General features: G+C 68.1%; 50 protein-coding genes, 2 tRNA genes and 1 pseudogene (1 of these 53 cut by a window edge). 35 read left to right on the top strand and 18 right to left on the bottom strand.

Annotated features, from left to right (window positions below):
- Window positions 1-221: 221 nt before the first annotated feature.
- The 3 genes from ITJ49_RS07270 to ITJ49_RS07260 all read right to left on the bottom strand — a co-directional run bounded on the left by ITJ49_RS07270 (window position 222) and on the right by ITJ49_RS07260 (window position 3,877).
- Window positions 222-295, bottom strand: a tRNA-Pro gene (locus tag ITJ49_RS07270).
- Between the two features lie 52 nt (window positions 296-347).
- Window positions 348-1,307, bottom strand: coding sequence for a metallophosphoesterase (locus ITJ49_RS07265; RefSeq protein ID WP_370544406.1), 960 nt, complete (start codon window positions 1,305-1,307; stop codon window positions 348-350).
- Window positions 1,304-3,877 (bottom strand): transglycosylase domain-containing protein, encoded by a 2,574-nt coding sequence (locus ITJ49_RS07260; RefSeq protein WP_194603378.1) that lies wholly within the window; start codon window positions 3,875-3,877, stop codon window positions 1,304-1,306. The genes ITJ49_RS07265 and ITJ49_RS07260 overlap by 4 nt, the downstream gene beginning before the upstream one ends.
- Window positions 3,878-3,928: 51 nt before the next feature.
- Here ITJ49_RS07260 and ITJ49_RS07255 point away from each other — a divergent pair, with 51 nt between their 5' ends.
- Complete coding sequence (locus ITJ49_RS07255; RefSeq protein ID WP_194603375.1) at window positions 3,929-4,087, top strand: hypothetical protein; 159 nt, start codon at window positions 3,929-3,931, stop codon at window positions 4,085-4,087.
- On the top strand, window positions 4,084-4,554 hold the full coding sequence (locus ITJ49_RS07250) for a RidA family protein (protein ID WP_194603373.1): 471 nt from the start codon (window positions 4,084-4,086) through the stop codon (window positions 4,552-4,554). The genes ITJ49_RS07255 and ITJ49_RS07250 overlap by 4 nt, the downstream gene beginning before the upstream one ends.
- 153 nt (window positions 4,555-4,707) lie before the next feature.
- Here ITJ49_RS07250 and acs read toward each other — a convergent pair whose 3' ends face one another.
- Window positions 4,708-6,660 carry an acetate--CoA ligase gene (gene acs, locus ITJ49_RS07245; protein WP_194603997.1) on the bottom strand — a complete coding sequence of 651 codons (1,953 nt, stop codon included), beginning with the start codon at window positions 6,658-6,660 and terminating at the stop codon, window positions 4,708-4,710.
- Between the two features lie 429 nt (window positions 6,661-7,089).
- Between acs and ITJ49_RS07240 the strand changes: the two genes are divergently transcribed.
- The 17 genes from ITJ49_RS07240 (at window position 7,090) to ITJ49_RS07160 (ending at window position 23,011) form a co-directional block, all read left to right on the top strand.
- Window positions 7,090-8,190 carry a TadA family conjugal transfer-associated ATPase gene (locus tag ITJ49_RS07240; RefSeq protein WP_194603370.1) on the top strand — a complete coding sequence of 367 codons (1,101 nt, stop codon included), beginning with the start codon at window positions 7,090-7,092 and terminating at the stop codon, window positions 8,188-8,190.
- On the top strand, window positions 8,187-9,149 hold the full coding sequence (locus ITJ49_RS18185; protein WP_194603367.1) for a type II secretion system F family protein: 963 nt from the start codon (window positions 8,187-8,189) through the stop codon (window positions 9,147-9,149). The genes ITJ49_RS07240 and ITJ49_RS18185 overlap by 4 nt, the downstream gene beginning before the upstream one ends.
- 81 nt (window positions 9,150-9,230) lie before the next feature.
- Window positions 9,231-9,458 carry a DUF4244 domain-containing protein gene (locus tag ITJ49_RS07230; protein ID WP_194603363.1) on the top strand — a complete coding sequence of 76 codons (228 nt, stop codon included), beginning with the start codon at window positions 9,231-9,233 and terminating at the stop codon, window positions 9,456-9,458.
- On the top strand, window positions 9,455-9,763 hold the full coding sequence (locus tag ITJ49_RS07225) for a TadE family type IV pilus minor pilin (protein WP_194603360.1): 309 nt from the start codon (window positions 9,455-9,457) through the stop codon (window positions 9,761-9,763). Before ITJ49_RS07230 ends, ITJ49_RS07225 begins: the two co-directional genes overlap by 4 nt.
- The gene (locus ITJ49_RS07220) at window positions 9,750-10,202 is read left to right on the top strand and encodes an Rv3654c family TadE-like protein (RefSeq protein ID WP_194603357.1); all 453 of its coding nucleotides are present in this window, start codon (window positions 9,750-9,752) and stop codon (window positions 10,200-10,202) included. The genes ITJ49_RS07225 and ITJ49_RS07220 overlap by 14 nt, the downstream gene beginning before the upstream one ends.
- A gap of 193 nt (window positions 10,203-10,395) precedes the next feature.
- Window positions 10,396-13,386, top strand: coding sequence for a type I DNA topoisomerase (gene topA / locus ITJ49_RS07215; protein WP_194603354.1), 2,991 nt, complete (start codon window positions 10,396-10,398; stop codon window positions 13,384-13,386).
- A complete protein-coding gene (gene tmk, locus ITJ49_RS07210) occupies window positions 13,386-14,006 on the top strand; it encodes a dTMP kinase (RefSeq protein ID WP_194603352.1) in 621 nt (206 codons plus the stop codon). The genes topA and tmk overlap by 1 nt, the downstream gene beginning before the upstream one ends.
- 1 nt (window position 14,007) lies before the next feature.
- Window positions 14,008-15,156: a DNA polymerase III subunit delta' gene (locus ITJ49_RS07205; RefSeq protein WP_055959540.1), complete on the top strand. Its 1,149-nt coding sequence runs from the start codon at window positions 14,008-14,010 to the stop codon at window positions 15,154-15,156.
- 14 nt (window positions 15,157-15,170) lie between these two features.
- Complete coding sequence (locus ITJ49_RS07200; protein ID WP_194603349.1) at window positions 15,171-15,839, top strand: TetR/AcrR family transcriptional regulator; 669 nt, start codon at window positions 15,171-15,173, stop codon at window positions 15,837-15,839.
- Between the two features lie 39 nt (window positions 15,840-15,878).
- A tRNA-Thr gene (locus ITJ49_RS07195) sits at window positions 15,879-15,951 on the top strand.
- A gap of 298 nt (window positions 15,952-16,249) precedes the next feature.
- Window positions 16,250-16,633, top strand: a complete 384-nt coding sequence (locus tag ITJ49_RS07190; protein WP_194603346.1) for an Ig-like domain repeat protein — start codon at window positions 16,250-16,252, stop codon at window positions 16,631-16,633.
- Between the two features lie 72 nt (window positions 16,634-16,705).
- Window positions 16,706-17,719 (top strand): sortase, encoded by a 1,014-nt coding sequence (locus ITJ49_RS07185; protein ID WP_194603343.1) that lies wholly within the window; start codon window positions 16,706-16,708, stop codon window positions 17,717-17,719.
- Window positions 17,720-17,732: 13 nt separating this feature from the next.
- Window positions 17,733-18,662 (top strand): phosphate ABC transporter ATP-binding protein, encoded by a 930-nt coding sequence (locus ITJ49_RS07180; RefSeq protein WP_194603340.1) that lies wholly within the window; start codon window positions 17,733-17,735, stop codon window positions 18,660-18,662.
- A gap of 178 nt (window positions 18,663-18,840) precedes the next feature.
- A complete protein-coding gene (locus ITJ49_RS07175; protein ID WP_194603337.1) occupies window positions 18,841-19,752 on the top strand; it encodes a ribokinase in 912 nt (303 codons plus the stop codon).
- Between the two features lie 12 nt (window positions 19,753-19,764).
- Entirely contained in the window at window positions 19,765-20,766 is a 1,002-nt protein-coding gene (locus tag ITJ49_RS07170) for a Gfo/Idh/MocA family protein (protein WP_194603334.1), read from the top strand.
- A 56-nt stretch (window positions 20,767-20,822) separates the two neighbouring features.
- Window positions 20,823-22,328 (top strand): D-alanyl-D-alanine carboxypeptidase/D-alanyl-D-alanine-endopeptidase, encoded by a 1,506-nt coding sequence (locus ITJ49_RS07165; protein WP_194603330.1) that lies wholly within the window; start codon window positions 20,823-20,825, stop codon window positions 22,326-22,328.
- A complete protein-coding gene (locus tag ITJ49_RS07160; protein ID WP_194603326.1) occupies window positions 22,325-23,011 on the top strand; it encodes an isochorismatase family protein in 687 nt (228 codons plus the stop codon). Before ITJ49_RS07165 ends, ITJ49_RS07160 begins: the two co-directional genes overlap by 4 nt.
- 716 nt (window positions 23,012-23,727) lie before the next feature.
- On the opposite strand, the gene ITJ49_RS07155 is transcribed toward ITJ49_RS07160, so the two are convergent.
- The 9 genes and pseudogenes from ITJ49_RS07155 to ITJ49_RS07115 all read right to left on the bottom strand — a co-directional run bounded on the left by ITJ49_RS07155 (window position 23,728) and on the right by ITJ49_RS07115 (window position 32,856).
- Window positions 23,728-25,749: an ABC transporter ATP-binding protein gene (locus ITJ49_RS07155; protein ID WP_194603323.1), complete on the bottom strand. Its 2,022-nt coding sequence runs from the start codon at window positions 25,747-25,749 to the stop codon at window positions 23,728-23,730.
- A 91-nt stretch (window positions 25,750-25,840) separates the two neighbouring features.
- Window positions 25,841-27,214 (bottom strand): MFS transporter, encoded by a 1,374-nt coding sequence (locus ITJ49_RS07150; protein WP_194603320.1) that lies wholly within the window; start codon window positions 27,212-27,214, stop codon window positions 25,841-25,843.
- Between the two features lie 212 nt (window positions 27,215-27,426).
- Window positions 27,427-28,020, bottom strand: a pseudogene (gene ribA / locus ITJ49_RS07145) (GTP cyclohydrolase II); the annotation flags it as partial.
- Between the two features lie 26 nt (window positions 28,021-28,046).
- A complete protein-coding gene (gene ribD / locus ITJ49_RS07140; RefSeq protein WP_194603994.1) occupies window positions 28,047-29,048 on the bottom strand; it encodes a bifunctional diaminohydroxyphosphoribosylaminopyrimidine deaminase/5-amino-6-(5-phosphoribosylamino)uracil reductase RibD in 1,002 nt (333 codons plus the stop codon).
- Window positions 29,049-29,208: 160 nt separating this feature from the next.
- Complete coding sequence (locus tag ITJ49_RS07135) at window positions 29,209-29,766, bottom strand: GNAT family N-acetyltransferase (RefSeq protein WP_194603314.1); 558 nt, start codon at window positions 29,764-29,766, stop codon at window positions 29,209-29,211.
- A gap of 19 nt (window positions 29,767-29,785) precedes the next feature.
- Window positions 29,786-30,811: a tryptophan--tRNA ligase gene (gene trpS / locus ITJ49_RS07130; protein WP_194603311.1), complete on the bottom strand. Its 1,026-nt coding sequence runs from the start codon at window positions 30,809-30,811 to the stop codon at window positions 29,786-29,788.
- A 45-nt stretch (window positions 30,812-30,856) separates the two neighbouring features.
- Complete coding sequence (locus ITJ49_RS07125) at window positions 30,857-31,702, bottom strand: exodeoxyribonuclease III (RefSeq protein ID WP_194603308.1); 846 nt, start codon at window positions 31,700-31,702, stop codon at window positions 30,857-30,859.
- Window positions 31,703-31,768: 66 nt separating this feature from the next.
- On the bottom strand, window positions 31,769-32,041 hold the full coding sequence (locus ITJ49_RS07120; protein WP_123942003.1) for an HPr family phosphocarrier protein: 273 nt from the start codon (window positions 32,039-32,041) through the stop codon (window positions 31,769-31,771).
- A gap of 44 nt (window positions 32,042-32,085) precedes the next feature.
- Window positions 32,086-32,856: a DeoR/GlpR family DNA-binding transcription regulator gene (locus tag ITJ49_RS07115; protein ID WP_055959507.1), complete on the bottom strand. Its 771-nt coding sequence runs from the start codon at window positions 32,854-32,856 to the stop codon at window positions 32,086-32,088.
- Between the two features lie 215 nt (window positions 32,857-33,071).
- Between ITJ49_RS07115 and ptsP the strand changes: the two genes are divergently transcribed.
- The 6 genes from ptsP (at window position 33,072) to ITJ49_RS07090 (ending at window position 39,603) form a co-directional block, all read left to right on the top strand.
- The gene (ptsP, locus tag ITJ49_RS07110) at window positions 33,072-34,730 is read left to right on the top strand and encodes a phosphoenolpyruvate--protein phosphotransferase (RefSeq protein WP_123942005.1); all 1,659 of its coding nucleotides are present in this window, start codon (window positions 33,072-33,074) and stop codon (window positions 34,728-34,730) included.
- A gap of 58 nt (window positions 34,731-34,788) precedes the next feature.
- Window positions 34,789-36,345, top strand: a complete 1,557-nt coding sequence (locus ITJ49_RS07105) for a PTS mannitol transporter subunit IICB (RefSeq protein ID WP_228514187.1) — start codon at window positions 34,789-34,791, stop codon at window positions 36,343-36,345.
- Window positions 36,346-36,453: 108 nt separating this feature from the next.
- The gene (locus ITJ49_RS17565; RefSeq protein ID WP_228514186.1) at window positions 36,454-36,891 is read left to right on the top strand and encodes a PTS sugar transporter subunit IIA; all 438 of its coding nucleotides are present in this window, start codon (window positions 36,454-36,456) and stop codon (window positions 36,889-36,891) included.
- Window positions 36,888-38,066, top strand: a complete 1,179-nt coding sequence (locus ITJ49_RS07100) for a mannitol-1-phosphate 5-dehydrogenase (RefSeq protein ID WP_194603305.1) — start codon at window positions 36,888-36,890, stop codon at window positions 38,064-38,066. The genes ITJ49_RS17565 and ITJ49_RS07100 overlap by 4 nt, the downstream gene beginning before the upstream one ends.
- A 156-nt stretch (window positions 38,067-38,222) precedes the next feature.
- Window positions 38,223-39,269, top strand: a complete 1,047-nt coding sequence (locus ITJ49_RS07095) for a DUF6177 family protein (protein WP_194603302.1) — start codon at window positions 38,223-38,225, stop codon at window positions 39,267-39,269.
- Complete coding sequence (locus ITJ49_RS07090) at window positions 39,259-39,603, top strand: hypothetical protein (protein ID WP_194603299.1); 345 nt, start codon at window positions 39,259-39,261, stop codon at window positions 39,601-39,603. Before ITJ49_RS07095 ends, ITJ49_RS07090 begins: the two co-directional genes overlap by 11 nt.
- A 161-nt stretch (window positions 39,604-39,764) precedes the next feature.
- Here ITJ49_RS07090 and ITJ49_RS07085 read toward each other — a convergent pair whose 3' ends face one another.
- The 5 genes from ITJ49_RS07085 to ITJ49_RS07065 all read right to left on the bottom strand — a co-directional run bounded on the left by ITJ49_RS07085 (window position 39,765) and on the right by ITJ49_RS07065 (window position 44,511).
- Window positions 39,765-40,517, bottom strand: a complete 753-nt coding sequence (locus tag ITJ49_RS07085; protein ID WP_055959493.1) for a succinate dehydrogenase iron-sulfur subunit — start codon at window positions 40,515-40,517, stop codon at window positions 39,765-39,767.
- 1 nt (window position 40,518) lies between these two features.
- Window positions 40,519-42,333 carry a succinate dehydrogenase flavoprotein subunit gene (gene sdhA / locus ITJ49_RS07080; RefSeq protein ID WP_233573016.1) on the bottom strand — a complete coding sequence of 605 codons (1,815 nt, stop codon included), beginning with the start codon at window positions 42,331-42,333 and terminating at the stop codon, window positions 40,519-40,521.
- Between the two features lie 21 nt (window positions 42,334-42,354).
- Entirely contained in the window at window positions 42,355-42,804 is a 450-nt protein-coding gene (locus ITJ49_RS07075; protein WP_055959491.1) for a succinate dehydrogenase hydrophobic membrane anchor subunit, read from the bottom strand.
- Window positions 42,805-42,811: 7 nt separating this feature from the next.
- Entirely contained in the window at window positions 42,812-43,246 is a 435-nt protein-coding gene (gene sdhC / locus ITJ49_RS07070; protein WP_123942015.1) for a succinate dehydrogenase, cytochrome b556 subunit, read from the bottom strand.
- Between the two features lie 92 nt (window positions 43,247-43,338).
- The gene (locus ITJ49_RS07065; protein WP_194603296.1) at window positions 43,339-44,511 is read right to left on the bottom strand and encodes a glycosyltransferase family 1 protein; all 1,173 of its coding nucleotides are present in this window, start codon (window positions 44,509-44,511) and stop codon (window positions 43,339-43,341) included.
- Between the two features lie 142 nt (window positions 44,512-44,653).
- Here ITJ49_RS07065 and ITJ49_RS07060 point away from each other — a divergent pair, with 142 nt between their 5' ends.
- The 10 genes from ITJ49_RS07060 to ITJ49_RS07015 all read left to right on the top strand — a co-directional run.
- Complete coding sequence (locus tag ITJ49_RS07060) at window positions 44,654-45,763, top strand: mannose-1-phosphate guanylyltransferase (protein WP_194603293.1); 1,110 nt, start codon at window positions 44,654-44,656, stop codon at window positions 45,761-45,763.
- Between the two features lie 207 nt (window positions 45,764-45,970).
- Entirely contained in the window at window positions 45,971-47,053 is a 1,083-nt protein-coding gene (locus ITJ49_RS07055) for a BMP family protein (protein ID WP_084816140.1), read from the top strand.
- Window positions 47,054-47,139: 86 nt separating this feature from the next.
- Window positions 47,140-48,684 (top strand): ABC transporter ATP-binding protein, encoded by a 1,545-nt coding sequence (locus tag ITJ49_RS07050; protein WP_055959483.1) that lies wholly within the window; start codon window positions 47,140-47,142, stop codon window positions 48,682-48,684.
- Entirely contained in the window at window positions 48,681-49,994 is a 1,314-nt protein-coding gene (locus ITJ49_RS07045; protein ID WP_194603290.1) for an ABC transporter permease, read from the top strand. Before ITJ49_RS07050 ends, ITJ49_RS07045 begins: the two co-directional genes overlap by 4 nt.
- Window positions 49,991-51,280: an ABC transporter permease gene (locus ITJ49_RS07040; protein ID WP_194603287.1), complete on the top strand. Its 1,290-nt coding sequence runs from the start codon at window positions 49,991-49,993 to the stop codon at window positions 51,278-51,280. Before ITJ49_RS07045 ends, ITJ49_RS07040 begins: the two co-directional genes overlap by 4 nt.
- The gene (locus ITJ49_RS07035) at window positions 51,277-51,747 is read left to right on the top strand and encodes a cytidine deaminase (protein WP_194603284.1); all 471 of its coding nucleotides are present in this window, start codon (window positions 51,277-51,279) and stop codon (window positions 51,745-51,747) included. Before ITJ49_RS07040 ends, ITJ49_RS07035 begins: the two co-directional genes overlap by 4 nt.
- A complete protein-coding gene (locus ITJ49_RS07030; RefSeq protein ID WP_194603280.1) occupies window positions 51,744-53,036 on the top strand; it encodes a thymidine phosphorylase in 1,293 nt (430 codons plus the stop codon). The genes ITJ49_RS07035 and ITJ49_RS07030 overlap by 4 nt, the downstream gene beginning before the upstream one ends.
- Before the next feature lie 66 nt (window positions 53,037-53,102).
- Entirely contained in the window at window positions 53,103-54,224 is a 1,122-nt protein-coding gene (locus tag ITJ49_RS07025; protein WP_194603277.1) for an adenosine deaminase, read from the top strand.
- Window position 54,225: 1 nt separating this feature from the next.
- On the top strand, window positions 54,226-54,765 hold the full coding sequence (locus ITJ49_RS07020; RefSeq protein WP_194603274.1) for a PTS sugar transporter subunit IIA: 540 nt from the start codon (window positions 54,226-54,228) through the stop codon (window positions 54,763-54,765).
- Window positions 54,762-54,930, top strand: partial view of a PTS sugar transporter subunit IIB gene (locus ITJ49_RS07015; protein ID WP_123942037.1) — the 5' portion only. Its footprint extends 104 nt past the window's final position; 169 of the gene's 273 nt are visible here — the first part of the coding sequence; its start codon is at window positions 54,762-54,764; its stop codon lies off the right edge, out of view. Before ITJ49_RS07020 ends, ITJ49_RS07015 begins: the two co-directional genes overlap by 4 nt.

Raw genomic sequence — 54,930 nt, 5'->3', positions numbered from 1 at the left:
AGCCATTTCGCGCCGCCCGGAGGGGCGGGCCCACAAGCACAAACAAAAGTGGCCAGCCCCGTAGGGGCTAGCCACTTCGCGCCGTCCGGAGGGCGGGCCAGAGAGCACAACGAAAAATGGCCACCCCCGAAGGGAGCAGCCATTTCGCGCCGCCCGGAGGGGCGGGCCCACAAGCACAAACAAAAGTGGCCAGCCCCGTAGGGGCTAGCCACTTTTGATCGTCGGGGTAGCGGGATTCGAACCCACGACCTCCTCGTCCCGAACGAGGCGCGCTACCAAGCTGCGCCACACCCCGAGGTGTGATGCCGCGACCAGGGGCCTAAACCCTCGATTGCGACTCCACTACATTAGCCCATGTTCGAGGCGGTCAGTGTCACGAGCACGGCCTCGGGGCGGCAGGCGAACCGGAACGGCGCGTAGATCGAAGTGCCGAGCCCGGCCGAGACTTCGAGGTGCGCGCTCTTGAAGGCGTGCGTCCACGTGCTGAGGCCGGAGACCTGCTTGCGGGGAATGTCGCAGTTGGTGACGAGGGCGCCGTAGCCGGGCACGCAGACCTGGCCCCCGTGGGTGTGTCCGCCGAAGATGAGCTGGGCGCCGTTGGTGACGAACGAGTTCAGCACCTGCTGGTAGGGGGCGTGGGTGAGCGCGATGCTGACCGATTCGGGGCCGTCTTCGTCTTGCCAGCCGACGTTCTCGCGAAGGTCGTCGAGTGCTCCGGGGACCTTGTCGAGGCGAGCCCACTGCCGGTGGGCGTCGTTGACCCCGAAAAGTTCGAGGCGGGATCCTCGGATTTCGAGCGCGCGCGCGGTGTTGTTGAGGTCGAGCCAGCCGAGCGACTCGAAGAACGACGTGAGCCGGGCGTTGTCGAGATCGTCGGGGGCGCGGTGCGCCTTGCTCGGGCCGCTGAAGTAGGTGAACGGGCTTTTGAACCGGGGCGCGACGTAGTCGTTGGAGCCGTGGACGAAGACACCCGGGATGCCGCGGAACGGCTCGAGGGTGTATTCGATGGCGTCGTACGCGTCGTCGTGCCCCAGGTTGTCTCCGGTGTTGACGACGAGGTCGGGCTCGAGCACGGCGAGAGAGCGGATCCACTCCTGTTTCGCCGTCTGCCACGGAGCCAGATGGATGTCGGAGAGGTGGAGGATCGTGAGCGGCCGGGATCCTGCGGGAAGGATCGCCAGGTGCTCGCGACGCACGGTGAAGCGGTTGCGTTCGACGAGCGCACCGTAGGCGAAGGCGCCGGCCGAGACGACCGCCGCCGCCGTCGACGCGGCCAGGGCTACGTCGGCGGCGCGGCGGGACGTCACGAGCAGTTCCCGGGGTCGCGACCGTCTTTGCCGCCGTTCACGGTCAGGGTGATGGTCGTGTCTTTGGACGCAGAGGTTCCGTCACCCGGGTCGGATGAGATGACGTCACACTTCTGGTCGTCGTCGCCCTGCGCGTACTTCACCGAGACGTTGGTGAAGCCGGCGTCTTCGAGGTCGTTCGTCGCGTCTTCGTAGCTCTTGCCCGAGACCGAGGGCACCTCGGCCGACTTCGAGCCGTCGCTGGTGTACACGGTCACCGACGAGCCATCCGGGACGAGGCTGCCAGCGGCGGGGTTGGTCGCAGACACCTGGCCGGCGGGCAGATCGGACTCTTGCGACCCGCCGTCGACATAGGTGAGGCCCACGCCGCTCAGGAGGTTCTTCGCCGAGTCGACGTCGGAGCCCGTCATAGTGGGCACGTTGACGCCGGTGCCCTGGACGAGATTGCCCGTGGGCGTCGGGAAGGCCGTGCCGGAGTAGACCGTATTGTTGACCGCCTCGATCTCGCGGAAGAGGCTGCTTCTGCTCAGAGAGTAGAGCTGGCCGGAGGGTCCGGCGTACTGCCTGAGGCTGTTGTGGTTTCCCGAAGTATCGCCCATCCAGGTCACCGTGGTGAGCGCGGTGGTCGAGCCGTTGAGCCAGATCTGGTCGGCATCGTTGGTGGTACCCGTCTTGCCGAAGGTCGGCTGGGAGTCGGGCAGGGCGCCACTCGCGGTTCCTCCGGCCTGGAAGACACCCTGGAGCGCCTGAATAGCGGTCGCGGCCACATCGGGGTCGATGGCCTGCTTGCAGCTCTTGGGCTGCCCCGCGATGGTCTTGCCGTTCGGAGCCCGCACCTTGTCGACGACGATGGACTCGCAGAAGACACCCTTGTTGGCGATTCCGGCGTAGGCCGTCGCCATGGTCAGGGGTGCGATCTCGTTCGTGCCGAGGAACGACGAGAAGTTGTCTTGCAACGGCGTCCCGTCAGCGCGGTGAACGCCGAGGCTCTGCGCCACGTTCTTGATGTCGGCGAGGTCGAGCTGCTGGGCCATGTCGGCATACGCGACGTTGACCGAGGCCGCAGTCGCCCGGGCAACCGTCATGTAGCCGGAGATGTACCCCTCGTCGTTCTTCGGCGTGTAGCCAGCGGGGGAATCGCCCGTCACCGTTGATTGCTGCGCCCCGTCGATGGTCATCGTCGGGAACGGGCGAGGGGTGGCGTTGACCAACTCGTTGAGGCCGTGCCCCTTGTCGAGCCAGTCGATGAGCGTGAACGGCTTGTAGGTCGAACCGACCTGGAACCCCTTCGATGCGCCGTATTTCTCGTCGACCGAGTAGTTGAGATAGGTGGTGGGCCCGGTCGTCGACGCCTTGTTATCGGTCGTCAGGTTTTTGTTCTGCGTCATCACGATGACGCGGCCCGTGCCCGGCTCGACCGAGTCGACCACACCGCCGAGCGGGAACCGGGTCTCGGTCGCCGGGGCGTACTGATCGATCTTGCCCTTGGCGTTCGCCGTGAGGTCGAGGTTGATGGTGGTGAACACCTTGTAGCCACCGGTCTTCCAGGCGGCTTCGCGCTTTTCTTCGGTGGAGCCGAGGAAGGCGTACGACTTGATCATGTCGGGAGAAGTCACGTAGTCGCAGAACTGCTGGGCCCCGCCGGCCGTGACAGCCGCACAGCCCTGGACGGCCGGGGTGAGGTGGACGGAGGTGCCGACCTTCTTCGCGAGGCCGGCTTTGAGCACGGCGTCAGAGATGTAGCCCTGAGCGTTCATGGCCTTCAAGATCACGTTGCGGCGAGCGACGTTGTTCTTATAGTTCTTCGGAGTCGACAGATCGCGACTCTCTGGGTACTGCACGATCGCGATGAGGCTCGCGGCCTCGGTCGGCGAGAGGTCTTTCGCGCTCTTGTCGTAGTAGTGCTGAGCCGCTGCCTGCACGCCGTAGGTGGCGTCGCCGAAGTAGGCGATGTTGAGGTAAGCCAGGAGGATCTGGTCTTTGGTGTATTTCTTCTCGAGGCCGATGGCGAACTTCATCTCTTGCAGCTTGCGCGAGACGGTCACCTCCTTGGCATCTTTGATAGCCGCGGCCTGCTTCTTCGGGTCTTTGATGTCTTGCGCCTCCGCGAGACGGATGTTGCGAACGAGCTGCATTGTCAGCGTCGAGCCACCGCCGCTGTCGCCGAGGCCCCCCGCAACCGAGCCGACGCCGGCGCGCACGATGCTGGTCAGGTCGACGCCGCCGTGCTGGTAGAAACGTCGGTCTTCACCGGCGACGACCGCGTGCTTGAGGTTGATCGAGACCTGATCCCAGGTGAGGTTGACCCGGTTCTGGGAGTAGACGGTCGCGAACGGCACCTGGTGGCCGTTCGACTTGCCGTACAGCGTGTTGCGCTGCTGGAGCTGCCCGATCGAGATGAATTCGGGGAGGCCTTCGAAGATACCGATCGACGACGATGCGGTCACACTCGAGACGGCGAGAGCCGGGGTCACACCGATCGTGACGAGGAGACCGGCGAGGGCGCTGAATCCGACGAAGCCGAACAGGGCGCCGACCACGGAGGTAGGCCTCTTTTTTTGGGCAGACATAAGATCAGGGTAAGTGATTCATAACCGCAACTGACTGAACGGACGCCCAATATGGTCCTCTGGGAGTACTTCACCGCTCCGCTGATCGTGCACAACACGACAGCCATCCTCAACAACTTCGGCTCGGAGGGCTGGGAGCTCGTCCAGGTGCTCCAGACGCCCGAGGGCGGCCTTGTCGCCTACCTCAAGCGCCCGGTGCAGCAGGCATGACGTCGATCGACGCGCGCCTCGCCGAACTCGGCATCGAGCTCCCCGAGGTAGCGACCCCGGCCGGCTCCTACGTGCCCGCCCTCCTCGTGGGTTCGATGGTCTACACGTCCGGTCAGCTGCCGTTCGTAGAGGGCGCACTGCCCGCCACCGGCAAGGTGGGAGCGGCTGAAGGCCTGGTGTCGGCGGACGACGCCTACGCCTACGCGCGACAGGCGGCACTGAATGCTCTGGCGGCAGTGAAGTCGGTGCTCGGAAACCTCGACCGAGTGAAGCGGGTGGTGAAGGTGACCGGGTTCGTCGCCTCGAATCCTTCGTTCTCGGGTCAGCCCGGCGTGATCAACGGCGCCTCGAACGTGCTCGGCGAGATCTTCGGCGAGGCGGGCGTGCACGCGCGCAGCGCCGTGGGTGTTGCGGTGTTGCCGCTCGACTCGCCCGTCGAGGTGGAGATCATCCTCGAGATTGACTAGTTCTTCTTAGCGCGCCGAAGGGATGTGCGTCAGCGGCGCCCAGCTCTAGCGAGCTCCCGCCAGGCGCGTCGCGGGTCGCAGTGCCGGACGACCGAGGCTTGTCCGAGGTCCGGCACCGCGACCCGCGGAGCACCAATCAAGCCAGAGCACCCGTCAAATACGAATCGCGTTCATCACGCTGGTGTCGGCAAGAGTCGTCGTATCGCCGATCTCGCGCCCCTCGGCCACATCGCGCAAAAGACGGCGCATAATCTTGCCGGAGCGCGTCTTCGGCAGCTCCTGCACGATCATGACCGTCTTCGGCTTCGCGATCGATCCGATCTCGTGCGCGACGTGACCCCGGAGGGCTGACGCCGCCTCTTCCGGCGACATCGAGCCCGCCTGTGAGGTGCGGAGGATCACGAATGCAACCACCGCCTGCCCGGTCGTCTCGTCGGACGCCCCCACGACAGCCGCCTCGGCCACCAGCGGGTGCGACACGAGTGCGGATTCGATCTCGGCCGTCGAGAGTCGATGGCCGGAGACGTTCATGACGTCGTCGACGCGGCCCAGCAGCCAGATGTCGCCGTCTTCATCTTTGCGCGCCCCGTCGCCGGCGAAGTAGACGGTCGGGCCGAACTTCGACCAGTAGGTCTCGACGTACCGGTCGGGGTCGCCCCAGATGCCGCGGAGCATCGACGGCCAGGGCTCGGTGATGACCAGCAGTCCGCCCTCGCCGTGGCCGACGGGCACACCGGCGTCGTCGACGACGTCGATTGCCACACCGGGGAGGGGAACCTGGGCGGCGCCCGGCTTCAGCGTCGTGAGCCCGGGCAGCGCGGAGATCATGATCGAGCCGGTCTCCGTCTGCCACCAGGTGTCGACGACGGGCGTCTTTCCGCCTCCGATCACGTCGCGGTACCAGACCCAAGCCTCCGGGTTGATCGGCTCGCCCACGCTGCCGAGCAGTCGGAGTGATGAGAGGTCACGTGTCGCGGGGATCTGCCGCCCGGCCTTCATGAAGCCGCGGATGGCCGTCGGGGCCGCGTAGAAGAGCGTGACGCCGTACTTCTCGATGATGTCCCACCAGCGCCCGGGCTCGGGGGAGTCGGGGGTGCCCTCGTAGAGCACCTGCGTCGCCCCGTTGGCGAGCGGGCCGTAGACGACGTAGGTGTGCCCCGTGATCCAGCCGACGTCGGCCGTCGACCAGTAGACGTCGGTCTCGGGGTGCAGATCGAAGACGTTCTTGTGCGAGTACGCGGCGCCGGTCAAGTAGCCGCCCGAGGTGTGGAGGATCCCCTTCGGTTTGCCGGTCGTGCCGCTTGTGTAGAGGATGAAGAGGGGATGCTCCGCCTCGAATGCCTGGGGCTCATGCTCGTCACCGGCCTCGGCCAGGAGGTCGTGCCACCACGCGTCGCGGGAGTCGTTCCAGTCGATGTCGTTGCCACCGCGCTTCACGACGACGACCTTCTCGACGCTGCTCGAGCCGTGCAGGGTCTCGTCGAGTGCCTCGTCGACCGCGGGCTTGAGGGCCGAGACGGCACCCCGACGCCATCCACCGTCGGCCGTGATGACCACCTTCGCTTGCGCGTCGTCGACACGGGCACGAATGCTCTCGGCGCTAAAACCGCCGAAGACGACGGAGTGCACGGCGCCGATCCGCGCGACGGCGAGCATCGCGATGACGGCCTCGGGAATGAGCGGCAGGTAGATGATCACGCGGTCGCCGGCCACGACGCCGAGCGCCAGCAGCATGTTGGCGGCCTTTTTCACCTCTGCGGTGAGCTCGGCATACGTCAGCGTGCGGGTGTCGCCGGGCTCACCCTCCCAGTGAATGGCGACTCGAGCGCCGTTGCCGGCCTCGACATGACGATCGAGGCAGTTGTAGGCCACGTTGAGTGTGCCGTCGTCGAACCACTTCGCAAAGGGCGGGTTGGTCCAGTCAAGGATCCTGGTGAACGGCTTCGACCACGACACCGACTCGCGAGCCTGCTCGGCCCAGAATTCGAGTCGATCCTGCTTCGCCCGGGCCACCAGGTCTTCCGTCGCGACCGCCGATCGGGCGAACTCGGCAGAGGGGGAGAACCGCCTGGTCTCGGTGAGGAGATGGTCGATGTTGTCCGGCATGGATCCTTCTTTCGCGACGGTGCGAGGTGTCGACATACGACACGTGTGGCTCCCGGGAACGATACTCCGGGTCGGGATTCGGATCGACGCGAAATCGCGGATGCCAGCCGGTTGCGCCGCGCTCGTTTTGGGGTACACTCGTTCTTGTCGGACTTGTTCCGACAGGTACCGCCCACGATTCCCCCCAATCGCGCGGTACCGTGGCGGCACCCGTTCCCCCCAACTGGTGCCGCCCCTCTCGTTTAACCCGCCGGTCGGTTTTCGCCGCCCGCGGGTGATGGTCACAGCGGTGCGTAGCGCTTCGCTCCTTACTGGACGAACCGTCAAGAAGCTCAGCTGATCCGGTCTCCACAAGCGCGCTGGCGCACGGAATTCTCCACCCCCGCGGCCGACGTGCGCTCGAGTTGCAGCGGCGATTTACCGTCGACCATGAAATCACTTCAGCACCGGTCGCCTACCGGGTCAGCAGCCGTGTCGTTCCTTCCCGAGCACGACCGACCGCCCGGTCACTCACCCGTCCGATTCGTGCCGTCACCCCTCGGCTCGTCGACCGCCGACCGGGGGACGACTGATCAGATCGGGGTACGAAACGGGGTACGCCGCACCGTACCCCGTCAGTTCGGCCCGCTCCGCTCGCTGATCGCCGATCCGAGCGTCACCGACCTCTTCGTGAACGCGACCGGCGAGGTCGTCGTCGACCGGGGCGCCGGTCATGAGCTCCTCGACGATCTCGTTCTCGGAGAACCGGCCGCCCGGGCGCTCGCGACCGCTCTCATCGGGGCGGGCGGCCGGCACGTCGACGAAGCGAACCCGTGCGCCGACGTGCGTTTGGCCGACGGGATCCGGGTGCACGCGGTGCTCCCTCCCATCTCGACCGGTGGTGCCCTGCTGTCGATACGCGTGCCCGCACTCGAGCCGCTCTCGCTGGACGACCTCGAGGCCTCCGGCGCCTTCGTGACCGTGCCCCGCGCTCTGCTCGTCGACCTCATCCATCGCCGAGTCAACCTGCTCATCACCGGTGCTGCAGGCTCGGGGAAGACGACACTCCTCTCGGCGCTCCTCGCCGAAGCCTCACCCACCGATCGCATCATCACGCTCGAAGACGTCGCCGAACTGCGGATCGATCACCCCCACGTGGTGTCGCTCGAGACTCGGCAGGCCAACCTCGAGGGCGCCGGAGAGATCGGTCTGGCCCGGCTGGTGCGCGAGGCCCTGCGGATGAACCCGGGCCGGCTGATCGTGGGGGAGTGCCGTGGGCCCGAGATCAGAGAGCTGCTGACAGCGCTCAACACGGGGCACGACGGAGGTGCCGGCACCCTGCACGCCAACGGGCTCGATGCTGTTCCGGCACGCCTTGAAGCCGTAGGTGCTCTCGCCGAGCTCTCGCCCGCGGCGGTCGCCCGCCAGGCGGTATCGGCGTTCGGCGCGGTCGTCCACCTGAGCGTCGGCCCACTCGGGCGTCGGGTCTCCGGCGTCGCGCGCCTGACCCTCGACGACGACGGACGCCTCACCACGAAGGCGTACCGGTGAGCCGTCGCGCACATGGTCCCGGTTCATCGACGTCCGGGGCGTCGGCCGCGCGGTCGCTCGAGAGGCTCGCGGTACTGCTCGAGGCGGGGATCGCACCGGCCGCTGCGTGGAGGCATCTGGCCGAGTCGACTCTCGAACCGGACGAGCGTAGGATCCTGGCGCTCACCGCCGACTCCCTCCGCCGCGGGCTCGTCGGCTCGGCGGCGATCTCCTCCGCGTGGTCCGACGCGTGCGCCCCGGTGGTCGCCCGCGCGCAGTGGCTGCAGGCCGCGGCAGCGTGGGAGGTCGCGGAAGCCTCCGGCGCCCCGCTCGCGCACTGCCTGCGGTCGAGCGCCGAGTCGGCGCGGGTGCTCGTGCAAGCCCGTCGAGACGCCCGGGTCGCTGCCAGCGGGCCGGTGGCGACGGCACGGATCGTGCTCGCTCTGCCGGCGTTTGGGATCCTCGTCGCTTTGGGGCTCGGAATCGATACCGTGCGGGTGCTCGCCCTGACGCCCATCGGTTGGGTCTGCGTCGGCATGGCCGGCGCTCTGGTGCTGGCTGCCCGGGCGTGGAACGGGCGGCTTCTCGCCGCTGCGACGCCGCCCGACGGGATTCCCGGGCTCGACCTCGAGCTCATTGCACTGGCGATGCAGGGTGGCGGCGACTGGGGAGCGGCCCGGGCCCGGGTGAGCGCGGCGCTCGAGCGGCACTGCGCGGGCCTGACGATCCCCACCGCTGCCGCCGAGATCGATGCGCTAGTCAGCCTGTCGGAGAATGCGGGGGTGCCGGCGGGAGGGCTGCTCCGGTCGGCCGCCGACGAGCTGCGGCGCGACTCTCGTGCACGGGCCGAAGAGGCCAGCGAGCGGCTGGGCGTTCGACTCATGCTGCCGCTCGGCGTGTGCATCTTGCCGGCGTTCCTCCTCATCGGGGTCGTGCCGCTGATGGTGGCGCTCCTCGCCTCCACAGGGCCGATCGGGTGACGGGTTCTCCCCTTCTCGGTCGAAGCGCTCGGAGCCTGCCGCCTTCTCGATCAGGCTGGAGTCACCGACGAAAGGACATCCGTGCTCATTCCTCCTCTTCCTTTTTCTCTTGCCCTCCGCTTCTCGCGTGGTCGAGCTGCTCTGCGGCGGATCGACCTCGCCGACGACACGGGTGCCGCGACCGCCGAGTACGCGGTCGTGATCATGGCCGGCGTCGCATTCGCGGGCGTGCTCGTGTCGATCGTGCGCTCGGGCCAGGTGCAGGCCATGCTGACCGACCTCGTGCAGAAAGCGCTGACGGTCGCGTGAGTGCGACGATCGAATTCGCGCTCGTGGCTCCAGCGGTCGCCGTCATGATCGGCGTCGCCCTGGCGGCGGTCGGCACGGCGGGGGAGTCGATGAGGCTCGCCGATGCGGCAGGGGCCGCGGCGCGTGCGGCCGGTCGTGGTGACGACCCGGGTGCTCTCGCCCAACGGCTCGTGCCCGGCTCGAGGGTCGAGGTCTCGGGCGACGATCCCGTCTGCGTTCGGCTGGGCCGCACCGTGGCCCTCGGCTGGTTGAGGAGTGGCCTCGACCTCTCGGCGCGAAGCTGTGCTCCCGGTGGCGGGCTCTAGCGCCGTGCCGCTCGCGAAGGTCGCGGCGCGCCCGGGTCGCTCCGCTTATATGCAGTGCTCGCTCTCGGGGTGGGCCGACGCGCGCGGCAGCGTCTCGGTCGTACTCGCGGGGGCGATCGCCGCGGCGACCCTCCTCGTGCAGGCGGTGGTCGCCTCGGGGTCTCTGCTCGTGGCGCGACACGCCCTGGCGGCGACCGCCGACTCGGCCTCCCTCGCTGCCGCCGACGCCGCCGTGGGCCTTCGGCCGGGGTCGCCGTGCGAGGCCGCAGCGGCGCTCGCCGAGGCTCAGTCGGCCGGGCTCGATGCCTGTCAGGTGGAGGGCGACACGGTCACCGTCCGCGTTTCGCGCGGGGTGGGGCTGGTGCCTCTCGCCGCGGTCGCGACGGCCGGTCAGCCGCCCGGTTCTCTCGGCGCGCCCACGGTCGGCTCCAAGGAATGAGGAGCGAGACCCCGGCAGTAGGTGTGTATGGTGTGGCTGTCGGATGCGGCGACTCGCTCGATCTCTCGGATCGGCAGGCGACGAGGCCGTCGCGCATCGCGAACGACGTGGGCCCAACCAGGCCGACACCGCGTCTCCAAGCCGTCTGCACCGTTTGCAGGCAGTCCTTCTGTTCCACCATTCAAGGAGTCCCGTGCCAGGCACGAAGAAACTGGTAATCGTCGAGTCGCCCGCCAAGGCCAAGACGATCGGTCAGTATTTGGGCAGCGACTACGAAGTGCTCGCCTCCGTCGGCCACATTCGCGACCTCGTCGAGCCCAAGAATCTCCCCGCCGACAAGAAGAAGGGCTCGCTCGGCAAGTTCTCCGTCGACGTCGAGAACGGCTTCGAGCCCTACTACGTGGTCTCCGACGCAAAGAAGAAGACGGTCGCCGACCTCAAACGCGCGCTCAAGGGCGCCGACGAGCTCTACCTCGCCACTGATGAGGACCGCGAGGGCGAGGCCATCGCGTGGCACCTCCTGCAAGAACTCAAGCCCAAGGTCCCCGTCAAGCGCATGGTCTTCCACGAGATCACCAAAGATGCGATCCAGAAGGCCCAGGAGAACACCCGCGAACTCGACACGGCTCTCGTCGACGCCCAGGAGACGCGCCGCATTCTCGACCGTCTCTACGGCTACGAGGTCTCGCCCGTTCTCTGGCGCAAGGTCGGGCCGGGTCTTTCCGCCGGTCGTGTGCAGTCGGCCGCTACCCGTCTCGTCGTCGACCGCGAGCGCGAACGCCTCGCGTTCGTCTCGGCGAGCTACTGGGATCTCTCCGGCATCTTCAGCCCCACCGAAGAGCGCTCGCCGTTCCCGGCCCGCCTGGTGCGGGTCGACGGCAGCCGGATCGCCAGCGGCCGCGACTACGACGACCGCGGAAACCTCAAAGGCGACGCGGTCGCCCTCGACGCTGACGCAGCTCAGGCGCTCGCCGCAGCCCTATACGCCCCCGGCGTCGACGTGGTCGTCCGCTCGGTCGAGGCGAAGCCTTACACGCGTCGCCCCGCTGCCCCGTTCACCACTTCGACCCTGCAGCAGGAGGCCGCCCGCAAGCTTCGCTTCTCGGCCCGCCAGACCATGAGCGTGGCGCAGTCTCTCTACGAGAACGGCTACATCACCTACATGCGAACCGACTCGCCGTCGCTCTCGCAGCAGGCGATCACCGCGGCACGCAACCAGGCCTCTTCTCTCTATGGGGCCGATACGATCCCCGAGAAGCCGCGCCTCTACACCGGCAAGAGCAAGAACGCGCAGGAGGCCCACGAGGCCATCCGCCCCTCGGGAGATACCTTCAAGACGCCGCAGCAGCTGGAAGGCACCCTCCGCGGCAATGACTGGAAGCTCTACGACCTGATCTGGAAGCGCACGGTCGCCTCGCAGATGGCCGACGCGAAGGGCTCCACCGCCTCCGTGGTGGTCGCCGCGACGACCGAGGCGCCCGTCACCGGTATCGCCAGCTCCGGCCCGAAGGGCACGATAGCCGAGTTCGTCGCGACCGGCACCGTCATCACGTTCCGCGGCTTCCTCGCGGCCTACGAGGAGGGGCGAGACGAGGACCGCCACTCCACTGACGCCTCGAAAGACGACGCCAAGCTCCCCGTGCTGAAAGAGGGCCAGAAGCTCTCGATCGACGACGTCGAAGCCAAGGGTCACGACACGTCGGCGCCCCCGCGCTACACCGAGGCGAGCCTCGTCAAGACGCTCGAAGAGCTCGGTATTGGGCGCCCCTCGACGTACGCGGCGATCATGTCGACCATCGTCGACCGCGGCTACGTGACTCCCCGGGGCACCGCACTCGTGCCGAACTGGATCGCCTTCTCCGTGGTCCGGCTGCTCGAAGAGTACTTCGGCGACCTCGTGGAGTACGACTTCACCGCGGGCATGGAAGACGACCTCGACCTCATCGCTGGCGGAGAGGCCGACCGCGTCGATTGGCTCAACGGGTTCTACTTCGGCAACGAGTCGCACCGCGGTCTCCGCAAGGTGATCGACAACCTCGGCGAGATCGACGCGCGCGAGATCAACTCGATCGCTCTCGGCGAAGGGTTGACACTGCGCATCGGTCGTTACGGGCCCTACCTCGAGACCCCGAGCGACGACCCCGAGACCCCGCGTCGCGTCAACGTGCCCGAAGACCTCGCTCCCGACGAGCTGACCCCGCAGCGTGCCCGAGAGCTCATCGACGCTCCCGTCGTCGGCGACCGGGTGCTCGGCCTCAACCCCGAGACGGGCAAAGAGGTGCTGGCGAAAGACGGCCGCTTCGGCCCCTACGTGACCGAGCGCACCCCCGAGGTGCCCGAGGCGGAGCCCGCCGTCGACGCGGCCACCGGCGAGGTGCTCGAGAGCGCACCCGAGACCGACACTGCCGCGACCGCCGCTGCCACCGAGACGGCTGCTGCCGCCGGTGCGACCACGGCGAAGGCCCCGGCCAAGAGGGCTCCCGCCAAGAAGGCGCCCAAGAAGGCCGCCCTGCCGAAGGAGCGGACCGCCTCTCTGTTCAAGTCGATGGACGTCGACTCGATCGACCTCGCCACGGCCCTGCGCCTGCTCGACCTGCCTCGCACCGTGGGTCTCGACCCGGAGTCGGGCGACGAGATCCAGGCCCAGAACGGCCGCTACGGTCCGTACCTGAAAAAGGGCACCGACACCCGGTCGCTCACGAGCGAAGACCAGATCTTCGACATCGACCTCGCCGGTGCGCTCGAGCTCTACGCGCAGCCCAAGTACGGTGCGAAGCGTGCCTCCAGCGCCCTGAAGGAGTTCGAGGCACCCGACCCGGTGAGCGGCAAGGTGATCAAGATCAAAGACGGTCGCTTCGGCGCCTACGTCACCGACGGTGAGACCAACGCGACGATCCCGCGCGGCGAGACCGTCGAAGAGGTCGACTTCGATCGCGCCGTTCAGCTGATCGCCGACAAGCGCGCCAAGGGGCCCGCGGTCAAGAAGGCCCCGGCGAAAAAGGCACCCGCCAAGAAGCCCGCGGCGAAGAAGCCCGTAGCCAAGAAGCCGGCCGCGAAGACGACGGCTGCCAAGGCGACCGCTGCAAAGACGACCGCTGCAAAGACGACCGCCGCGAAGACGACAGCTGCTAAAACCGCCGCGGCGAAAAAGTCGGCGGCGGCGAAGACCACCGAGTCTGAGTAGTGGCGGGCCTCTTCATCACGCTGGAGGGGGGCGACGGGGTCGGCAAATCGACCCAGGCCGCCCTCCTCGAGGGGTCTCTCACCGAGGCCGGGCACACCGTCGTCCGCACCCGCGAACCCGGCGGCACCGACCTCGGCTCCGAGATCCGCTCGATGGTGCTCCACCGCCGCGGCCACATCGCGCCGCGCGCCGAAGCCCTCCTCTACGCCGCCGATCGCGCTCACCACGTGGCCACCGTCGTCCGGCCGGCCCTCGAGCGCGGCGATGTCGTGCTCCAAGACCGGTACCTCGACTCCTCTGTCGCCTACCAGGGGGCCGGCCGCGTGCTCGGCGCCGACGAGGTCCGCGACCTGTCGCTGTGGGCCGTCGAGGGGCTCCTGCCCGACCTCACCGTGCTGCTCGACCTCGACGAGACCGCGAGCAGGTCGCGCCTCGACTCGTCGCGCACCGAATACGACCGGCTCGAGGCGGAGGCCGCCGACTTCCACGCGCGAGTTCGCCACGCCTTCCTCGACCTCGCCGCGGCCGAACCCGACCGCTTCCTCGTGCTCGACGCGTCCCTTGACCGCGCCGACATCGCCCGCGCCATCGGCGACCGGGTCAGAGAGCTGCTCGGCTGACATGGGCGTCTGGAGCAACCTCACCGGCCAAAACGAGGCCATCCGCACGCTGCAGGCCGCAGCCAGCCACGATCCGGGCAACCGGGCCATGGCGCACTCCTGGCTGATCACGGGCCCCCCAGGATCCGGCCGCTCCAACCTCGCCTACGCGTTCGCGGCGGCGCTTCTCTCCCGAGGCCCCGACGACGAAGACGCGACTCTGCGGCAGGTGCAGGCTCGCTCGCACCCCGACCTGGCCGTGCTCGCCACCGAGCTCGTCATCATCACCATCGACCAGGTGCGCGAACTCGTCAAAGCGTCGTACTATTCGCCGAGCGTCGGCCGCTACCGCGTCGTCGTCGTCGAAGACGCCGACCGCATGAGCGAGCACTCGTCGAACGTGCTGCTCAAAGCGCTCGAAGAGCCACCCGTGTCGACAGTGTGGATCCTCTGCGCCCCGAGCGAGGCCGACCTGCTACCGACCATCCGGTCACGGGTCCGGAGCCTCGGCCTGCGCGTGCCCTCCATCGACGACGTGGCGGCGCTGCTTCGCGACCGAGACGGCGTCGACCCCGAGACGGCGGTCGTGGCCGCCCGGGAGGCCCAAAGCCACATCGGGATGGCGCGGCGTCTGGCCACGGATCCTGAAGCGCGTGCCCGTCGCCGCCAGACCCTTGAAACGGCCCTCTCGATCCGGTCGACCTCCGACGCCGTGATCGCCGCGGCGACCCTTCTCGCTGTCGCCGGCGAAGACGCGAAGTCGTTCACGGCCGAGCACGACGAAGAAGAACGCAAAGCGGCACTCCGATCGCTCGGCGTCGCCGAGGGTGGCACAGTGCCGCCAGCACTGCGCGCACAGCTGCGGGCGATGGAAGACGACCAGAAGCGTCGCGCGAAACGGGGGCTGCACGACGGGCTCGACCGGATCCTCGTCGATTTGCTCTCGCTCTACCGCGACGTGCTGCTGCTGCAGCTCGGAGCCGCGGGGGAGCCGATCAACGACAGCATCCGCCCGGCCCTCGAAAGCGCCGCCGGAGCCTCGACCCCGGCGACCACCCTCAAGGTGCTCGATGCGATCAGCACGGCCCGCACCCGGGTCGACCGCAACGTGTCGCCGGCCCTCGTGCTCGAGGCCATGCTGATCGCTGTCAGCCGCCACGCCGTCCGGTAAGCAAAGATAGGCACATGCCCGAAGCACAACCCGGACTCCGCGAACGCAAACGACTCGCGACACGTCGAGCCATCCAGGTCGCAGTGCTGCGACTCGTCCGCGACAACGGCTACGACGCCGTCACCGTCGACATGATCGGTCGGGAGGCCGACGTGTCGCCGCGCACCTTCTTCAACTACTTCCCCTCGAAAGAAGAAGCGGTCGTCGGCGACCCGCCGCACATCCCCGACGGGCCCGAGATCGACCACTTCGTCGCCGGGGGAGGGCGCGACCGCCTGCTGGCCGACCTCGTCGACCTCGTCGGGCGCGCCATGGAGGTGATCGTCACCGACCGCGAGCTCGTGCACTGGCGCCGAGCCGTGCTGCGCGACCACCCCGAGCTCTTCGCCCGGCGCAGTGCCGGGCTGCACGAATTCGAAGCGCAGCTGCTCGACCTCCTCGAACGCCGCTTCGCCGTCGACGACCCGGGCCTCGCCGCCGACCCTGCAGCGCTCCGCGCAGAAGCGGGCCTCGCCTCCCTCGTCGTCATGGCGACCCTCCGCCACGCCTGGACCGCCTGGATCGACCCCGCAGTCACCCCGGCACGCGACGACAACCCCGAAAAGAGCCTCCGCGCGCAACTCGACGCGAGCTTCCAGGCCCTCGGCACCCTGTGGTCACGGCAGAGCCCCGCGATCGGGTAATGTATCTGACTGTGCGTTCGGGCCAACCCCCGAAACCACGCCGCCTTAGCTCAGTCGGTAGAGCGTCTCACTCGTAATGAGAAGGTCGTCGGTTCGATTCCGACAGGCGGCTCACCTCCGTGTACCGTGTTCGCAGCCCCTTCGGGGCGCTCCCCGATGTCGGTGTTTCGTGCCTGTCTGGCGGCTCTCGCCGCTGCGGCGTCGCTTCGCTCGCCGCGGACGCGGGAGGCGGCGCTGCGCAGGGCCCCGCCAGAGACGCGGGAGGCGGCGCTGCGCAGGGCCCCGCCGGAGACGCGGGCCTTCAGCATACGAAAAACGGGCTTGGCGCCTCGAAAGCGGCCCATCTTCTCGAAATCGTAGGGTGAGGGTACGCGACCCGCAACGGACCACGAGCGAGCCGGACGTAGTTCGTGCCGCTCAAGGCGAGCTACTCGCTGTCCGCCTCCTACACCCCGGCCACGACCGCGGTGAAGGCGTCGACCAGCGCGGCGAAGACCGTGAAGGTCGCCAAGGGTGCAGCAACGATCACGACCAACAAGGTCGCGACCACGCACTCGACCAAGGGCGCCGCGCTCACCGTCAAGGTGGCCGTCGCGAAGTCGACGGCGACCGGCACCATCACGGTCAAGGAGGGCACCAAGACCCTCGTGGCGAAGAAGGCGCTGAAGAGCGGCAAGCTCTCGGTCACGCTGCCGAAGCTCAAGGTCGGCACCCACAAGCTGACCGTGAAGTACAGCGGCAGCTCGATCTGGAAGACCGCCGCCAAGTCGGTCTCCGTAAAGATCGTCAAGTAGCACCCCCTGCGGGCCGGTCGCCTCGTGCGACCGGCCCGCTTCCCCCGTTCCTCCTCCCGACTGGCACACCACATGACCACCACCGTCCGCCCCTCGAGCGGCCCGAGCGCCCTCCTGCGGCGTCTCCGTCGGCCGACCCGCCCCGTCACCCGGGCACCCCGCTCGGACGCCGGGTCCGCGGGCTGGTCCGATCTCGACACCACGAGCCCCGCCGCCCAGTCGTTCCCCGCGCTGTCGACCCCCGACCGCCTCCGCTTCTCGGGCTCGGCCATCATCGTCGTCGGCCTGCTCGCGGTGGGCTTCGTCGCCCAGTTCGCCGGCGTCTCGCAGATCAGCGCCGTCCGCGACCAGCAGCTGTCGGTCTCGGATTTCCGCTACCAGCTCGCGAACGCCACCGCCCCGGTCGGCCAGACCGGCACCGACGGGCACCTGCACGCCCTCGGCACCCCGGTGGCGATCCTCGAGATCCCGTCGATCGGTCTGAACCAGGTCGTGCTCGAGGGCACCTCCTCGTCGGTCACCGAGGGCGGGCCGGGTCACCGGCGCGACACACCGCTTCCCGGCCAGCAGGGCGCCAGCGTGGTCTACGGCCGTCAGGCCTCGAACGGTGCGCCGTTCGCCCACCTCGCCTCGCTCAAGGCCGGCGACGTCATCGTCGCGACGACCGGACAAGGATCCGCGAAGTACCCCGTGATCGGTGTCCGCCACGAGGGGGATCCCGTGCCGAAGGCGATGGCGTCGGGCGGCGGCCGACTGACCCTGGTCAGCGCCGAGGGGATGCCGTTCTTCCCCGATGGGATCGTCCGCGTCGATGCGACTCTCACGTCAGCCGCTCAGCCGACACCCCAGACCGTGCTCGACTACGCCGCGCTGGGCCAGGAGGAGCTCCCGATGGTCGGCGACGGCGAAGCCTGGCCGTTCCTGCTGCTCGGGCTGATCCTCCTCTTTGGCCTGATCACGCTCTTCGCGCTGAGCACACGCTTCTGGGGACGACGACAGACCTGGGTCGTCGCCGTACCGGTGCTCCTCGCCGTCGGGCTCGTCGCCGCCCGACAGACCATGATCCTGCTTCCCAACCTGATGTGATTCGAGAACTCCCATGACTACTGCACCCGTTCCCGCACCGGTGTCCGGCACGGCCCCGCTCGACGCGCCTTCCGGTCCGTCCGCCGGTGTGCCGACCGGCCTCGCCACCACCGCCGAGTTCGGCGCCTGGTTTGACGAACCCGCCGTCGACACGACCGCCCTGCCCACCCTCGCCACCCTCGACGCTCGCGCGATCTCCGCCTGGTTCGGCGACCGCAAGGTGCTCGACCGGGTGTCGCTGACCATGCAGCCGGGGGAGGTGACGGCGCTGATCGGACCCTCGGGGTGCGGTAAGAGCACGTTCCTCCGGATCCTCAATCGCATGCACGAACTCGTGCCGAGCGCCTCACTCGCTGGCGAGGTGCTGCTCGACGGCGTCGACGTGTACGACGCGAGCCGCCGCATCACCGACGCCCGTCGTCAGATCGGAATGGTCTTTCAGAAGCCCAACCCGTTCCCGGCGATGAGCATCCAAGACAACGTGCTCTCGGGGCTGGCGCTGACCGGCGTGAAGCTCGACAAGTCGGCGAAGGCGGATCTCGTCGAGGAGACCCTTCTCAAGGCCGGCCTCTGGACCGAGGTGAAGGACCGCCTGCGCCAGCCGGGCGGCGGTCTCTCGGGCGGCCAGCAGCAGCGGCTTTGCATCGCTCGCTCGCTCGCCGTGCGCCCGCGAGTGCTGCTGATGGACGAGCCGTGCTCCGCACTCGACCCGACGTCGACGCGCCGCATCGAGCGGACGATCACCGAGCTCGCAACCGACGTGACCATCGTCATCGTGACCCACAACATGCAGCAGGCCCAGCGCGTCTCGAAGCGCTGCGCCTTCTTCCTCGCCGAGGCGGGCACCCCCGGTGCCATCGTCGAACACGGGCTCACCGAGGCCATGTTCGACCGCCCCCAGGATCCCCGGACTTCCGACTACGTCAACGGCCGCTTCGGCTGACGGGTCGTCCGGGCGAGGGAGCACCGGTGCTGGTGCGCCCCCCGGGTCCCGTCTCGCGCGAGCAGTTTCGGGACGGCGAGACGGGACCCCACCAACCGCGCCGAGCGCGGCATCTCGGCACGGCTGTTCGGCGTGGGGCTCGGTGAATTGAGGGCGGGATCGTGACAGTCTTGACCGCGTGAACAGCTCGCGCGTCATCGTCGTCGGATCAGCGAATCAGGACTACCTCGTCCGCACCCCGAGGTCACCCCGGCCCGGTGAGACGACCATCGCGACGAGCCTCGCCAAGCAGCCCGGCGGCAAGGGCGCGAACCAAGCCGTCGCCGCCGCGCGGTTGGGGGCAGACGTCCACTTCGTCGGCGCAGTCGGTCGGGATGACGACGGCGCGCGGATCCTTCGCTCCCTTCAGACCGACGGCGTCTCGATCGACGACGTCTCGATCATCGACAGCCAGCCGACCGGCCTGGCCTTGATCATGGTCGACGACGCCGGCGAGAACTCGATCACGGTCGTCTCGGGGGCCAACAGCACCGTGACGGCCGACCGCGCCTCGCGGGCCGTGCGGCGCTTGGCGCAGCCCGGGGCGATCCTGTCTCTTCAGGGAGAGCTCTCCGTTGCCGTGCTCGAGGCCAGCGTGCGGGCCGCCGCCGACACGGGGCTCCGCGTTCTGATCAATCTCGCGCCCTTTGCGCCGATCGCGAGCGACGTGATCGCTCTGGCCGACCCCCTCGTGCTCAACGAGGGCGAGGCCGCCGAGATGACCGGACTTCCCGTGGCCGACCGGGAGGGGGCCGACGGGGCCCTCGCGGCCCTTCGGTCGCGGGCACGATCGGTCGTCATCACGCTCGGGCCCGAGGGAGCGATCTGGGCGACATCCGACGCGACCGGGCACGCACCCGCGGAGGCGACCGGCGAGGTCGTCGACACGACCGGGGCAGGCGACGCCTTCACCGGCGCGATGGCCTCAGCGATCGCCCGTGGCAGCTCGCTCGCCGACGCGGTGAGCCTCGGCACCCGTGCTGGCAGCTTCGCGATCCACGGCCTCGGGGCGCAGTCCTCGTACGCGAGGGCCGCCGACCTCGACATCTGACAGGATCGACCCATGTCACGTATTCGCTGGGGAATCCTCGGTCCGGGCGGTATCGCCTCCACCTTCGTCGCCGACCTCGTCGGTGCTCGCGAACAGGGCGTCGACCTCGACGTGACCGCGGTCGGCTCGCGCACGCCGGCCACCGCACAGAAGTTCGCCGACGAGTTCGGCATCGCCCAGGCGCACGGCAGCTACGAAGCGCTGGTGGCTGACGACACCGTCGATGCGATCTACATCGCCACCCCGCACGCCTTCCATCGAGACCAGGCCCTCCTCGCCATCGCCGCCGGCAAGCACGTGCTGATCGAGAAGCCGATCACGCTGAACGCCGACGAGGCACGCGAGGTCTACGCCGCGGCAGAGCAAGCCGGCGTGATCGCGCTGGAGGCGATGTGGACGCGATTCCTGCCGCAGAATCGGGAGCTCCGTCGGATCCTGCGTTCGGGAGCCATCGGCGACCTCCGTCTCTTCACCGGTACGCACGCGCAGAAGCTGCCGAGCGACCCCGACCACCGTCTCAACGACCCGGCGCTCGGTGGCGGGGCTCTGCTCGACCTCGGGGTCTACCCGGTGGCGTTCGCGCTCGACGTGCTGGGTGCGCCGACCTCGGTCAGCGCCAGCGGAGTGCTGAGCGACCGCGGCGTCGACCGGTCGTCAGGTGTCGTGCTGTCGCATGACGGAGGAGCGACCTCGCTGATCTACAGCGCCCTCGACGTCGCGCTCGTCAACAGCGCCCGGATCGACGGTACCGACGGCCGTATCGAGATCGACGACACGTTCTTCGCCCCGTCGGGGTTCAGCGTGTACACCGCCGACGGGTCGCTGGTGACGCGCTACGACGCCGACGACGACGGGCTGCGCGGAATGCAGTTCCAGGCGTTCGAGCTGGCGCGCCTCGTCGACGAGGGCTGGAGCGACGACGCCGCCCTCACGCCGGCCGCGTCGATCGCGGTCATGGAGACGATGGACGAGGTGCGACGCCAGCTCGGCGTCGTGTATCCCGGCGGCAGGTAGGGGCCAGCCTCGCTCGGGGGCTGGCGTTCTCGCTGACGTTTCGTAGGATGGCCTGGATGACTTCCGACGACGAGGCCACCTCGGCCGGCCCGCTTTCCCGCGCCACCGCCTTCATTCGCTCCCACCCGCGCGGCTCCGCGATCACCGGAGGGGCCCTGGCGCTGGTGCTGTTCGGCGGCTCCGCGCTCGCAGCCGGTGCGGCGACGGCCCCGACGGCGCCCTTGACGCAGGCGGGTGCAATCGCCGATACGACGCCGTCATCGTCCGCTTCGTCGACGAAGAAGGCCACCCCCAAGGCCACCTCGACCCCGAAAGCGACCGCGTCGGCCGAGCGTGCCAAACCGTCGCCCGTCGCCTCGCCCGTGCCGCTGCGCACGTGCTCCGTCGCTTCTGCGGCAGCCGACGGCCGCCTCGGCACCTTCGAAGGCACGGTCGTGAACGCAGCGACCGGTGCGACCCTCTTCGACCGCAACGGCCAGACCCCGGCGCGCACCGGAAGCGTGATGAAGACGCTCACGACGGCGACCGCGCTCTCGGTGCTCGGCCCCGACTACCGCTTCACGACCAAGGTCGTCGGCAAAGACGGCGACATCACGCTCGTCGGGGGCGGCGACGCCACTCTCTCGGCCACGCCGGCCGGTTCGGAGAGCGTCTACAGCGGAGCGCCGAAGCTCAGCGACCTAGCCACGCAGGTCAAATCGCGCCTCGGCTCGAAGACGCTCAAGTCGATCCAGCTCGACGACAGCTTCTGGAACGACGCCGACCGCTACGACGCCAGCTGGCCCCTCACCGAGCGCACCATCGGCTACCAGCCCGAGGTCGTCGCGCTCATGGTTGACGGCGATCGTGCCAACCCTGCCCTGGCGACGAGCCCGCGCAGCACCGACCCCGTCGGCCGTGCCGGTGAGGCCTTCCGCGCGGCCCTCGCCGCAGCCGGGGTCAAGGGCGCCTCGACGGCCCCTCTCACCCGCGGCGTCGCGACCAGCAAGACCGTGCTGGGGCAGGTGCAGTCGCAGCCGGTGTCGACCCTCGTCGGGCAGATGATCCCCAACAGCGACAACACGCTGGCCGAGATGTTCGCTCGCGTCTCGTCGAAGGTCTCAGGATCCGACGGCTCGGCCGCATCCCTCACCAGCGTCTACCAGGCGGCCCTCAAGAAGGCGTACAGCCTCGACTCGTCGAAGATCAAGATCGTCGACGGCTCGGGCGAGAGCGCCAACAACGGCGTTCCGACGGCCTTCGAGGCGAACCTGATGATCAAGGTGCTGAACCGCGAAGGATCCCTCGGGGTGCTGTACGACGCCCTGCCCGTCTCGGGCCAGAGCGGCACCCTGGCGACACGGTTCACCGGCGCGAACGCCGTCGCCCGTGGGGCCGTCCACGCCAAGACCGGTTGGATCGACAGCGCCTACACGCTCGCCGGAACGATCGACGCGAAAGACGGCACCAAGCTGGCGTTCGCGTTCTACGCCATCGGCAACGTCACCGGCACAGCCCGCGAGGCGCTCGACACGCTGACCACGGCCGCGTACTCGTGCGGCGCCAACCTGACCAACTCGTGACGCGCGCGCTCCTCATCGTCGACGTGCAGAACGACTTCACGGAGGGCGGAGCGCTCGGCGTCGACGGGGGAGCGGCGGTCGCGCGGGGGATCACGGCGTTGGTGCGGGGTGGTGCCGGGGGTGCTGGTGCCGGCGGTGCCTCGGGTGTGTCTGGCGCTTCTGCCTCGGGTGCGTCTGCCGCTTACGACCTCGTGGTGGCGTCGCGGGACTGGCACGATGCAGGGAACGACAACGGTGGGCATTTTGCGGGGGGCGCGGATCCTGATTTTGTTACTACCTGGCCCGTGCACTGCGTGGCCGGCACTGTCGGCGCGGACTACCACCCGAGCCTCGACACGTCTCTGATCGATGTGCACGTGTGCAAAGGGATGGGCGAGCCCGCGTACTCGATGTTCGAGGGCGTGACCGACGACGGCTCGCGCGTGGCGTCGGTACTGGCCCGAGCCGGAGTCGACTCGGTCGACGTGGTCGGCATCGCGACCGACTACTGCGTGCGGGCCTCGGCGCTCGACGCGGTGGCGCTGCTCGGGGCGGGCGCGGGTGGTTCGCGTGCTGGTGCCGGTGCTGGCGGTGTTGGTGCTGGGCGGGTGCGCGTGCTCGGCGACCTCGTCGCGGGCGTCGACCCTCGCTCGAGCGCGGCGGCTCTCGACGAGATGCGTGCTGCGGGCATCGAGGTCGTGTAGTCGCGCTGCGCTAGCTTTTGCTTCTGCCGGCGCCGAGATCGCACTTCGCGTCGGGTGCCGGCGACTTCAAGTGCGATCTCGGCGTCGTGGGCTGCCCGGGCCCTCCCGCCTGCCGCGAGATGGCCGTATCTACGATAAGCGTGGCTAAACGCCGTCGATTAGGCCATCTCGTTGAGGCTCGTGGCGGCGCCGAGATCGCATTTGGCGTCCGGTGCGATCGACCTCAACTGCGATTTCGGCGTCGTGGGTCCGCCCAGGCCCGCCCCCACGCCGCGAGATGGCCCTACCTACGTCGAGCGTGGCTAGCTCCCGTCGATTAGGCCTTCTCGTTGAGGCTCATTACCTGCGCCGAGATCGCATTTGGCGTCCGGTGCGATCGACCTCAACTGCGATCTCGGCGTCGTGGGCTGCCCGGCACTGTCCGCCCGCACGCCGCGAGATGGCCCTACCTACGTCGAGCGTGGCTAGCTCCCGTCGATTAGGCCATCTCGCGGGGGGAGCTATCGCCGTTCGCCCGTGCAGCCTCTGCGATGGCCCGCACCATCGGCCTAGAACCGCAAGAGCGGCGTGCACCCGCCAGCCAGGGCAACTGCTTAGGCCGATCGCGCGAGTGTGAGCCGATCGCGCGGGTGCGAGCCGATCGTGCGGGTGCGAGCCGATCGGGCGGGTGTGAGCCGATCGTGCGGGTGCAGCCGAAGTCAGCCAGCAGCCGCGAACTACACGAGCAGCTGGTGCTTGGCGAGATCGCGGTAGAGCGGCGTGGACTGAACCAGCTCGGAGTGCGTACCGACACCGACCACGGAGCCCTCGTCGAGCACGACGATCTGGTCGGAGTCGACAACCGTCGAGAGGCGGTGGGCGATGATGATCAGCGTGCGGTTCTCGGCGACGGCGTCGATCGCCTCGCGGAGACGCTGCTCGTTGATGCCGTCGAGAGACGAGGTCGACTCGTCGAGCAGAAGGATCGGCGGTGCCGCGAGAAGGGTGCGCGCGATGGCGAGGCGCTGCTTCTCGCCACCGGACAGCATCACGCCGTCTTCGCCGACCTGAGCGTCGAGGCCGTGCTCGCCGCGCTCGAGAACGGCGGTGAGGTTGACGGCCTCGAGCACGCGACGGCAGTCGTCGTCGGTGGCGCCGGGAGCGCCGAGCACGAGGTTGTCTCGGATCGTGCCGGCGAGCACGGGAGCGTCTTGCTCGACGTAGCCGATCTGAGCGCGGAGCTCGAAGCGATCGAGAGCCCGGATGTCGACGCCGCCGAGTCGGATCACGCCGGCCGTCGGATCGTAGAAGCGTTCGATGAGCGCGAGGATGGTCGACTTACCGGCACCTGACGGCCCGACGAGCGCGGTGCGCTTGCCCTGGGGCGCGGTGAACGAGACGCCACGGAGCACTGTCAGGCCGGACTCGACGCCTGATGACGATGCGGCCTTGGGGGTGACGGGGGCGAGGAGCTCCTCCTCGCTGGGAGGAGCGGTCGGGTAGCTGAACTCGACGCCCTCGAAGGTCAGCGAGTGGTCGGACTCGGCCACGGTTCCGGTAGTCGCAGCCGCTCGGGCCAGAGCCTCGTCGTTCGCGGTCTCACCGGGGAGATCGATGATCTCTTGGATGCGGCCGAGAGCACCGAGCGCGGAGTTGACACTCGTGACGGCGCCGAACGCCTGGCCGAGAGGCATGATCATGAGGAACAGGAACAGAATGAACGACACGAGGTCGGCGATCGTGTCGGCACCGGTCGCGACACGGTAGCCGCCCACTCCGAGGACGACCAGGAACGACACCTGCATGGCGATGCTGGCGATCGGCACGACGACGGCGGAGGCGCTCGCCACCTCGAGACCGCGGTCGTAGGCGCCGCGGGCATCGACGTCGATGGCATCGATTTCGCGCTCCGTGGCCCCGGACGCCCGGACAGTGCGAATAGACGAGATGGCGCGCTCGACGGCGGCGGTCAGGTCGCCGACCTTGCGCTGGGCCCGCTGGCTGGCAACGCGGATCCGCCGCGACAGCGTTACGACGACCACGACCGAGATGGCCACGATCAGCACAGTGAGGGCCAGCAGCACGGGATCGATGATGGCCATGCCGATGATGGCGCCGATGAAGGTGAGCGAGCCACCGACCGCATCTACGAGCCCCTGCGTGAGGACGGCCCGGAGCAGGGTGGTGTCGGAGCCGACGCGCGACACGAGGTCGCCCGTCCGTCGCGCATCGAATTCGCTGATGGGGAGGTTGAGCATCCGTGCGACGAGTCGGCGGCGGCTCGAGAGCACGACCGCCTCACCCGTTCGTTGGAGGAGGTAGTGCTGGAACCCGTTGACCAGGCCCGAGACGACCACCAGGGCGACGAGAGCGAAGACCAACGGGCCCAGGGGCTTGTTGGCCTGGACGAAGCCGATCACCTGCTGAACGAGCAGAGGCTGCGCCAGCGATGCGGCCGCACCGAGAACGCTGAGCCCGACGATCACGAAGAGCACCGGTTTGTTCTCGAAGAGGTAGGGCAGCAGCTGGCTGAACTTCGCTCTGGGCCCCTCGGGAATGGGCCGCCCGTTTCGGTCGAGACGCGGCGGGCGAGGGCGACGCGCGCGCTTCTTCGTGCCGGATGCCGAACCTGACGAAGACGCCGAATCTGATGAAGACGCCGAACCCGACGAACCCGCAGCGGACGAAGACGCCGATGCGGCAGAGGGCACCGACGCGGTCGGAGAAGCGGTGGGGCGCGAGTCGGTGTCGGAGCTCATTCTGTCCTTCTGGTGGGTGCTCCGTCGATTTTAGCCTCGCCGTCCGACACCGCCCACGAATCCCTCGGGTCTGTGGATAACAGCCAGACGGCTAGCTCAGGTTCTCGCCGTAGTCGACGTCGCGCGTTTCTTTGCTGAGCACCAGCGCTACGAGCGTGATGAGCGCCATCGCCGACAGGTAGACGCCGACGAGCCAGGTGCTTCCCTCGGCGGCTTTCCAGAGCGCCACGGCGATGAAGGGGGCGACTGCGGCGCCCAGGATGCTCGCAAAGTTGTAGCTGATGGCGGATCCTGTGTATCTGACGTTCGCGGGGAACAGCTCCGGCAGCACCGCACCCATCGGCCCGAAGGTGAGCCCCATGAGGATGAACCCGACGATCAGCAGACCCTGCGCACCGGCGAACCCGGCCCCGAAGAGCGGGGTGAACAAAAAGCCGAAGACGAGGATCCCACTGGTCACCACGAGCAGGAGGCGTCGCCGACCGAAGCGCTCGGCCAGCGGCCCCGACACGAGCGTGAAGATGCCGAAGAACGCGACACCGACGATGAGCATGAGCAGGAACTTCTCGCGGGTGTAGCCGAGCCCGGCCACGGGGGCGTCGGCTGGCGTCGTGCCGTAAGTGAGCGTGAACGTAGTCATCAGGTAGAAGAGCGTGTAGGTCGCCAGCATGATGAACGTGCCGAGGATCAGCTGACGCCAGCTGGTGCGGAACACGCGGCCGAGGGGGAGCTTCGACACGTTTCCGGTCTCGATGACCTTGGTGAACGCGGGGGTCTCGACGAGCTTGAACCGGGCGTAGAGGCCGACCGCGACGAGGAGCGCAGAGCCGAGGAACGGGATGCGCCAGCCCCAGCTCGCGAACGCCTCGGCCGACATCGACACGTTGAGCACCAGGAACAGCCCGTTGGCGATCATGAAGCCGATTGGTGCACCGAGCTGCGGGAACGTGCCGTAGATGGCGCGCTTGCCCTTGGGGGCGTTCTCTGTCGCGAGCAACGCCGCCCCGCTCCACTCGCCGCCGAGGCCGAAGCCCTGCGCGAATCGGAGGATCACAAGGAACGTCGGAGCCAGAATCGACCATCCGGTAGTTGTGCCGGCGGGAATGAGTCCGATCAAGAACGTCGCGATGCCCATCGTGAGCAGCGATGCGATGAGGGTGTTCTTCCGACCGATGCGGTCGCCGAAGTGGCCGAAGACGATCGAGCCGACCGGCCGGGCGACGAAGGCGACGCCGAAGACCGCGAACGACTGGAGCAGAGCGATCGTCGGGTCGGAGTTCGCGAAGAAGAGGGTGGGGAACACCAGCACTGCCGCGGTCGCGTAGACGTAGAAGTCGTAGAACTCGATAGAGGTGCCGATGAGGCTCGCGACGATGACGCGGGAGCGCGAGTTCACCGGCGCGGCGTCGGAGCCGGTCGTGGTGGGCTTGCCGGGTGTTGCGGGCGTGGTGGTGCGGGCTGACATGCGAGTGTCTCCGTCGCTGACGTGCAGGGTGCGAGCCCGAAAGATCGCACCGCGAGAGGCGGCGGAGAGGCGCTTCGAGAGGCGGCGCGGGGTGAGGCGGGGCTCCCGAGCATCGTCGCCACCGGGGAAGTGATCGGCCGTTTGTAACAGCCGAGTGGCAGATTACTACGACACGCCCGGCCCGTCGAACCGCGCGGCACGGTTTCGTGAACTCAGGCGGTACCGAGCGACCCTGGAAGCTGGTGACCCATCCGGTCGCGCTTGGTGTCGAGGTACGACTCGTTGAATGTGCCGACGCCGACGACGAGGGGCACCATCTCACTGACCTCGATGTCGTGCTGCGTGAGCTGCAGACGCTTGTCGGGGTTGTTCGACAGCAGCCGCACCGACGTGATGCCGAGGTCGCGCAGGATGTCGGCGGCCGCGACGTACTCGCGGGCGTCGGCGGGGAGTCCGAGCGCGAGGTTCGCGTCGAGCGTGTCGAGGCCCTCCTCCTGCAGCTTGTAGGCGCGCAGCTTGTTGATGAGGCCGATGCCTCGGCCCTCGTGGCCCCGGAGGTAGATCACCACGCCGCCGTGGTCGCGAATGGTGTCGAGGGCGGCGTCGAGTTGGGGCCCGCACTCGCATTTGAGCGACCCGAACGCTTCACCGGTGAGGCACTCCGAGTGCACGCGCACGATCGCCCCGTCGGCGGGACGCCCCGACACGATGGCAATGTGGTCGGCGCCGGTGTCGAGGTCGCGGTAGGCGCGCATGCGGAACGTGCCGTGCGTCGTCGGAACGGTGGTCTCGACTTCAAATGAGACGTGCGGTCGAACCGCGGGGGTGTCGGTCATGAAGAGCTCCCGCTCCGGGTGCGGGCGAGGATCGCGAGATCGTCGCCGAGGGGTGTGACGTGCGTCACGGTGAGACGGTGCTGCCCGTCGATCGTGTCGACGCCGAGGTCGCCGAGGGCGAGCCCGGGGCCGCCGATCAGGGTCGGCGCCAGGTAGACGAGGATGTCGTCGGCGAGACCCCGACGGATGAATTCGGAAGCGACCGTCGGCCCGCCCTCGACGAACACGGTGCGGATCTCGCGGGCGTACAGGTCGGCCAGCACCGCGTCGAGGTCGCGCGTGCCGGTGACGATCGCCTCGCGAGGGTGCTTCAGGATCCGACTGGTCGCCGGCAGGGACCGCTCGCCAACGACCACCGGCACGGGCTGGCTCGCGAGCAACTCGCCGCCGTCGCCCCGGGCGGTCAGACTCGGGTCGTCGCTGAGGACCGTGCCTGTTCCGACGAGGATGGCGTCGTGCTCCGCACGCTGCTCGTGCACGTGCTGACGAGCGGCCGCGCCCGTGATCCATTGGCTCGTGCCGTCGGCGGCCGCTGCGCGGCCGTCGAGGCTGGACGCCCATTTCACGGTGACGAACGGTCTGCCGAGCTGGACGGCGGTCAGCCATCGGCGCATCCACTCCGAGACCTCGTCGACCAGGACGCCCTCCTCGACCGGGACGCCGGCGTCTCTGAGACGCTCCTTGCCTCCGCCCGAGTGAGCACCGGGATCCTCGACGGAGAAGACGACTCGATTGATTCCCGCCTCGATGAGGGCCTCGCTGCACGGGCCCGTCCGCCCCCAGTGGTTGCAGGGCTCGAGCGTGACGACGGCGGTCAGGCCGCGTGCGTCGCCCCCGGGGAGCTTCGCGAGTGCGTCGACCTCGGCGTGCGGTGTGCCGGCCCCGCGGTGCCAGCCCTCGGCGACGGTCGCTCCGGCGTCGTCGAGCAGGACGCAGCCGACTCGAGCGTGCGGGCCGGTGACCGGACCGTGGGCGGCGAGGCTGAGCGCGTGCCGCATCGCAGTCGCGAGTCGGTCGGGGGAGAGGGGCACTGGTCGGGCTTTCGAGTAGTGGGTTGCTGTTCGACCTTAGCCAACGCCCTCCGCCGTGCTGTATTCCAGGCAGGGTCGCAGGAGAGCAGTGGTGGCGCGGCAGGCAGGGTCGGGGCGGAGAGTCGACTCAGGGTCGAGCGACGCTCTCGGCCGGCCAGCCGGGCTTTTCGGTGGTGTCGTCGGTAGCCGAGAGAATGCCCTTCCAGCACTCCGGGTGGCGCCCGCCACGGTCGGGCTGGAGCCCGGGGCCCGTACCGGTGTACCTGAAGCCGGAACGGCGGGCGACTCCGGCCGAGCCGGTGTTGCCGACGTAGCCCTCCCACCGGATGTCGGGAAGGCCCTCGTCGAAGGCCCAGTCGCTGACCAGGCGCAGTGCCTCCGTCATCAGGCCGCGCCCCCGTGCCTCGGCGGCGGACCAGAAGCCGACGTCGCGGTGCAGCAGACGGATGCTGATCATGCCGACGAGCAGGCTCGATCCGGGCTCGCGGAGCCCCCAGGTGTACTCGCGGCCGGTCGTCCAGCCGCGCTCGACCACCTGCGAGACGAAGAACTGGGCGTCGCGGAACGTGTACGGCACCGGCACCGTCGTGTACTCCTGGAGCTGTTCGTCTTGGCAGGCGTCGAAGATGGCGCCGACATCGGCCGTCCGCGGCACTTCGAGCCGCAGCCGCTTCGATTCGAGCACGAACGGCAGCATGGTGTCGTCAGCCGAGCTGTCGACCGGAAGGGCCCCGACGGACGAAGCCGATCTTGTCGTAGACCGTCGCCAGAGTCGCCTCGGCGATTTCGGCCGCGCGGTCGGCGTTGTGGGCGAGGACCCGGTCGAGCTCGGCGGGATCGTCGAGCAGCTCGAGGGTGCGTTCGCGGACCGGGGTGAACTTCTCGACGACGGCCTCGGCCACGTCGCCCTTGAGATCGCCGTAGCCGCGCCCGGCATACGACTCTTCGAGCGCGGGGATCGCGGTGCCGGTGAAGGCCGACAGGATGGCGAGGAGGTTGGAGACCCCGGGCTTGGCACCTCGGTCGAAGCGGATTTCGCGTTCGGTGTCGGTGACCGCGCTCTTGATCTTCTTCGCGGTCTTCTTCGGCTCGTCGAGCATCCAGACGATGCCGGCGTCGCTCGCCGCCGACTTGCTCATCTTCGACTCCGGGTTCTGGAGGTCGTAGATGCGCGCGGTGTCTTTGAGGATGTAGGGCTCGGGCATGACAAACGTCTCGCCGAACCTTGAGTTGAAGCGCCCGGCCAGGGTGCGCGTGAGCTCGACGTGCTGCTTCTGGTCGTCGCCGACCGGAACGAGCTCGGTGCCGTAGAGCAAGATGTCTGCGGCCATCAGCACCGGGTAGGTGAAGAGCCCGACCGATGTGGAGTCGGCGCCCTGCTTCGCCGACTTGTCTTTGAACTGGGTCATCCGGCTCGCCTCGCCGAAGCCCGTGAGCGTGTTGAGCACCCAGGCGAGCTCGGCATGGGCCGGCACGTGCGACTGGATGAAGAGAATGGACTTCGACGGGTCGATGCCACCGGCAATGTACTGCGCGGCCGTGCGGCGCGTGGTCGCCCGGAGCACCTCGGGGTCTTGCGGCACGGTGATGGCGTGCATGTCGACGACGCAGAAGAGTGCGTCGTGAGTGTCTTGCAGCGCCACCCACTGCTGGAGGGCGCCGATGTAGTTGCCGGCGTGGAGGGAGTCGCCAGACGGCTGCATGCCGGAGAAGAGACGGGGGAGTGACATTGCGTTCCTCGGAGGAAGAGAGGGGAAGGAAAGGGGGGAAGAGTTTTACAAGGAGTAGTCGACGACGACAGGGGTGTGGTCGGACCATCGCTTGTCGTACGACTCTGCACGGTCGACGGCGTAGGAGGTGACCTTGTCGGCCAGAGCTGGAGTCGCCATCTGGTAGTCGATGCGCCAACCGGAATCGTTGTCGAAGGCCTGACCGCGCCACGACCACCAGGTGTACGGCCCGTCGACCTCGCCGGCGGCCCGGCGACCGACATCGACCCAGCCGAGACCCGGGCCGGTCGTGCCGTCGACACCCTCGACGCTCGTGCCCGCCTCGCCGAAGAACCGGTCGAAGTAGGCACGCTCGCGGGGCAGGAACCCGGCGCGCTTGACGTTGCCCTTCCAGTTTTTGATGTCGAGGGGAGTGTGCCCGACGTTGAGATCGCCCGTGACCACGGCCAGCTCGTTGTGCTCCTGGAGTTCGGGAAGTCGCTTCGACATGGCGTCGAGGAACTTCCACTTCTCGTCTTGCTTGGGAGTGTCGACCTCGCCGGAGTGCACGTAGGTGCTGACGACGGTGACGATTGTGCCGTCGACGTCGTAGTCGGCCTCCAACCAGCGGCCGGCGCTGTCGAAGTCGGTCGGGCCGAGGTCGACGCGGTGGATCTCGGCCTTCTTACGGCTGGCGATAGCTACACCCGCACGACCCTTTGCGGATGCGGGGTCGTGGAGCACGTTCCACTCGGGGCCGAGGAGACCCTCGATGTCGTCTGTAGACGCCCGCACCTCCTGGATCGTGAGGATGTCGACGTCGCGGCTCTCGACCCATTCGCCCATGCCCTTGCGGTAGGCGGCGCGGATGCCGTTGACGTTGACAGTGGCGAGACGGAGACGTGAACCCATGCCGAAAAGACTACTGGCGCCCGCCGACATGAGTGTCGAGGGCGCCAGAGGGGATCAGGGGAGTGGTCAGGCTGCGTCGTGGTCGGTCGTGAGGAACTCGACCAGGGAGTCGGCGGTGGTCTCGGCGTCGTCGCCCGAGACGGTGAGGACGACCTCGTCGCCCGTGTTCACACCGAGGCCGAGCAGGCCCAGGATGCTCGCCGCGTTGACCGACTTGTCGCCCTTCGCGATGGTGACCTGGTGGCCGGAGGCCGTGACCGTCTGGACGAACAGCGACGCGGGTCGGGCGTGCAGGCCGGACGACGAGGCGACGGTGACGGTACGGGTGGCTTCGGACATGACTCCTCCAAGGGAAGTGGCTAGATGGTGATGGTGGTCGACGATCAGGCGCGGCCAGGCCAGAAGACCTCGGTGCCGGCCCCCTCGACCTCGCGGACGAGATCGAGGTTGACGCTCGGGTCAGTGATGATCGTATCGATCGCGGCGATGGGTGCGACGCGACCGAACTCCTCTCGGCCGAACTTGGTGTGATCTGCCAGGAGAACGCTTCGGCGGGCCGACTTGATGAGGGCCGACTTCACGGCCGCCTCCGAGATGTTGTGGGTGGTGAGACCCCGTTCTGGAGTGATTCCGCCGACGCTGAGGAACGCGGTGTCGACCGAGACCATGCCGACGAGCTGGTGCGTCCAGGTGCCGACCCCGGCGAGCGAGTCACGGCGGATGCTGCCGCCGAGCAGGTGGAGGTCGATGCCCGGGCGGTTGGCGACGGCCATGGCCACCGGCAGCGAATGCGTCACGACTGTTAGGCCGCGGTCAGACGGCAGCATCTGGGCGAGCAGGATCGTCGAGGTGCCGGCGTCGATGATGATCGAGCCGTTCTCGGGGATCTCGTCGACGGCCGCCTGTGCGATGACCATCTTCTCGGCCGTGTTGATGCCGCCTCGGTCGCCGACGCCCGGGTGGAAGGTGATGCGCTCCACGGGGATCGCCCCGCCGTGGGCCCTACGGACCAACCCTCGCCGCTCCAGGCTGGTGAGGTCGCGACGGATGGTCTCGGGAGTGACCTCGAGCAATTCGGCGAGGTCTCGGACATCGACCCGACCGTGCTGCCGAGCCTCTTCGACGATGCGGAGGTGGCGTTCTGGAGCGTACATCGGTCCTCATCGGTGAGAAATGGGCATCTTCGGGGTCGCAAACTCGGATCCGGAACCCAACCAAGCGCAAACAAATGTCTGTTGGTGCATTTTTAGCCCTGATTTTGTTTGTTTGTCAATTCACTTCGAGGTATGGTCGTCCTTGCGCCTCGTGCGCGTTAGTCATGCGACGACAGTCGCTCCCAGACAGCTCAGCCCAGATGAAGGAGTCTCGGATGCCCGAACTGACCGGTGTAGGCGTAGGTCGCGGTACCGCGTCCGGTCCCGTCCTCCGTATGGCCGAACCACTCGGCGAACCCGACCAGACCCCTCTCCAGGGCGACGCGGCCGACGCCAAGGCCCGAGTCGGCGAGGCGCTGGCGTTCGTCGCCGCTGATCTCGGCACGCGAGGCGCGGCAGCCGGCGGAGACGCGCAGGCCGTTCTCGAGGCACAGGCCCTCATGGCTCAGGATCCCTCGATCCTCGATGACGTCCACGCGCAGATCGACTCCGGCACGAACCCCGAGCGAGCGGTCTTCACGGCCTTCAAGTCGTTCCAAGACATCTTGAGCGGCATGGGCGGCTACATGGGCGAGCGCGCCGCCGACCTCGGCGACGTGGCTCAGCGGATCATTGCGCACCTCCGCGGCGTCAACGCTCCGGGCGTGCCCGAATCAGCCACCCCCTTCATCCTCGTCGCCCGCGACCTCGCACCGGCCGACACGGCCCTTCTCGACCTCGACAAGGTGCTCGCCCTTATCACGCGCGACGGCGGTCCCACGTCTCACACCGCGATCCTCGCCCGGTCCAAGGGCATCACGGCGATCGTCGGTGTCACCGAGGCCGAGAAGCTCAGCGACGGCGACGTCGTCATCGTCGACTCCGCTGCCGGAGTCGTCGTGACCGACCCCACCGCCGAGCAGATCGCCGACGCCGAGCAGAAGCGGGCCGAGCGTCTCGCTGCCGCCTCCGCGCCTCTCACACCAGGCGCCCTCGCCGATGGCACGAAGGTTCCCCTCCTCGCCAACCTCGGCTCCCCGAAAGACGCCGCCGCGGCTGTCGCCCTCGGCGCCGAGGGCGTCGGGCTGTTCCGCACCGAGTTCCTGTTCCTCGACGCGCCCTACGCCCCCGACGTCGCCTCGCAGAAGGCGTCGTACGTCGCCCTGCTGAAGGAGTTCCCCGGCAAGAAGGTCGTCGTCCGTGCCCTCGACGCCGGTGCCGACAAGCCTCTGCCGTTCCTCACCGACACGGGCGAAGAGAACCCGGCCCTCGGTCGCCGCGGCCTCCGTGCCCTCCGCGCCCACGAGCAGATCCTCCGCGACCAGCTCACGGCGCTCGCCGAAGCAGACGCCGAGACCGACGCCGACCTCTGGGTCATGGCGCCGATGGTCGCCGACGTCGAAGAGACCGAGTACTTCGTCGACCTGGCTCGCGAGCTCGGCATCAAGACCGCCGGAGTCATGGCCGAGGTCCCATCGCTCGCACTGATGGCCGACCAGGTGCTCGGTGTCGCTGACTTCGTCTCGATCGGCACCAACGACCTCACCCAGTACACGATGGCCGCCGACCGCATGCTCGGCACCGTCGCCTCCTACCAGGATCCCTGGCACCCGGCAGTTCTGCGCCTCGTCGCCCAGCTCGGCGAGGCCGGCGCTCGGGCATCGAAGGGCGTGGGCATCTGCGGTGAGGCGGCGAGCGATCCGCTCCTCGCAGTCGTGCTCGTCGGCCTCGGCGCCACCACCCTCTCCATGACGCCCGCGGCCCTGGCCGATGTGCGCGCGGAACTCTCGACTCACACCCTCGACGAGGCGAAGGCGATGGCTCAGGCCGCCGTCGCCGCTCCGTCGGCTGCTGCGGCTCGTGCCGCGGCGGCGTCCTCCGTCTCCACCTCGTAATCAGCAACCCTTCCCTCCCGCATCACAACCCCCCACCACACGACAGAAAGATCCGACAATGACAACGACGTCTCCTGACGCCCGAGTGAAGGAAAGCGAAGGCGCCCGCGTTCGCATCCAGCGCTTTGGTGCCTTCCTCTCCGGCATGGTCATGCCCAACATCGCGATCTTCATCGCGTGGGGCTTCATCACCGCCTTCTTCATCGAGACCGGCTGGACTCCGGTCGGCATCCTCGGCGGCTTCGGCACCACCGACGGGGTGGCCAACATCGGCCTCGTCTCGCCGATCCTCACCTACCTGATCCCCCTCGCGATCGCCTTCCAGGGTGGCCGCATGGTCTATGACACCCGCGGCGCCGTCGTCGGATCGATCATGGCCATGGGTGTCATCGTCGGTGCGAACGGCACCATCATGATCCTCGGTGCGATGGTCTGTGGCCCCCTCGGCGCATTCCTCATCAAGCGCCTCGACCGCATCTGGGACGGCAAGATCAAGCCCGGCTTCGAGATGCTGGTCAACAATTACGCCGCCGGCATCCTCGGCTTCGCTCTCGCCCTCATCGGCTTCTTCTGGCTCGCGCCGCTCTTCAAGCTGATCGCCACCGGCCTCGGCAACGCGGTCGAGACCCTCATCAACGCCGGTCTGCTGCCGCTCGCCAGCATCATCATCGAGCCCGCCAAGATCCTGTTCCTCAACAACGCGATCAACCACGGCGTGCTCGACCAGCTCGGCGCCCAGCAGGTCCAGGACTCCGGCAAGTCGATCCTGTTCCTGCTCGAGGCCAACCCCGGCCCCGGTCTCGGAATCCTCCTCGCCTTCACCTTCTTCGGAATCGGTGCGGCCCGTGCCTCGGCTCCCGGCGCGATCATCATCCAGTTCTTCGGTGGAATCCACGAGATCTACTTCCCGTTCGTACTGCAGAAGCCTCAGCTGCTGCTTGCCGTCATCCTCGGTGGCGCCACCGGCGTCGGCACGAACGTCGCGTTCAACTCGGGTCTCGTCGCACCGGCCTCGCCCGGCTCGATCATCGCCGTCCTGGCCAACACGTCGCGTGACAGCTACGTCGGCGTGATCCTCTCGGTCGTCCTCTCGGCAGCCGTTTCGGGTGTCGTCGCCTCGCTGCTCCTCATCGCCAGCCGCAAGAGCGACCTGGCTCGTGAGGGCGCCGGCGACATGACCGAGGCGCTCGCGAAGATGCAGGCCTCCAAAGGCCGCGACGCCAACGCCGCGACCACCGCGCTGTTCGGCAACAACGCCCCCGCGACCGAAGAAGAGGCCGAGTCCTCCTTCGGCGGCGTCGGAACCGCCGGCGGAACCACGACGGCGACGCGCATCGACAACATCGTGTTCGCCTGCGACGCCGGAATGGGCTCCAGCGCCATGGGTGCGAGCGTGCTCCGCAACAAGATCAAGAAGGCCGGCATCGAAGGGGTCACGGTCTTCAACAAGTCGATCGCCAACCTCACCGGTGACGAGCAGCTCATCATCACGCACCAGGATCTGACCGCCCGTGCCAAGCAGAAGAACCCCACTGCCCAGCACATCTCCGTCGACAACTTCATGAACTCGCCGAAGTACGACGAGGTCGTCAACGAGATCTCGCACCGGAACTGATCCGCGGCCGGGTCGAATTGCTCAAGGATCCGACCCGGCTCACGATTCACACCAAGGACGGCGCCCTTTCGAGGGCGCCGTCCGTCGAACGAAAGTAGCATCAGAGTTATGACCGATTCCGTCCTGCAGAAGAGCCAGATCAAAGCCGAAGGCACCGCCACCACCAAGTTGGAGGCGATGCGAGAGGCCAGCGAGATCCTTCTGGAGGCGGGCTCGGTCACCGCCGACTACCTGCCCGCCATGATCGAGCGCGAGAAGAGCGTCTCGACCTACATGGGCAACTTCCTTGCGATCCCGCACGGCACCAACGAGGCGAAAAACGCGATCCTGAAGTCGGCCCTCTCATTCGTCCGCTACACGACCCCGATCGACTGGGACGGCAACCCCGTCCACTTCGTCGTCGGCATCGCCGGCATCGAGAACGAGCACCTCGACATCCTCTCCAAGATCGCGATCATCTTCTCCGACGACGACCAGGTGCAGGCGCTTCGCGATGCCGACGGCGTCGACGAGATCTTTACGCAGCTCGAAGAGGTCAACGAGTGAGCGACAGCACCGACTCGACTCCCGGCACCGCCGTCCACTTCGGCGCCGGTAACATCGGCCGCGGCTTCGTCGGCCTGCTGCTGCACGAGGCCGGTTACGAGGTCGTCTTCTCTGACGTCAACGCCGAGCTGATCGACGAACTCGCCGCCGCCGACTCCTATGTGGTGCACGAGGTCGGAACGGGTGCCCGCGACCACGAGGTCACTCGGTTCCGCGCGCTCAACTCGTCGGCCGATCCGGCGGCGGTCGTCCAGGCCGTCGCCACCGCCGACATCGTCACCTGCGCCGTGGGCCCGAACGTGCTGCGCTTCATCGCGCCGGCGATCGCCGAGGGCCTCGCAGCGCGCGACGCCGCGCTGCCCAAACTCGCCGTTCTCGCCTGCGAGAATGCGATCAACGCGACCGACCGTCTCGAGGAGTTCATCGTCGCCGCCCTGCCGGGCGGAGCCTCGGATCCTTCGCTCGCGAAAGCGATCTTCGCCAACACTGCCGTCGACCGCATCGTGCCGGCGCAGGCCCCGGGCCAGGGCCTCGACGTCACCGTCGAGACCTACTTCGAGTGGGCCATCGACCGCACGCCGTTCGAGGGCGCTGAGCCCGAGATTCCGGGAGTCCACTGGGTCGACGGTCTCGAAGCCTCGATCGAGCGGAAGCTCTTCACCGTCAACACCGGCCACGCGACGACGGCGTACTTCGGTTTCGCCGCCGGCGCCGAAAAGATCTCGGACGCCATCGCGCTGCCCGAGGTCCGTACCGCCGTCGAGGCAGTCCTCACTGAGACGAGCGCGCTGCTCATCGCCAAGCACGAGCTCGACCCGGCCGAGCACGCGAAATACGTCGCGGCGATCCTGACGCGCTTCGAGAACGCGAGCCTGCCCGACACGGTTACCCGTGTTGGTCGCCAACCGCTCCGCAAGCTGTCGCGAGACGAGCGGTTTGTATCGCCCGGTGCGGCCATCGCCGAGTCGGGAACCGAGCCGACGGCGCTGCTCGACGCGATGGGCGCAGCGTTGAAGTTCGACGTCGCCGACGACGAGCAGAGCGTCGAGCTGCAGGCGATGCTGGCCGACACCTCGCTCGACGACGAGACCGTCGCGACGACGATCACGGGCCTCGATGCCGGGCACCCGCTCGTCGCCCCGTTCGCCGCACGAGTAGCTGCCGCGCGCGCCTAACCCGCACCTCGACCGACTTGAATCGGCCACCCCGACGCGAAGACCGTGTCGGGGTGGCCGATTCGTGTCTGGCCGCTGTGGTGGCTGACGAGTTCGCACCGCCCAGGATCCAACCCGGCTGGGCCGGTCGCGCACCCGCGGGAGTTCACTGGGCGGGTGGGCACACCGATACGCCACCCTCTGATCGACGAGGTCACTCCGCACGTCGTGCGGATCGACTCTCGGGCGGTCGTGGCGCGCCTGAGTCCGCCGCTCGCCGACCTGCTGGCTCGGCCAGCTCTCGGCGGGAGGCGCTTCGTGCTCGTCACCCCCGACACGTCGCGGCTCACGATCGGGCTCCGGGCTGCGCTGGTCGCCGCCGGGGGCGTCTGGGCGGTGACGACCCTGACCGGATTTCGCGACGGGATCACCGGTGTCGAATGCGCGTCGATCGACGAAGCCGTCGAGCCACCCGTGGGGCAGCCTGGACAGGAGGCCGACGGTGGTCAGCCCGCCGCTCCGTGGGAGCAGGCTGTCGCCGACACTACGCAGCTCAGCATCGACGTGGCGCTGCTGCACGCGGAGGCGCACGACACCGTGCTCGGCGGGGCGCTCGAGGCCCTGGCCGACGCCGTTTCGGGGACGAAGCCGCTCGTGTGGGGCCGGACCGAGCCGCTTGATCACGTCTGGGATCGCTGGGTGCTCACGCAAGACGCACGGCATCGTGCTCCGGTGCCGTCTCGGATCCTCGTCGAGGGAGACCGTCTCTCCGCCGCCGTCACCGCCCGTGTCTCCGACGAGGGGATCGAAGAGACCATCGCGCTGACCGTGGAGGTGCCGGGCGGAATCGACGGGCTCGACCGTGCGATCGACCGGCTCCGGGCTGCGCTGGCCGAGCTCAGCAGGCGTTCGACGCCGACCTTCGCGCTCGTGCTGGCCCGCGTCGGCGAACCGGATCGGTGTCTGCGACCCGTCGAGTACCCGCCGCCGAACCCGGTCGCGCTCTTGATCGGTGCACCCTCAGTGGCACGCCTTGACCTCGGGAGCCGGGACTTCGCCGCCGAGCAGGACGTGGTCGTCGTGGGCAGACCCGCGGAGCCCGCCTACCTCGTGGCGCTGGGGAGTGCGGCCCGCTCGGGGTGGGAGAGGCTCAACGACGCGCTCAGGTCGGTCGGCGGTGAGCCTATTGAGCGGCGCGGCAGACGGGATCCCCATGCCCCGTGAGATCACAATTCTGAGCCCGGTTGACTTCGGCCTCACCGCTGTCGCGACGGCGTCGGAGGGGTTCGGTGGAGCGGTCGAGGTACGCGAGATCGATGCGGGGGCGGCACTCCAGGTCATGGCCGGCGACGGGGCCGTGCTCCTCACCGTGTATCGACCGCTCCTGCTGAAGAGCGCTGGCGAGGTCACTCGACTGCTGCCCGACGCACCCGACGTGGCGCTGCCGATCTGGTGGAGTGATGGGTTCTCGCCTCTCGGCAGCTCCGGTGAGGCGGGAGTGTCGATCGCGCTGCGGCTCGCTCTCGCGCTCGACGCGGTGTGTGTGGTCGCTGACTAGGGGGTGTGCGAGCCGATTGGATCCTCGCGATCGGCGCCGACCGGCACGATGGGCGCCGACGCAGTCAGCGAGATGGCACAAACAACGCCCGATCAGAGTGACCGGGCGTCGTTAGGGCCATCTCGCGAGCAAGCGGCATGCGGCGTGAGGAAGCGCTGGGCCTACGCGTGACCCCGCAGAACGGCAGCCTTGACCTCGGCGATCGCCTGGGTCACCTGGATGCCACGCGGGCACGCCTCGGTGCAGTTGAACGTAGTGCGGCAACGCCACACGCCCTCTTTGTCGTTGAGGATATCGAGGCGGACCTCGGAAGCCTCGTCGCGCGAGTCGAAGATGAAGCGGTGCGCATTGACGATGGCCGCCGGGCCGAAGTACTGGCCGTCGGTCCAGAAGACGGGGCACGACGAAGTGCACGCGGCGCAGAGGATGCACTTCGTGGTGTCGTCGAAGCGGGCGCGCTGCTCCGCCGACTGAAGTCGCTCTTTGTCGGGCTTCGACGAGGACTGCAGGAAGGGCTGCACTTCGCGGTAGGAGGCGAAGAAGGGCTCCATGTCGACGACGAGGTCTTTCTCGAGGGGCAGACCCTTGATCGCCTCGACGTAGACAGGCTTCGAGATGTCGAGGTCTTTCATGAGCGTCTTGCAGGCAAGACGATTGCGGCCGTTGATCCGCATAGCGTCGGAGCCACAGACGCCGTGGGCGCACGAGCGGCGGAAGGTCAGCGAGCCGTCTTGCTCCCACTTGATCTGGTGCAGCGCGTCGAGCACGCGGTCAGTCGGAAGCATCTCGACCGAGAACTCCTGCCAGCGGGGTTCGGTGTCGGTGTCGGGATCGAAGCGGCGGATCATCATCGTCGCGGTGAACTTCTGGATCGCGTCGGCTGCTGCCGGACGCTCTTCGAGGACGGTGCTCATGTCAGTACTTCCGTTCCATCGGCTGGTAGTTCGTGATGACGACCGGCTTCGTGTCGAGTTTGATGTGGTCGCCGGCGTCAGCTGAGTGCGCGTCGCCCGTAAGGTAGGCCATCGTGTGCACGAGCCACTTCTCGTCGTCGCGCTTCGGGAAGTCTTCGCGGAAGTGACCGCCGCGGCTCTCCTGGCGGGACAGCGCCGAGTAGACGACGACCTCCGCGAGGTCGAGCAGGAAGCCGAGCTCGATCGCCTCGAGCAGGTCGGTGTTGAAGCGCTTGCCCTTGTCTTGCACCGAGATGTTCAAGAACCGCTCGCGCAGCTCCTCGATCTTCTCGGTCACCGCGGTCAGCGTCTCTTCGGTGCGGAACACCTGGGCGTTGTCGTCCATCGAGTCTTGGAGCTCTTTGCGGAGTGTTGCGATCCGCTCGGTGCCGGTAGCCCCTCGCACCTGATCGATGAGGCCTTTCACGAAGTCGGCTGCGTCGTCGGGGAGCGGCACGAAGTCGGCGGTCTTGACGTACTCGACGGCGTTATCGCCGGCTCGCTTGCCGAAGACGTTGATGTCGAGCAGCGAGTTGGTGCCGAGACGGTTGGAGCCGTGCACGCTGACGCAGGCGCACTCGCCGGCGGCATAGAGGCCGGGCACGACCGTGGTGTTGTCGGCGAGCACCTCGGCCTTGACGTTGGTGGGGATGCCACCCATCGCGTAGTGAGCCGTCGGGAGCACAGGAACGGGCTCGGTGTACGGCTCGACGCCGAGGTAGGTGCGCGCGAACTCGGTGATGTCGGGCAGCTTGGCATCGATCACCTCAGGAGAGAGATGAGTGATGTCGAGGTACAAATAGTCTTTGTTCGGGCCGGCGCCGCGACCCTCGCGGATCTCGGTGCGCATGCACCGGGCGATGATGTCGCGGGGCGCCAGGTCTTTGATGGTGGGGGCGTAGCGCTCCATGAAGCGTTCGCCCTCGCTGTTGCGGAGGATGGCGCCCTCGCCGCGGGCCGCCTCTGACAGGAGGATGCCGAGGCCCGCGAGGCCGGTGGGGTGGAACTGGAAGAACTCCATGTCTTCGAGCGGGAGGCCCTTGCGCCAGATGATGCCAACGCCGTCGCCGGTGAGCGTGTGCGCGTTCGAGGTCGTCTTGTAGATCTTGCCGAATCCGCCCGTCGCGAAGATGACGGCCTTGCCCTGGAACACGTGCAGCTCGCCGGTCGAGAGCTCGTAGGCGACGACGCCCGCGGGGCGCTTCTCACCGTCGACCTCGGTCATGATCAGGTCGAGCACGTAAAACTCGTTGAAGAAGTTGATGCCCAGCTTGACGCAGTTCTGGAAGAGCGTCTGCAGGATCATGTGGCCGGTGCGGTCGGCCGCGTAGCAGGCGCGGCGCACGGGTGCCTTGCCGTGCTCGGACGTGTGGCCACCGAAGCGACGCTGGTCGATCTTGCCCTCGGGGGTGCGGTTGAACGGCAGCCCCATGTTCTCGAGCTCGAGCACAGCGGTGATTGCCTCTTTGGCGAGGATCTCGGCGGCGTCCTGGTCGACGAGGTAGTCGCCGCCCTTGACGGTGTCGAAGGTGTGCCACTCCCAGTTGTCGTCTTCGACGTTCGCGAGAGCCGCGGCCATTCCGCCCTGAGCCGCACCGGTGTGCGAGCGGGTCGGGTACAGCTTCGAGATCACGGCGGTCGACGCACCGGCACCGGCCTGAATGGCGGCGCGCATTCCGGCACCACCGGCACCGACGATGACGATGTCGTGCTGGTGGTAGTGGATGCCGTCAACGGTGCGTGTCGGGGCGGTGGAGGAATCGGGGATGTCTGACACGAGAGCCTTACGAGAGAGGGATTACTGGGCCGGGCAGAACGACGGGAGGTCGCTCGGAAGTGCGCCGGCGGGGCAGGGGCTGAAGGTCCACACGACGAGCGTGCCGAGCACGAGCAGGACGACGCTGGAGATGAGCAGGGCCAGCACGATGATCTTGCGGAGGCGCTGGTTGCCCACGTAGTCGTTCACGATCGTGCGCATGCCGTTCGAGCCGTGGATCAGGGCGAGCCACAGCAAGAGGGTGTCCCAGACCTTCCAGAACGGGTTGGCCCATTTGCCGGCGACGAAGCCGAAGTCGATGGCCTTGACGCCGCCCTCGCCCGCGATCAGGTTGGTGAAGAGGTGGGCGAAGATCAGCACGACGAGCAGCACGCCGCTGCCGCGCATGTACAGCCAGCCCCACTTCTCGAAGTTGGTGCTGCGCTTCGACACCCGCGCCGAGCGGGGAGCTTCGATGGTCTCGGTGGTCATCAGTGCATCACTCCGAGAAGACGTTCATGAGCTGGCGGGGGACGAAGCCGATGAGGAGGATGATCCACAGCGCGATCACGATCCAGAACATCAACCTCTGGTGCTTCGTGCCGTTGCCCCAGAAGTCGATGAGGATGATGCGCAGCCCGTTGAGGGCGTGGAAGCCGATCGCGGCGACGAGAGCCGTCTCGCCGAGCCCCATGATGGGCGTCTTGTAGGTGCCGATCACGGCGTTGTAGGCCGCGGGGCTGACCCGTACGAGAGCGGTGTCGAGAATGTGCACCAGGAGGAAGAAGTAGATCGACACACCGGTGATGCGGTGGAGCACCCACGACCACATGCCTTCACGACCGCGGTAGAGCGTTCCCTGCACGCGACCAGGTCGGGGTGCGGGGATCTTCGGTGCGGGGGATCCGGTAAGGACCCCTGTCTGCTCGGCCATGAGCAACCCTCCAACTGGTCGGGGTGTGTCCGTAAGAAAAACTATTCCATCCTAGGCATCAGCCGAGAGCGGCCCGGACGGGGCCCTTCGACTTATCTCGATACCGAGAGAATGCTGGGACGCCGGGCGGCCGGCCTTGCGACACCGGTGACGAAGGTCGAGCGTGCCGTCTCGTAGTGCTCGATGAGCTCGTCGCCGAGGGCCGTCCAGGTGCGCGCGACGACGGCGCGACGGCCGGCCTCGCCGAGTCGGGCCCGCTGCTCGGGCGACTCGACGAGAGACAGCACGGCGCGGCGGAGCGAGTGCTCGTGCCGAGGGTCGAAGAGGTAGCCGTCGACGCCGTGGCGCACCAGGTCGAGCGGCCCTCCGGCGGCGGGTGCGACGACCGGCAGACCCGAGGCGTGTGCCTCCTGCAGCGTCTGGCCGAAGGTCTCGGTCGTGCCCGTGTGGACGAAGACGTCGAACGCCGCGTACGCCGTAGCGAGCTCCTCCCCGCGGAGGGCGCCCGTGAACACTGGGTCAAGCGGCGCGAGCTTGCGAGCGAGGGCACCCCGGCTCGGACCGTCTCCGACGACGACCAGCCGGATGTCTCGGATCCTGCGCAGCGCCGTTAGCCGCTCGAGCTCCTTCTCGGGTGCCAGGCGCCCCACGTAGCCGACGACGACCCGGTCGTCGCCGCCGAACGACGAGCGCAGGATCCGAGTGCTCGCCTCGAGACGCCGGTTTGGGTGATAGAGGGCCGAGTCGACCCCTCGCCCCCACGTGGCGAGCGATTGGACGCCGATCCGCTCGAGGTCGCGGCGCGACGCCTGCGACGGCACGAGCGTGAGGGTCGCCCCCTGGTGCACGCGGCGGATCAGCTTCCAGACGAGAGCGGTTCCGGCGGCGCCGAAGCCGTTGCGGCCGGCGTATTTGGCCATATCGGTCTGGAAGATGGCCACGCTCGGCACACCGAGGCGGGCCGCCGCGGTGATCGCCTGGGCGCCGAGCACGAGGGGCGACGCGGCGTGCACGACGTCGGGGTCGAAGCCGGCGAGGAGGGCGCTCAGCTGGGGGCCGGGGATGCCGACCGGAAACTGGCGGTAGCCCACCGCCGGCATGCGGTGGACCGGAAAACCGGCGAAGCGATCGGGCCCGCGCCCGGCCGGGGCGATCACCATCGCCTCGTGGCCGCGGTCACGCAGGTGCTCCAGCACCCGGCACACGCTCGTGGTGACCCCGTTCAAGGTCGGCAGGAAGCTCTCGGTGACGATGGCTACGCGCAATCTGTTCCCCTCGGTTGCTGCTTGGAGGCTAGAAGCCCGGCGTGACGGGGGAGTGGCGGTGCTGTGAACGGCGGGTAGCGCGAGAGGGGCCGGGTCAGGGGCTTCTCGCGGATCCTCGGCGGCTCGCCGATAGGGTGTGGCCATGACAGCACTCGACCGCTTCTACAGCATCATCCCGGCCGGCGGGATCGGCTCGCGCCTCTGGCCGCTCAGCCGGGCCGACGCCCCCAAGTTCTTGCACGACCTCACCGGCAGCGGATCGACGCTGCTCCGGGGCACGTGGGATCGCTTGGCGCCGCTCAACGGCGATCAGCGGATCATGGTGGTCACCGGTCGCTCGCACCGGGCCGCCGTCGAGGGGCAGCTGCCCGACCTCCACGACCACAATGTGGTGCTCGAGTCGGAGCCCAAAGACTCGACCGCGGCGATCGGCCTGGCCGCCGCCATTCTGGTGAAGCGCGAGCCCGACGTGATCATCGGCTCGTTCGCGGCCGACCATGTCATCGCCGACCAGCGCGGTTTCGTCCGCGCCGTGAAGGAGGCCATCGCGGCCGCCGACGCGGGCTACATCGCGACCATCGGCATCACGCCCACCGAGCCCGCAGTCGGATTCGGGTACATCCACCGGGGCGAACCCCTCGAGATCGAGGGGGCGCCGCACGCCGCCGCCGTCACCTCGTTCGTCGAGAAGCCCGAGTTCGAGACCGCCGAGGCCTACCTCGCCGACGGCAACTACCTCTGGAACGGCGGCATGTTTATCTCGCGCGCCGACCGCCTCCTCGAGCAGCTCGGCGAGACGCGCCCGGAGCTGCTCGCCGGGCTGCTCGAACTGGCCGACGCCTGGGACACCCCGGCCAGGGGAGCCGTCGTCGACCAGATCTGGCCGAACCTCGAGAAGATCGCCATCGACTACACGGTCGCCGAGCCCGCTGCCGCTCAGGGGCGCCTTGCGGTGATCCCGGGCGACTTCGACTGGGACGACGTGGGCGACTTCGCCTCGATCGCCAAGCTGCACTCGAAGGGGCGCGCCTCCGATCTCGCGATCCTCGGCGAGAACGCGCGCGTGCTCGCCGACTCGTCGTCGGGCATCGTCGTCAGCCAGGGCGACCGTCTCATCTCGCTGATCGGTGTCACCGACATCGTCGTGGTCGACACCCCGGACGCCCTGCTCGTCACGACGAGCGCCAACGCGCAGCGGGTGAAGAGCGTCGTCGACGCGCTCAAGCTCTCGGGGCGCAACGACGTCCTCTGAGCTGCCCGGCCGAAGCGAGCGGCACCGGGAATCGCTAGCACATCGCAGATATCGGCGCTGTTTCGCGTTGGTCGCGAGTCGGTAACGCTTGAGTCAACCGGGTCGACCGTGGTCAATACACCGCGTCACTTTGGGTAACCTGCCAGACATAGTGCTCAGCACCCGATGCTGGGCCGATTCTTGAGAATGACTGTCTGGGAGGACACTTTGACAATCTCAGCGCGGAAGGCCGTACTCACCGGCCTCGCCATCGTGGGCTCGACGGCGATCCTCGCCGGCTGCGGCTCCGCACCCGAAGCAACCGGAACTGCCAGCAGTGGCGCGAAGTCGAGCTACCTGCCGTGCATGGTCTCCGACTCGGGCGGGTTCAACGACAAGTCGTTCAACCAGCTCGGCCTCGAGGGACTCCAGGAGGCGGCGACGACGCTCGGCTCCCAGGAGAAGCACGTCGAGTCGGCCGACGAGACCGTGTTCAACTCGAACATCACCAGCCTCGTCAACTCGAAGTGCAACCTGATCATCACCGTCGGATTCCTTCTCGCCGACGCGACGAAGACGGCCGCCGCGGCGAACCCGAACGTCGACTTCGCCACCATCGACGACTCGTCGAACACGGGCAAGAACGTCCAGGCGATCACGTTCAACACCTCCGAGGCCGCGTTCCTCGGTGGCTACGCGGCTGCTGCCTACTCGAAGAGCGGCGTCGTCGGCACCATGGGCGGTCTCCAGATCCCAACCGTCACCATCTTTATGGACGGCTTCGCCGACGGTGTGAAGTACTACAACGAGCAGAAAAACAAGAACGTCAAGGTCGTCGGCTGGAACGTCGACAGCCAGAAGGGCGTCTTCACCGGTGGCTTCGAGGCCGGCACCTCCGCCAAGCAGGCCGCTCAGAACCTCCTCGACCAGGACGCCGACGTCATCATGCCCGTCGGTGGCCCGATCTACCAGAGCGCCGCACAGGCCGTGAAAGACGCTGACAACGGCACCGTCCTGATCGGTGTCGACTCCGACACCTACGAGACCGACCCCGCCAACAAGTCGCTGTTCCTCACCAGCGTGGAGAAGGGCATCAAGCCCGCCACCAACGACGTCGTCACCGCGGCCGCGGAGGGCAAGTTCTCGAACAAGGCCTACGTCGGAACCCTCGCGAACGACGGTGTCGGATTGGCGCCGTTCCACGACTACGCAGACAAGGTCCCCTCGACCCTGCAGGGCGAGCTCGACAAGATCAAGGCCGGCATCATCGACGGTTCGATCCCCGTCGAGTCGAAGGCCACCGAGAAGTAGCACCTCAGGAGGGCCCGGAGCGACTATCGTCACTTCGGGCCCTCCGCTCTGCTCCGCCCCCTGCCCCCGATCCAGGGAGAACCACCATGAAGCTCGAACTCCAGGGCATCACCAAGCGCTTCGGCGCCCTCACCGCCAACGATCACATCAGCCTCACTGTCGAGGCGGGTGAGATCCACGCTCTTCTCGGTGAGAACGGCGCCGGTAAATCCACTCTCATGAACGTCCTCTACGGCCTCTACCAGGCCGAAGAGGGCGACATTTTGCTCGACGACGTCGTCCAGCACTTCGACGGCCCCGGCGACGCCATGGCGGCCGGCATCGGCATGGTGCACCAGCACTTCATGCTCGTGCCCGTCTTCACCGTTGCCGAGAACGTCATGCTCGGCCACGAGGAGACCACCTTCGGCGGCCGCCTCGATCTGCCGGGCGCCCGCGCGAAGGTGCGCGAGATCTCACGGCGCTTCGGCTTCGACATCGACCCCGACGCCCTGGTCGAAGAACTGCCCGTCGGCGTGCAGCAGCGTGTCGAGATCATCAAGGCGCTCTCGCGCGACGCCAAGGTGCTCGTGTTCGACGAGCCCACCGCCGTGCTCACCCCGCAAGAGACCGATGAGCTGATGGTCATCATGCGGCAGCTCCGCGACGCGGGCACCGGCATCGTGTTCATCACGCACAAGCTGCGCGAGGTGCGCGAGGTCGCCGACCGCATCACCGTCATCCGCCTCGGCAAGGTCGTCGGCGAAGCCTCGCCCACCGCGTCGAACGCGGAGCTGGCCTCGCTGATGGTCGGTCGGTCGGTCGAGCTGACCGTGCAGAAGAACCCGCCGCAGATCGGCGACACAGCGCTCGTGGTCGACGACCTCCGGGTAATCGACGCGATCGGCCAGGTCGTCGTCGACGGTGTCTCGTTCGAGGTCAAGCGCGGCGAGGTGCTCGCCATCGCGGGTGTGCAGGGCAACGGGCAGACCGAGCTGACGGAAGCCCTCCTCGGTCTCCAGGAGCGCGTCGAGGGGTCGGTCACTCTCGACGGCAAGCAGATCCAGGGCCTGAGCGTGCGCAAGGTGCTCGACGCCGGTGTCGGCTTCGTGCCCGAGGACCGCACCGAAGACGGTCTCGTCGGTCAGTTCACCATCGCCGAGAACCTCATGCTCGACCGCACCTACTCCGGCCCGTTCGTCAAACGCGGCTGGCTCAAACTGGTCGACCTCGCGGCGTTCGCGACCGAGAAGGTGCGCGAGTTCGACATTCGTAGCCAGGGCATCGCGACCCCGGTCGGCCGCCTCTCCGGCGGAAACCAGCAGAAGGTCGTGCTCGCCCGCGAGCTCTCGCGCGACCTGCGCCTGTTCGTGGCGGCCCAGCCGACGCGAGGCATCGACGTCGGCTCGATCGAATTCGTGCACAAGCGCATCGTCGAGACCCGCGACTCGGGCGTGCCCGTCATCGTCGTGTCCACCGAGCTCGACGAGGTCGTCGCGCTCGCCGACCGTATCGCCGTCATGTACCGCGGCACGATCATCGGCATCGTCCCCGCCGACACCCCGCGCGACGTGCTCGGGCTCATGATGGCCGGCGAGACGCCGCCTGAGCTCGTCCCGCCCACGACCCACGAAACGGAGCCGGTCGCATGACCGAGACGACACCCACCCCGCCCGGGGAGACCGGGCTGGTCGAAGCCGCACCCGCTGCTGCCGGAACCCCGGCGCCGCACCGCGACGAGCCTGACGACCGCACCGCCAGGATCCTTCGCGACATCGTCTCGTCGAACGCGATGATCTCGGTGCTGGCCGTCGTGCTTGCCCTGGTGATCTCGGGGATCCTGATCGCCGCCACCGACCCCAACGTGCAAGAGACGGCGGGCTACCTCTTCGCCCGCCCGAGCGATTTCTTCGAGGCCGCCTGGAAGTCGATCTCGGTCGCATACGTGTCGATCTTCCAAGGGTCGATCATCGACTTCAGCGCCTACGGATTTGCGGCGGGTATCCGCCCGTTCACCGAGACGCTGAACTACGCGATGCCGCTGATCGTCGCCGGTCTCGGCGTGGCGCTCTCGTTCCGTGCCGGGCTCTTCAACATCGGCGGCCAGGGGCAGATCCTCGCCGGTGCCGCCGCGGCCGGTTGGGTCGGCTTCTCGTTCGACCTGCCGATCGGCATCCACCTGCCGCTGGCGATTCTTGCCGGTATCGCCGGGGGTGCGTTCTGGGGCTTCATCGTCGGGTTCTTGAAGGCCCGCACGGGTGCCCACGAGGTGATCCTCACGATCATGCTCAACTACATCGCGCTCTACCTGCTGTCGTTCATGCTGCGCACCCCGGGCCTCCTCCAGATTCCCGGCTCGGCCAACCCGCAGTCGCCCGCGACGCTGCCGTCGGCGATCCTGCCGAAGATCCTCGGCCCGAATTACAACCTCAACCTCGGCTTCATCCTGGTGATCGCCGCGACGATCTTCTGCTCCTGGCTGCTCAACCGCTCGAGCCTCGGGTTCCGCTTCCGCGCGGTCGGCGAGAACCCGCACGCGGCGCGCACCTCGGGCATCAACGTCAAAAACGTCTACATCTACGCGATGGTGCTTTCGGGTGCCCTCGTGGGCATCGCCGGTGCCACCCAGGTGCTGGGCACGCTGACCACCGGATTCTCGTCGGGAATCGACGCCGGCATCGGCTTCGATGCGATCACCGTCGCCCTCCTCGGTCGCTCGCGCCCCTGGGGCGTCTTCGGTGCGGGCATCCTGTTCGGTGCCCTCAAGGCCGGCGGCTACGCCATGCAGGCGGCCAACGGCGTGCCGATCGACATCGTGCTCGTCGTCCAGTCGCTGATCGTGCTGTTCGTTGCTGCGCCCCCGCTGGTGCGAACGGTCTTCAGGATCCGGCAGCCCGGCACCGGCACACCGCCCCGTGCCCGTAAGACCTCGTCCGCCAAGACCGCCGTGGTGACCAAATGAGCACTCTCGCCCCCGACACCGCCATCCCCGCCGGAGATACCCCCGGCCTGGCCGTCGCCCGTACCCGCTCGTGGAAGGCCCCGATCGCGCTCGGCATCTTCGTCGTCGTGGCGCTCCTGCTCTTCGTCGTCGGCCACCGTGACGGCGACTCGACGTTCCGCCTCTCGACGTCGACCGACTTCGTCAAGCTCCCCAACGCCGTTCTCCCGTCGTTCGGAGCGGGCATCGTCGTCACGATCGTGCTGGCCCTCATCGCCCTGATCGCAGCCTTCCGCGTCTCGCGGTACCAGCGGGTGCCGCTCTGGCTCATCGCGGTCTTTGGCGTGCTGTTCTTCGTCGCTTTCCTCGCCTGGGCCGGCGCCGGTCAGTCGATCCTCGTGCCGGGCCTCCTGGTCGGCTCGCTGGGCCTCTCGACCCCGCTGATCTTCGGCGCCCTCGGTGGCGTCGTGTCGGAGCGGGTCGGCGTCGTCAACGTCGCCATCGAGGGCCAGTTGCTCGGCGGTGCGTTTGTCTCGGCCGTCGTCGCCAGCATCACGGGTTCGCTCTGGGTCGGTCTGATCAGCGCCATGATCGCCGGTGCCCTCGTCTCGATGGTGCTCGCGGTGTTCAGCATCCGCTACCTGGTCGACCAGGTGATCGTCGGCGTCGTGCTGAACGTCTTCGTCACGGGCCTCACGAGCTTCCTCTACTCGGAGCTGCTCACGAACACGCCCGACCTCAACCAGGGTCTGCGATTCCCGAAGCTCGACATCCCGGGGCTCAGCACCATTCCGCTGATCGGGCCGCTGCTCTTCCAGCAGAACGTAATCGTCTACCTGATGTACATCGCGGTGGCGGGCGTCTTCTTCGGCCTCTTCAAGACCCGCTGGGGCCTTCGCCTCCGCGCCGTCGGCGAACACCCGCAGGCAGCCGACACCGTCGGCATCCGGGTCAACGCCACCCGATTCTGGAACGTGACTCTCGCCGGCGCCATCGCCGGCCTCGGCGGCGCGTTCTTCACGCTCGGCGACCTGGGCGAGTTCCAGAAGTCGATGACGGCGGGCGCCGGCTACATCGCCCTCGCCGCGGTTATCTTCGGCCGCTGGGATCCGATCCGAGCGACCCTCGCAGCCCTGCTCTTCGGATTCGCCAGCAACCTGCAGAACGTGCTCAGCGCGGTCGGCTCGCCCGTGCCCAGCGAGTTCATGCTGATGCTTCCGTACGTCGTCACGATCCTGGCCGTGGCCGGACTCGTGGGTCAGTCGCGCGGTCCCGCGGCTTCAGGAAAGGCGTACATCAAGTCATGACCGAGACAGATGCTGCGCAGCCGGATCCTTCGCTCCCATCCGGTTCTCCGGTCGGGGTCGACTGGAACCTCCTGCGCGAAACGGCCCGGGCCGCGATGGAGCGCGCCTACGTGCCTTACTCGAAGTTCCCGGTGGGGGCTGCCGCTCTCACCGACACCGGCCGCATCGTGTCGGGCTGCAACGTCGAGAACGCCTCGTACGGGCTTACGCTCTGCGCCGAGTGCTCGCTCGTCTCCGACCTCGTCATGGGCGGTGGCGGGCACCTCGTCGCCTTCGCCTGCGTCGACGGCAACGGGGGCGTGCTGATGCCCTGCGGTCGCTGCCGCCAGCTGCTCTACGAACACTCCGCCGAGGGAATGGTGCTCGACACCGTCTCGGGATTCAAGACAATCGACGAGGTGATCCCGGACGCGTTCGGGCCCCGTCAGCTCGAGGCCTACGAGGCCTCGCAGAAAGGCCGCTCATGACCACCTCCGTAGAACCCTTCGACGTCGTCGACCTGATCCGCACCAAGCGCTCCAAGGGAGCCCTGTCGACGCCCGAGATCCAGTGGCTGATCGACGCCTACACACGCGGCTACGTGGCCGACGAGCAGATGGCCGCCCTGATCATGGCGATCTTCCTCAACGGCATGGAGCGGACCGAGATCCGTGACATGACGCTCGCGATGATCGCCTCGGGCGAGACCATGTCGTTCCAGACGCTCGGCAAGACGACCGTCGACAAGCACTCGACCGGGGGAGTGGGCGACAAAATCACCCTGCCGCTGGCCCCGCTCGTGGCGTCGTTTGGCGTCGCCGTGCCGCAGCTCTCGGGCCGCGGGCTCGGCCACACCGGCGGAACCCTCGACAAGCTCGAGTCGATTCCCGGCTGGCAGGCCGACGTCTCGAACGAGCGCATGTTCGAGATCCTGAAAGATGTCGGCGCCGTGATCTGTGCCGCAGGATCCGGCCTGGCCCCTGCCGACAAAAAGCTGTACGCCCTCCGTGACATCACCGGCACGGTTGAGGCCATCCCGCTCATCGCCTCCTCGATCATGTCGAAGAAGATCGCCGAGGGCACCTCCGCCCTGGTGCTCGACGTAAAGTTCGGCTCGGGTGCGTTCATCCAAGACATCGACCAGTCGCGCCTCCTCGCCCGCACGATGGTCGACCTCGGCACCGATGCCGGAGTCACGACGTCGGCCCTGCTGACCGACATGAGCATCCCCCTCGGACTGACCATCGGCAACGCCCTCGAGGTGCGCGAGTCGGTCGAGACGCTCGCCGGAGGCGGTCCCGCCGATATCCGCGAGCTCACCGTCGCCCTCGCGCGCGAGATGCTGACTGCTGCCGGCCAGCCCGACGCCGATGTCGAGGCCGCCCTCGACGACGGTCGCGCCATGGACAGCTGGCGCCGCATGATCGAGGCCCAGGGCGGCGACCCCGACGCGGCTCTGCCGGTCGCCCGAGAGACCCACGTCGTCACGGCGCCGCGCTCGGGCTACCTCGACAAGCAGGAGGCGCTGCCCTTCGGCATTGCGGCCTGGCGCCTCGGAGCCGGCCGTGCTCGCAAGCAGGATCCGGTGATGGCGACGGCCGGCATCGAACTGCACGCGAAGCCGGGTGACCGCGTGGAGGAGGGGCAGCCGCTCTTCACCCTGCACACCGACGAGGCATCGCGGTTTGAGCGCGCCCTGGCGTCGGTCGAGGGAGCGTGGGGCATCGGATCCTCGGCCCCCGCCGCTCGTTCTCTCGTCGTGGAGCGAATCTCCTAGATTCGTCTACCTCGCTTGTGGTCGCCGTTCAGAGTGTCGTCTCCGAGCACTAGTACGGTGGTGCGTATGAGCGCACCGGACCAGGAATACCGTCTGCCCAACGGAGGGCCGAGCATCGCCGCCCTCCCCAAGGTCAGCCTGCACGACCACCTCGATGGCGGGCTTCGGCCTGCGACCATCGTCGAGCTCGCCTCTCAGGCCGGCATCGCCCTGCCGGTCGACGATGCCGCCGGTCTCGAATCGTGGTTCCAGACGCAGTCCGACTCGGGTTCGCTCGTCGAATACCTGAAGACCTTCGACGTCACTCTCGCCGTGATGCAGACGGCCGCCAACCTCCGACGGATCGCGCACGAGTTCGTGCTCGACTTGGCCGCCGACGGCGTCATCCACGGTGAGATCCGCTGGGCGCCCGAGCAGCACCTGCGCGAGGGCCTCACCCTCGACGAGACGGTCGAAGCGGTCCAGGCCGGTATCGACGACGCGATCACCGACCTCGCCGAGCGCGGTCACGAAATCACCATCGGCCAGCTGGTCACCGCGATGCGCCACGCCGACCGGTCGCTCGAGATCGCCGAGCTGGCCCTCCGCCACCGAGAGAACGGCGTGATCGGCTTCGACATCGCCGGTGCCGAGCTCGGCTTCCCGCCGTCGGCCCACCAGGCCGCGTTCGACCTCCTGGCGCGCGAGTTCTTCCCCGTCACGGTCCACGCCGGCGAGGCCGACGGGCTCGACAGCATCAAGAGCGCCCTCTTCGACGGTCGCACCCTCCGCCTCGGTCACGGAGTGCGCCTCGCCGAAGACATCAGCGTGCTCGGCCGCGAGAGTGACCACACGACCGTCGGCCTCGGCCCGATCGCCGCCTGGGTGCGCGACCGCGAGATCGCCCTCGAGCTGTCGCCGTCGTCGAACCTCCAGACCGGAGCCATCGCGCAGTGGGGCACCGAGCTGTACGACCACCCGTTCGACCTGCTCTACCAGCTGGGCTTCCGGGTCACCGTCAACGTCGACAACCGCCTGATGAGCGCCACGAGCCTCAGCCGCGAGCTGTCGTTGCTGTCGCAAGCCTTCGACTACGACCTCAGCGACCTCCAGGCGTTCCAGCTCAACGCGGCCGCAGCGTCGTTCCTCTCACTCGAAGATCGCGACGACCTGGCCGACCGCATCGTCGCCGGGTTCGAGCAGGCCTGAGATGGCGCTGCCCCCGCTTCCCGACGAGGCCATCGTGCTCGGGTCGCTCGCGCCCGACTGGCGTTCCGCCGTCGCGGTCGTCGGGGCCGCCCTCACGGCGTCCGGGGCCGCACGTCCGGGCTACACCGATGAGATGATCCGCATGATCGACGAGCACGGCCCCTACGTCGTGATCGCCCCCGGCCTCGCCCTCGCGCACGCCCGCCCCGACGACCAGGTGATCAGCGACGGCCTCGCCGTCGTCACCCTGGCCTCGCCGGTCTCGTTCGGGCACCCGCACAACGACCCGGTGCGCGTCATCGTCGGCCTCGCGGTCGAATCGGTCGGCGGCCACCTCGACCTCATCGCCGACATCGCCAACGTCTTCAACGACCAGAGCCGGATCGGCGCCCTCGCCGACGCGACGAGGGCCGACGACGTGCGGGCGATTATGGGTGTTGGGTCTGGTTCGTCTTCGGGTGGTTCTGGGTCTGGCTCGGGTTCTGGTTCGTCTGCGGGTGGTTCTGCTGCGGGTTCGTTGTCGTCTGAGGGTGGCTCGTGAAGATCGTCACGATCTGCGGTGTCGGCATCGGGTCCAGCGGAATCCTGAAGGTCAACGCCGAGCGCGTGCTCGCCAAGCTCGACATCGAGGCCGACGTCGTCGCGGCCGACCTGGCCAGCGTCCGGTCTGTCGCCGACGACGCGCAGGTGATCCTGACATCGGCTG

The sequence above is a fragment of the Frondihabitans sp. VKM Ac-2883 genome, assembly GCF_015350875.1.
Lineage (GTDB): Bacteria > Actinomycetota > Actinomycetes > Actinomycetales > Microbacteriaceae > Frondihabitans.
Note: the sequence above shows the minus strand (reverse complement) of the source record. Positions and strands in the feature narration are given on the sequence as shown.

What these genes read in the sequence shown, in the direction of transcription:
- ITJ49_RS07260 (WP_194603378.1), bottom strand. Translation starts at nt 3,877, where the DNA reads ATGTCTGCCCAAAAAAAGAGGCCTACCTCCGTGGTCGGCGCCCTGTTC.
- ITJ49_RS07255 (WP_194603375.1), top strand. Translation starts at nt 3,929, where the DNA reads ATGGTCCTCTGGGAGTACTTCACCGCTCCGCTGATCGTGCACAACACG.
- ITJ49_RS07250 (WP_194603373.1), top strand. Translation starts at nt 4,084, where the DNA reads ATGACGTCGATCGACGCGCGCCTCGCCGAACTCGGCATCGAGCTCCCC.
- acs (WP_194603997.1), bottom strand. Translation starts at nt 6,660, where the DNA reads ATGCCGGACAACATCGACCATCTCCTCACCGAGACCAGGCGGTTCTCC.
- ITJ49_RS07240 (WP_194603370.1), top strand. Translation starts at nt 7,090, where the DNA reads ATGAAATCACTTCAGCACCGGTCGCCTACCGGGTCAGCAGCCGTGTCG.
- ITJ49_RS07205 (WP_055959540.1), top strand. Translation starts at nt 14,008, where the DNA reads ATGGGCGTCTGGAGCAACCTCACCGGCCAAAACGAGGCCATCCGCACG.
- ITJ49_RS07200 (WP_194603349.1), top strand. Translation starts at nt 15,171, where the DNA reads ATGCCCGAAGCACAACCCGGACTCCGCGAACGCAAACGACTCGCGACA.
- ITJ49_RS07185 (WP_194603343.1), top strand. Translation starts at nt 16,706, where the DNA reads ATGACCACCACCGTCCGCCCCTCGAGCGGCCCGAGCGCCCTCCTGCGG.
- ITJ49_RS07180 (WP_194603340.1), top strand. Translation starts at nt 17,733, where the DNA reads ATGACTACTGCACCCGTTCCCGCACCGGTGTCCGGCACGGCCCCGCTC.
- ITJ49_RS07170 (WP_194603334.1), top strand. Translation starts at nt 19,765, where the DNA reads ATGTCACGTATTCGCTGGGGAATCCTCGGTCCGGGCGGTATCGCCTCC.
- ITJ49_RS07165 (WP_194603330.1), top strand. Translation starts at nt 20,823, where the DNA reads ATGACTTCCGACGACGAGGCCACCTCGGCCGGCCCGCTTTCCCGCGCC.
- ITJ49_RS07155 (WP_194603323.1), bottom strand. Translation starts at nt 25,749, where the DNA reads ATGAGCTCCGACACCGACTCGCGCCCCACCGCTTCTCCGACCGCGTCG.
- ITJ49_RS07150 (WP_194603320.1), bottom strand. Translation starts at nt 27,214, where the DNA reads ATGTCAGCCCGCACCACCACGCCCGCAACACCCGGCAAGCCCACCACG.
- ribD (WP_194603994.1), bottom strand. Translation starts at nt 29,048, where the DNA reads ATGCGGCACGCGCTCAGCCTCGCCGCCCACGGTCCGGTCACCGGCCCG.
- trpS (WP_194603311.1), bottom strand. Translation starts at nt 30,811, where the DNA reads ATGTCACTCCCCCGTCTCTTCTCCGGCATGCAGCCGTCTGGCGACTCC.
- ITJ49_RS07125 (WP_194603308.1), bottom strand. Translation starts at nt 31,702, where the DNA reads ATGGGTTCACGTCTCCGTCTCGCCACTGTCAACGTCAACGGCATCCGC.
- ITJ49_RS07120 (WP_123942003.1), bottom strand. Translation starts at nt 32,041, where the DNA reads ATGTCCGAAGCCACCCGTACCGTCACCGTCGCCTCGTCGTCCGGCCTG.
- ITJ49_RS07115 (WP_055959507.1), bottom strand. Translation starts at nt 32,856, where the DNA reads ATGTACGCTCCAGAACGCCACCTCCGCATCGTCGAAGAGGCTCGGCAG.
- ptsP (WP_123942005.1), top strand. Translation starts at nt 33,072, where the DNA reads ATGCCCGAACTGACCGGTGTAGGCGTAGGTCGCGGTACCGCGTCCGGT.
- ITJ49_RS07105 (WP_228514187.1), top strand. Translation starts at nt 34,789, where the DNA reads ATGACAACGACGTCTCCTGACGCCCGAGTGAAGGAAAGCGAAGGCGCC.
- ITJ49_RS17565 (WP_228514186.1), top strand. Translation starts at nt 36,454, where the DNA reads ATGACCGATTCCGTCCTGCAGAAGAGCCAGATCAAAGCCGAAGGCACC.
- ITJ49_RS07090 (WP_194603299.1), top strand. Translation starts at nt 39,259, where the DNA reads ATGCCCCGTGAGATCACAATTCTGAGCCCGGTTGACTTCGGCCTCACC.
- ITJ49_RS07085 (WP_055959493.1), bottom strand. Translation starts at nt 40,517, where the DNA reads ATGAGCACCGTCCTCGAAGAGCGTCCGGCAGCAGCCGACGCGATCCAG.
- ITJ49_RS07075 (WP_055959491.1), bottom strand. Translation starts at nt 42,804, where the DNA reads ATGACCACCGAGACCATCGAAGCTCCCCGCTCGGCGCGGGTGTCGAAG.
- sdhC (WP_123942015.1), bottom strand. Translation starts at nt 43,246, where the DNA reads ATGGCCGAGCAGACAGGGGTCCTTACCGGATCCCCCGCACCGAAGATC.
- ITJ49_RS07060 (WP_194603293.1), top strand. Translation starts at nt 44,654, where the DNA reads ATGACAGCACTCGACCGCTTCTACAGCATCATCCCGGCCGGCGGGATC.
- ITJ49_RS07050 (WP_055959483.1), top strand. Translation starts at nt 47,140, where the DNA reads ATGAAGCTCGAACTCCAGGGCATCACCAAGCGCTTCGGCGCCCTCACC.
- ITJ49_RS07045 (WP_194603290.1), top strand. Translation starts at nt 48,681, where the DNA reads ATGACCGAGACGACACCCACCCCGCCCGGGGAGACCGGGCTGGTCGAA.
- ITJ49_RS07040 (WP_194603287.1), top strand. Translation starts at nt 49,991, where the DNA reads ATGAGCACTCTCGCCCCCGACACCGCCATCCCCGCCGGAGATACCCCC.
- ITJ49_RS07035 (WP_194603284.1), top strand. Translation starts at nt 51,277, where the DNA reads ATGACCGAGACAGATGCTGCGCAGCCGGATCCTTCGCTCCCATCCGGT.
- ITJ49_RS07030 (WP_194603280.1), top strand. Translation starts at nt 51,744, where the DNA reads ATGACCACCTCCGTAGAACCCTTCGACGTCGTCGACCTGATCCGCACC.
- ITJ49_RS07025 (WP_194603277.1), top strand. Translation starts at nt 53,103, where the DNA reads ATGAGCGCACCGGACCAGGAATACCGTCTGCCCAACGGAGGGCCGAGC.
- ITJ49_RS07020 (WP_194603274.1), top strand. Translation starts at nt 54,226, where the DNA reads ATGGCGCTGCCCCCGCTTCCCGACGAGGCCATCGTGCTCGGGTCGCTC.